The sequence below is a fragment of the Desulfomicrobium apsheronum genome (assembly GCF_900114115.1).
In the GTDB taxonomy this organism is placed as follows: domain Bacteria; phylum Desulfobacterota; class Desulfovibrionia; order Desulfovibrionales; family Desulfomicrobiaceae; genus Desulfomicrobium; species Desulfomicrobium apsheronum.
The window spans coordinates 1-57,671 of the sequence record NZ_FORX01000003.1 but is presented as its reverse complement, the minus strand read 5'-3'; the positions used below and the strand labels follow the sequence as shown (position 1 = coordinate 57,671).

Genomic DNA, 57,671 nt, shown 5'->3' with positions numbered 1-57,671 from the left:
CTGCGCATGATGGATTCGATCATGGATTCGGGCTTGCGGGCCGCGCGGATCGTGGAGAACATGCTTTCTTTCAGTCGCAAGAACAATTTGCGCATGGCCGAGGTCGACATCCCGGCCCTTCTGGACCGCACGCTCGAACTTGCGGCCAATGACTATGATCTCAAAAAGCAGTATGACTTTCGAAAGATCAGGATCGAGCGCGAGTATGAGGAAAATCTGCCGCTGGTGCATTGCGAGGAAAGCAAGATCCAGCAGGTCTTTTTCAACCTGATCCGCAACGGGGCCCAGGCCATGGGTTCCCAGGACCGTCCTCCCTGTTTCATTCTGCGCGTCATGAGCGCCGGCACGGAGGTTCGGATCGAGATCGAGGACAATGGGCCGGGCATGTCCGAAGAGTTGCGCAAGAGGGTTTTCGAACCGTTTTTCACCACCAAGCGGGTGGGGGAAGGCACGGGCCTTGGCCTCTCGGTTTCCTATTTTCTGATAGTTGAAAACCATGGCGGCAGGATCGACGTGGAATCCAGCCCCGGCAAGGGTTCCGTCTTCATCATCCATCTGCCTCTCACTCCGGTGGATAAAACCACCGGCGGAGCTTTATGATGTCGGAGAACACGATCACTCAAAGCACGGTAACGGTGCTCGTTCTGGACGACGAACCGAACATTCGGGAAAGTCTGGCCGAATACCTGATGGACTGCGGTTTTGGCACGCTGACGGCCGAGAGCGCGGAGGACGCCCTTGAACTTCCCGAACTTGGCAATGTTGCGGTGGCGGTGGTGGACATCCGCCTTGGAGGTATCGACGGCCTGGAGTTCATCAAGAGACTGCACGTCATGCATCCTTCCGTGCGCTGTCTGATCCACACAGGCTCCACGGATTTTCAATTGGACAATGAATTGCGGGCCATCGGCCTGACGGAGCGCGAGGTGCTTTTCAAGCCGGTTCTGGACATGGGCATTTTCGAGACCCTCATTCTGGAAAAGGTCGCGGAGGGCAGGTCATGAATCAAGACGGGAAGCCCGTGGTCCTGACCATCGACGACGATCAGGCGGTGCGCGAAAGTCTGGCCAATTTTCTTGAGGATTTCGGATACGGCGTGCTGCAGGCCGGAGACGGTCAGCAGGGCCTCGAAGTCTTTGCGGCCAACCAGCCCGATCTGATTCTGGTGGATCTGCGCATGCCGCGCATGGACGGATTGCAGGTTCTGGCCAAGGTGCAGGAGCTCTCCCCGCAGACGCCCATCATGGTGGTGTCCGGGGCCGGGGACATCCGCGACGTGGTCGAGGCGCTGCGGCGCGGCGCCTGGGATTATCTGGTCAAGCCCATCCAGGATATGAACATCCTGTTGCATTCCGTGGAAACCTGCCTGGAGCGGGCCAGGCTGCAGCGCCAGAACCGGGAGTACCAGCAGAGTCTTGAGGAATCCCTTGAAAAACTTCACCGCACCCAGAAGGAGATGATCCAGTCAGCCAAAATGGCGGCTCTGGGCGATCTGGTTGCCGGGGTCGCACATGAGGTGAACACGCCCATCGGAGTGAGCGTCACGGCGGCGTCCTTCCTGTCCGAACGGACCAGGCAGCTACGGGAATTGTATGGGAAGGGGGAGATGAAGCGTTCGGATCTGGAGAAGTACCTGGCCCTGGCCGAGGAATCTTCCGGATCGGTGCTTTCCAATCTGGAGCGGGCCGCAGAGCTGGTGCAGAGTTTCAAGAAGGTCGCAGCGGATCAGAGTTCCGAAGAAAAACGCGCCTTCGAGATGAAGAATTATCTGGAGCAGATTCTCCTGAGCCTGCGGCCGCAGTTCAAACGCACCCCGCATCAGGTGCGTATGCATTGCCCGGAGGGCCTGATCCTTGATTCCTACCCCGGGGCGATCATGCAGATCATGACCAACCTGATCATGAACTCGCTTATTCACGGTTTCGTGGACGGACGGCCCGGGGAGATATCCATCAATGTGGAGCCTGCCGGCGAAAACGTGTTGCTGACCTATCGCGACACGGGCCAGGGCATGGACCGCGAGCAAAAGGAACGGATCTACGATCCGTTTTACACCACCACGCGCGGGTCCGGAGGAACGGGTCTGGGCATGAATATTGTCTACAATTTGGTCACACAGACCTTAAGGGGTTCCATCCTGCTGGAGACCAGTCCCGGGCAGGGCGTCGTATTCATGCTGACGTTGCCCAAGGATCCGGACAGAGCCGCAGCCTTGCCCGACACCCCGTCATAGACCGTCTGTTCCGGCTTGATCCGCGTCCAGGGTTTGCGGCAATGCGGCCACGAAATCCCGGATTTCATCGCGTACCCGCCGGTAGACCGCCAGGATTTCATCTTCATTCGTCATTTCCGCGCACAGGCTCGGAGGATCGTCAAAGCCCCGGTGCACGCGCCTGACCTGCCCTGGAAAGAAGGGACAGGTTTCATTTGCATGTCCGCACAACGTTACCACCACTTCGAAATTTTGGTCCGGCAGTTCGTCCAGGGTTTTGGACGTGTGCCCAGTCATGTCCACTCCGGCCTCTTCCATGACGCGCACGGCATGGGGGTTCATGCCATGGCGCTTGATGCCCGCGGAACATGCTTCAACTTCTCCCTTCTTTAAATGTCTGGCCCAGCCTTCGGCCATCTGGCTGCGGCATGAATTGCCTGTACATAAAAAGAGAATTTTCATGGATTGCTCGCTGGATGCCGGATTAATCAAGATTCGGAACAGTTATGGTGTTTCAGTCACAGGATCGTGACGATTTGGTTGCAAGAAAGTCGAAATATCGTCGGTCGTCCTCAAGGCAGACGGGGTGTGTCGCGATATGCCCCGTGAGTGCCTCGGCGACCGAGGATTGCAGGGATGGCTCGGAGCCTAGGAGTTGATAGTAAACCCATTTTCCGCTGCGGCGAGCCTTGACCCAACCGGCGTTCTTCAGAAACGCCAGATGCCTTGAGACCTTGGACTGCGGCGTTTGCAGGGCTTCCGTCAGATCGCACACGCAGAGTTCGCCATGCCGGAGCAGGCTGACGATGCGCAAACGGGTGGGATCGGACAGGGCTTTGAGTGTTTCGGCGATTTTTTCCATGTGCGAAACATATCCGCATGGGCAAATATGTCAAGCCCTCAAAATCGCTTGTGCCGCTTCGACATCCCGGGGTAATCGCAAGGGCTTACGGATCAGGTTGGATTCAAAAATATCGCATGGACGAAGGAGGAGGATTTGCTCACATATTCTTGCAGGTTGCATTATGACGTGTTCTGGGGGCATTTTTCGCGGTCGTCGCGGTCGATCGCCGCGAAACGCAACGTGCCGGAGGAATCCAGCTCATGAGCGCGGATCTTCTACTGCTTTTCATCGTTGTTTTTCTGGCGCTGGGCTTTTCTTTTCTCTGTTCCGTGGCCGAGGCCGTGCTCTTGAGCATCACCCCTTCCTACATCGCGAGTCTTCGGGAAAAGAATCCGGCGCGTGCGGACGTTCTGACGCGGCTTCGCCTCGACAAGGTGGACCAGTCCCTGTCCGCGATCCTGACGCTGAACACCATAGCCCACACCGTGGGCGCCATAGTGGCCGGCGCGCAGGCGCTTGTGGTTTTCGGCAATGCGTGGATCGGCCTTTTTTCGGCGGTGATGACGCTGCTCATCCTGTTCTTGTCCGAGATCGTGCCCAAGACCATCGGCGCGATTTACTGGCAGTCGTTGACCGGGATGACGGCATATTTCGTCGGTGCCCTGATCAGGATTCTCTTTCCCCTGGTCTGGCTTTCCAACGGGCTGACCAGACTGATCTCCCGGGGAAAAAGGGAGCATGTCTTCAGCCGCGACGAATTCATCGCCATGGCCGGCATCGGAGAGCAGTCGGGACATCTGGAAGAGCATGAGTCACGGATCATCCGCAACATTTTCCGTTTCGGTTCCGTGGCGATCACCGCCGTGATGACTCCCCGCACGGTCATGACGGCCCTTCAGCAGGACATGAGCATCGCAGACTCCCTGCCCTTTGTTACCAAGACTCCGTTTTCCAGGTTGCCTGTCTACGGCGCGGATCTGGATGACATCACCGGCCTTGTGCTCAAGGACGAGGTGCTGATCTGTATGTCCAAGGGTCGCTGCGACGGTGCTCTGGAATCATTGAAGCGTCCGATACTGTCGGTGCCCGACAGCCTCTCTCTTTCCGATCTGCTGGAATTTTTTCTCGATAAGCGTCAGCATTTGGCCATTGTTTTGGACGAATATGGCGGAACCCGGGGGGTGGTGACGCTGGAGGATGTGGTTGAGACCCTCTTTGGGATGGAAATCGTGGATGAAATGGACAGCGTGGCCGACATGCAGGCCCTGGCCCGGCAGCAGTGGGAAAAAAGAGCCCGCTCGCTAGGCATTTTCGAGCAGGAACAGAACCGGGAAATCGAGTCAGAGAAAAATATCCGCCCGTGACGTTTTCGTGACGCAGCAAGGAGTTCACGCCTATGAGTGACGTATGGTTTGCCCTGGCCCTGACCACGTTTGCAGGCCTGGCAACGGGAATAGGCAGCATCATCGCCTTTACGGCCAAACTTTCGAGCTACCGTTTTCTGTCCGTGGCCACGGGGTTTTCGGCGGGAGTCATGCTCTATGTCTCCTTTGTGGAAATATTCTTCAAGGGGCAGGAATCCCTGGTGAACCATTATGGGGATCCTCTTGGGTATTGGGTCAACGTGGGATCGTTTTTCGGGGGCATGCTCCTCATAGGGCTCATCGACAACCTCATCCCCGAAGAGACCAATCCGCATGAAATCCATTCCGAAGCCGAGGCTGACCGGCTGCATGGCAAGGTCGCACCCCTTTTGGGTGTGGGGGACAACAGTTGCGGGCCGGCAAAAACTCCGTTCAAGCCTCAGCCCGGCCATGAAAAAAAGCTCATGCGCATGGGCCTTTTCACCGCGCTGGCCATCGGAATCCACAATTTTCCCGAAGGCCTGGCCACTTTTCTGGCCGCCCTTGATGATCCAAGCCTTGGTGTCGCCATTGCCATCGCCATCGCCCTGCACAATATCCCGGAGGGAGTGAGCGTGTCCGTGCCCATCTACTACGCCACAGGGAAGCGCAGGACGGCATTCTTCTATTCCTTCCTGAGCGGCCTGGCCGAACCCATCGGGGCGGGCATCGCCTATCTCGGCATCCTCTATTTTGCGGGGGGGCCGGACGGAGTTCTACCGCCGCAGCTCATGGGCATTCTTTTTGGAGGGGTGGCCGGGATCATGGTCTATATCAGCCTCGACGAACTCCTGCCGACCAGCCAGGCTTACGGGGAAGGCCATGACAGCCTTTTTGGCCTGGTGGGCGGCATGGCGGTCATGGCGCTCAGCCTTTTACTGATGCGCTGACAGCTAGGTCGCGGGATATTCGGGAAGCATTTGAAGCGCTGGAAGATGACGATAGCCTGACGTGGCGTGACGACGGGTAAAAGCGAGGAATAGCCTGGAATGAAGCGTGGCAAGCCGGTCCCGGGCATCCGATGATGGCCGGGACCGGCTTGCCACGCGTGCGTTTACTTCCTGGCTTCAAGAACTGTCATGAAGGCGGGGAGACCGGGTTTGCCGTCCTTGGTGGTGACCCCTTCAAGCCAGGTGGTCGCCATTTCGGGATGGGCCGCCACCCAGTCGAGAGCGGCGTCGCGGGCTTTCATCTCCGGGTGTTCGTGCATGGTGACCATGATCGAGTTCATCATGCCGACCGGGACGACGTAATTCTTGAGAAAGCGGGTCACATTCGGCATGTCGCCGGGGAAGCCCTTGCGCAAGTTGGTGTAGACCGTGGCCGTGCCGTCGTCGGGGCCGAAGGTTTCATCCGTGCTGCCGGTCAGGTAGCGCATGTCGATTTTCTCGTTCATGCTGTGCGGGGACCAGCCCAGAAAGATGATCCACTTCTTTTCACGCATGAAGGACTGCACCTGCGCCAGCATGCCGGATTCACTGGATGCGACCAGTTCGAACTTGCCAAGGCCGAACATGTTCGTGTCGATCATGGACTGAATGATGTCGTTGCCGTCGTTTCCTTCCTCGATGCCGTAGATCTTCCATTCCAGTTTGTCGCCGTATTTGGCGATGTCCTTGAAATCCTTGATTCCGCCATCCACGACATAGGCCGGAGCGGCCAGGGTGTATTTCGCCCCGGTCATGTTCGGCACGAGCTGGATCACGTTGCCGGAGTCGAAATGCGGCCGGGCCACGCTCTCCATGGACGGCATCCAGTTGCCAAGGAACACGTCGGCCTCGCCGGTGGCCAGGGCCTGATAGCAGATGGGCAGGGATGTCATCATGTTGGATGACGAGTAGCCGAGGCTCTGCAAGATGGCCACGGCCAGTTCGCTGGTTACGGTGACGTCGGTCCAGCCGACGCTGGTGATGCGCACATCGTCGCGGCTCGCGTGAGCCGGGGCGGTGAAGAGGGCCAGAAGCAGGACAAGGACTGGGATGGTTTTTTTGAGTGTGGCGATGTTCATGGATACTCCCGTGTTGAGATGAAAGGCTCGGTGATGCGGGGCCGGGACATCCCGGCCCTGCGAGCTACACGCCGAACCAGCGGATCGGGCGTGCGTTGTGGTTCTGGAAAATGTGTTTGACTTCCGTGTATTCCTCAAGGCCCATGCGGCCAAGTTCCCGGCCCAGGCCGGACTGCTTGTATCCGCCCCAGGGGGCCTGGGTGAAATAGACGTTGAAGTCGTTGACCCAGACCGTGCCGAAACGCAGGCCCGCCGACATGCGTCGCATGCGGTCGGGGTCGCGGGTCCAGAATCCGGCGGACAGGCCGTAGATGGTGCTGTTGGCCCGGGCGAGTGCTTCGTCTTCGGTGCTGAAGCGCTCAATGGTGATGACCGGCCCGAAGACCTCCTCCTGCACGATGCGCATGTCGTTTGTGCACTCCGTGAACAGGGTCGGTTCCACGAAAAAGCCGTTGTCCAGGGCCGGATCTGCCGGACGCTTTCCGCCAAGCCTCAGCCGGGCCCCTTCCTCGCGTGCGATGCCGATATAGCTTTCCACCTTGTCGCGGTGCGCGGCCGAGATAAGCGGCCCCATCTGAGTGCCGTCCGTCATCCCGTCTCCCATGCGGATCTTGGCCATGCGCTCTGCAAGGGCTTCGACCATGCGGTCGTGGATGCCGTCCTGCAGCAGTACCCGGGCTCCGGCGGAACAGATCTGCCCGGCGTGGAAGAACACGCCGTTCAGAATGTAGTCCAGGGCCGTGTCGAAGTCGGCGTCGTCGAAGATGATGTTCGGGTTCTTGCCGCCAAGCTCAAGGGCGACTTTTTTCACGTTTGCCGCCGCCGCGCACATGATGGTCTTGCCCGTCTCGATGCCGCCGGTAAAAGAGATGAGGTCCACATCGGGGTTCTCGGCCAGTTCCGCGCCCACCGTGGCGCCGGGCCCCAGAACCAGATTGACCACGCCCTCCGGAAATCCGGCCTCCACGCACAGTTCGGTGACTTTTATGCTGGTCAGGGGCGTGATTTCACTTGGCTTCATGACCACGGTGCACCCGGCGGCCAGGGCCGGAGCCAGCTTCCAGGCGGCCTGCAGCAGCGGATAGTTCCAGGGCGAGATCTGTCCGCAGACCCCCACGGGCTCACGCACCACGATGCTTGTTGAATTCGGGACCGGGGATGCGATGACCTCGCCCCCGTCCTTGTCCGCGAGCCCCGCGTAGTAGCGGAAGATGCCCGCGATGTCGGCCATGTCCCAGCGGCTCTCTTCCAGGGTTTTGCCTGTGTTCAAGGTCTCAAGCCGGGCCAGTTCCTCGGTGTCGCGTTCGATCAGGTCCGCCAGAAGCAGGAGCTTGCGCCCGCGCTCAGGCCCAGTGGTCTTGGACCATGGGCCTTGATCGAAGGCACGCCGCGCCGCGTCGATGGCGTCACGGGCATCCTCGCGGTTCCCTTCAGAAACGGTCGCGATGACGGTCTGGTCGAAAGGATTGATGATGTCCCGTGTGGCCGTCGATTGGGAGCGGGTCCAGAGACCGTCTATGTGCATCATTTTTTCGGTCATTTCTTCTCCTTGGCCGCAGCCTTGCCTCCGTGGCGGTAGAAGGGGGCGGTGTCGGGCGCCAGCGGCGTGTTGCCGAGGATCATGTCCGCCGCCTTCTCGGCGATCATCATCACCGGGGCGTAAATGTTGCCGTTGGTCACGTAGGGCATGATCGAGGCGTCGACCACGCGCAGTCCCTGCACGCCGTGCACGCGCAGTTCGTTGTCGACCACGGCCATGTCATCGTAGCCCATCTTGCAGGTGCAGCTCGGATGATAGGCGCTCTCGCCTTCGCGGGCCACGAAATCGAGGATTTCCTCGTCGGTCTGCACGTCCTCGCCCGGGGCCAGTTCCCGTCCGCGCAAGCTGTCGAAGGCAGGCTGGGTCATGATCTTGCGGGTCAGACGGATGGCATCGACCCAGTCTTTGCGTTCCTGCTCCGTGGACAGATAGTTGAACAGGATGGACGGATATTCCTTGGGATCGGAGCTCTTGATCTTCACATGGCCGCGCACGTCGGTGTTCATGGGGCCGACGTGAACCTGGTAGCCATGCCCCTCGTTGGGAGAGGACCCGTCGTAGCGGATGGCGATGGGCAGGAAGTGATACTGGATGTTCGGGTATTCGACCTGATCATTGCCGCGGATGAAGCCGCCGGCTTCGAAATGGTTGGTGGCCGCCTCGCCGGTCTGGCCGAAGAGCCATTTCAGGCCGATCCAGGGCTGGTTCCACCACTGGAGGGCCGGGAACATGCTGACGGGCTTGGTGCAAGCGTACTGCACATAGAGCTCCAGATGGTCCTGCAGGTTCTCGCCAACGCCAGGCAGGTCGTGGACCACGGGGATGCCCAGTTCGCGCAGTTCCGCCCCGTTGCCGATGCCGGAGAGCTGCAGCAATTGCGGGGAGTTGATGGCACCGCCGCAGCTGATGATCTCGCCGCCGTTGACGCGGTGCATGCGGCCCAGGCGCTCGTATTCGACGCCCACGGCTCGGGTTCCTTCAAAGAGGATGCGATGGGCCGTGGCCTTGCACTTGACGGTCAGGTTGCGCCTGTTCTTGACGGGATGGACGTAGGCACGGGCGGCGTTCCAGCGCCGGCCGCGGTACGTGGTGCGGTCGAACTTGCCGAACCCTTCCTGCTGGTAGCCGTTGACGTCTGTCAGAGGGTACCCGGCCTCCTGTACGGCCTGGAAAAAGGCGTCAAAAAGCGGGTTGTCGCAATCCGGGCTGGTCAGATACAGGGGGCCCGCGCCGCCCTGATATTCGTCCGTGCCCTTGAGCCGATATTCGAAGCGCTTGAAGTAGGGCAGGCAGCGGGCGTAATCCCAGTTTTCAAGGCCTTTTTCGCGGGCCCATTTTTCGAAGTCCATGGCGTTGCCGCGAATGTGGATCATGCCGTTGATGCAGCTCGACCCACCGAGCACCTTGCCGCGCGGCTGGTAGATGCGGCGGTTGTGCATGTGCGGTTCCGGCTCGGATTCGTACCACCAGTTGTAGGTCTTTCCGGCCAGGGGATAGGTCAGGGCGGCGGGCATGTGGATGCGGAAATCAAGGCGGAAGTCGGGCAGGCCCGCTTCGAGGACCAGGACGCTGGTTTTGGGATTGGCGCTCAAACGGTTGGCCAGGACGCTGCCGGCGGAACCGCCGCCGACAATGATGTAATCATAGAACTTCATGTAATATCCTTGTGAGATGAGGGTTGCCCCGCTTTAGGAATCGTCTGGCGAAACACGGGGGGAGGAGGACGCCGCTGCGCGCTCGTTCAGGCAGGACCTGAGCATTGCGTAATGGTAGCCGATGAGGCTTCTGGCACGCAGGGGGTCGTTTTCGGCAATGGCGCGGGCGGTCTCGGCCCAGTTGGCGGCAGTGCGCTCGCGGTACATTGGCGTATCGTACAATGTGTAGTCATGGGAGCTGAAGCCCCGCTGCAGCGCCTGCATGATCCACTCGAAAATCGGGTTGCCGGCCATGGCGGCCAGGGCCAGGTTCAGGTCGCGGTCCAGATGTCCGATCCTGTCGGCGTCGTGGTCGTTCTGCCGCAGGCAGGTCTCGAACTCTTCGGCCATGGACACCAGTGCCCCCTTGGCTTCGGCCGAGCCCCGGGCAATGGCCAGCATGATCAAGGTATGATCCACGCTCTCGCGAAATTCGATGAGGGCCGAAGGCGCGACATCGTGCTGCTTGAGAAAGAGGGCCAAAGACTCCCCGATGCTGACCATGCCGACCTTGCACACATAGGCCCCGCCCTTGACGCCCTTGCGGATGTCCAGAAGCCCTTTTTGCTTGAGCGCCCGCAGGGCCTCGCGGATTGCGCCGCGTCCGGTGCCGAACTGCTGCTGCATCTCGCGTTCGCTGGGCAGGCGCTCTTCGGGCGCCAGCCGCCCGGCCAGGATGGCCGCTTCGATCTGCAGAGCGACGTCTTCGCTGGCGCGTCCGGGCTTGGCCGGAAAGAAGAGAGGTTCGGAAGTGGTCATTGGTAGTACCTTTTGATGTTTTTTTTAGCAAAAACGGGTAAAAAAAGGCATTTTAGTGCTTTTTACTCGCAAATGGTAGGACCTTTCTGCCTAAGTAAGGCGTAGGTGTCAACCCGGTTGGCGAAAGAAGTGGGAAAAGGTCGGACCATTTAGTCCGCAGGATGGGTTAAAAGCCGTTTTCGGATTGGCCGGTGCGGTTTTTGAGACGGGCGCGGGTCATGCGTTCGGACAAGCCGCCTTCTTCGACGAAGGCTTTTTCAAGCTGGCGGAGCTGTCGGTCGAGCAGGTAGTTGGTCTGGTGGATGAGGCAGATGAGGATATTGGCGACGGTTTCGGGCGGGCGGGTTTGAATATAGGACCTATAGGTCTCATAGGACGTATTTTTTTGGCTGCCGAGTTTGCGGACGAAGAGGGCCTGTGCGCTGGTTTTGTGCCACAATGCGTGGCCGCGTACGCGCAGGTGGTCGCGGTAGTCTTCGAGCAGCTCTTCCAGGCTGGCCCGGGCAACATTGATCAGCTTGATTTCGCTTTTCTTCGATGTCGCCGAGGCCATGCAGCCTTCGATGATGTTCTGCTTGCCCGACCGTGCCGCCTGGACCATCTGGTCCACGGTGCGGTCCCGCTTGTGCATGAAGCGTTCGCAGAAACACACCGTGCCATCATAGACAATGACGCTCTTGCGGTAGGAAAGAAGTTCTTCGTAGGCGCCGTGTTTGGAAATAAAGTGCTGCGTCATGGCGCAGCGTTCTTACTATAGGTCCTATGGGTCGTATATGACCTATAGGACCTATTTTTTTACAACCGAGGTAAGTATCTTTCCAACTCGTAATTCGTCACTTGCGAGCGGTACTGGTCCCATTCGATGTGTTTGTTTTCCACGAATTTGGTGAAGATGTGCTCGCCTAGGGCTTCGCGGATCAGGGTGCTGCCTTCCAGGGCCTCCAGGGCCGTTTCCAGGCTGCCGGGGAGGCTGCCGATGCCGCGGTCCCTGCGCTGGCCCGCCGTCATGACGTAGATGTCTTCTTCCACGGGTGCTGGCAGCTCGTAGTTTTCCTCGATGCCCTTGAGGCCCGCTGCGAGCATGCAGGCAAAGGTCAGGTACGGGTTGCAGGCCGGGTCTGGAGAGCGCAGTTCCACGCGGGTGGCGGCCTCCTTGCCTGGCTTGTACATGGGCACGCGGACCAGGGTGGAGCGGTTGCGCCGCGCCCAAGCGATGTTGGTCGGGGCCTCGAAGCCGGGCACGAGGCGTTTGTAGGAATTGACCCACTGGTTGGTGATGGCCGTGAATTCCCTGCAGTGCGTGAGCAGTCCCGCGATATAGGCCTTGGCCTCACGGCTCAGGTGATGATCTCCGTCGGTATCGTAGAAAAGATTGCGTCCGTTCTTGAACAGGGACTGATGCACGTGCATGCCGCTGCCGTTTTCACCGTACAGAGGCTTGGGCATGAAGGAGGCGTAGCAACCGTTCTGGCGTGCGATCTCCTTGACCACCACGCGGTAGGTGATGGCCGTGTCCGCCATCTTGAGTGCGTCGGTGTAGCGCAGGGCCAGTTCGTGCTGGCTGGGCGCGACCTCGTGATGTCCGTATTCCACCGGAATGCCCATGGAACGCAGACAGGAGATGATCTCGCGGCGGATGTCTCCAGCCAGGTCCAGGGGTGGAGCGTCGAAATAGCCACCCGCGTCGAGGGGTTTGGGAGACGCCGAGCTTTCGAACAGAAAGAATTCCAGTTCCGGACCGACATAAAAGGAATAGCCCTTGCTCGCCGCAGCCTGCAGGTTCCGTTTCAGGCAATGGCGGCTGTCCCCGGCAAAGGGGGTGCCGTTTGGCTCCAGGATGTCGCAGAACATGCGCGCGATGGGCGCTGCGGTCTGTCGCCAGGTAACCAGCTGAAAGGTGGCCGGGTCCGGGATGGCGATCATGTCGCTTTCTTCAATTCTGCAAAACCCCTCCAGAGAGGAACCGTCAAAGCCCATGCCCTCTTCGAAGGCCGCCTCAAGTTCGCCGGGCAGAACCTGAAAACTTTTCAAGGTTCCAAGCACATCGACGAACCAGAACTGAACCAACTCGATCCTGTGTTCGCGCACGGCTTTGACGACATCGTCGGAATTCTTGCAGTTGAAGATGGGAAATTCAGGCATGGGTGTTCCTCCGCGACATGGTGTTTGACTGCGCGGAACCTAGCAAAGAGAGGGGCGCTTGTCTTGTTTTTGGCGGGGATTTGCAAAATTGGAAAAATCGTTGTGTGGGTGCGCGAGGTGTTTGGCAATGCGATACGTTGTGTGGGCGAAAAATTTTTCGCCCCTACGAGGGTGGCGCGGCATGGGTGCGGCGTGTTTGCCAATGCGATACGTTGTAGGGGCAGGCCTGCGTGCCTGCCCTCTTCGTTCCGCCCCTGCTGGGTTTCAGGACGTGGGGTGCAGGGTGTCCATGCAGGCCGAAGAAGGGCGGCCACGCAGGGCCGCCCCTACGGTGTGTGGATTGTCGGGAATGGGTAAATCGTGACGTTTGATCGTTGTAGGGGCAGGCCTGCGTGCCTGCCCTCTTCGTTCCGCCCCTACGGTGTGATTATCTGTGATATGTGCATTCCCGGTTTTTTATTCCTGGCACGCCGCCAAAAAATCATCCACGGCACCAAGACCGTCGGCGTCCATCAGATTGATGATGTGGCTGCCGATCACGGCCACGTCGGCCAGGCCGTCCAGCATGCGTACGTGCTCGGGCCGCGAGATGCCGAATCCGGCGGCGATGGGCAGACCGGCCTTGGCTTTCAGGGCCTTGACGTAGTCGACTCCGGCCTGGTCCATGCTTGTCCCCGCGCCTGTGATGCCGACCTTGAGCGTCGTGTAGAGAAGACCTGAGGCGCGTTCGAGAATGCCCGTCAGGCGCGGGGCCGGGGTGTCGGGGGAGATGACCATGATTGGATGCAGGCCTCTTTGTCGCGCGGCTTGCGCATAATCCCCGTCCGCTTCATCCCAGGGCAGGTCGGGCAGGATGGTCCCGCTGGCGCCGCTGGCCGCAGCCTTGTCGAGAAAGGCTTCCATGCCCAGCGCGTAGGGGATGTTGGCATAGGTCATGAGCATGAAGGCCACGTCGAGTTCCCTGGACAGGGCCGCGCACAGTTCGAAGCAGTGCGCGGGGGTGATCCCGGCGTCAAGGGCGGCCTGGTTGGCGCGCATGATGGTGGGCCCATCGGCCAGGGGGTCGGTGAAGGGGATCTGGATTTCGACCAGCCGCACCCCTCTGCGGGCCATGAGGCGGATCAGGTCGGCGTTGACATCGAGACTCGGGTATCCGGCCACCACGTGGGTCATGAGCTGGATGCGCTTCGCCTCTTTCAGGGCCAGGTCGATTCTATTTTCCATGACGTACCTCGTTTTCCAGAAAGGCAATCCAATTTTCGCGGTCCAGTTCCATGGCCGTGATGAAGATATCCTTGTCGCCCCGGCCGGAGATGTTGACGACCATGATCTCGTCTGCGGGCAGGGTCGGCGCAAGTTCGATGGCCCGGGCCACGGCGTGGGAGGACTCAAGGGCCGGGATGATGCCTTCAAGGCGCGTCAGGCGCTTGAAGGCGTCCAGGGCTTTCACGTCGGTGATGGGCGAGAACTCCACGATGTTCTGGTCATACAGCCAGGCCAGTTCCGGTCCGACTCCCGCATAATCGAGGCCCGCCGAGACCGAATGGGTGTCCTGCAACTGTCCGCTCTCGTCCTGCAGGAAATAGCTTTTGTAGCCTTGCACGATGCCGACTTTTGGGCTGCCGCCGAAGCGGGCCGCGTTATCGCCGATTTCGGGTCCGCGCCCTCCGGCCTCGGCGCCGTGAAAGCGGATGCCCTCATCCCCGAGGAACGGGTGAAAAAGACCGATGGAATTGGAGCCGCCGCCCACGCAGGCCACGAGGTGATCGGGCAGCCGGGCCTCACGTTCCATGATCTGGGCGCGCACCTCGCGGCCGATGACGGACTGGAAGTCGCGCACCATGACCGGGTAGGGGAAAGGGCCCAGGGCCGAGCCCAGGATGTAGTGCGTGTCCTTTAAATTCTGAATCCAGTATTTGAGAGTAGCGTTGACGGCATCCTTCAGGGTCCGCGTGCCGTCGGTGACCGGGATGACCTCGGACCCCAGAAGTTTCATGGCGTAGACGTTGGGGTACTGACGGCGCACGTCCACCTCGCCCATGAAGACCTTGCACTCAAGGCCGAAACGCGCGGCAACCGTGGCCGACGCCAGACCATGCTGGCCCGCGCCCGTCTCGGCGATGACCTTGGTCTTGCCCAGGCGCTTGGCCAGAAGGGCCTGGCCCAGGGCGTTGTTGATCTTGTGCGCGCCAGTGTGCGCCAGGCCTTCAAGCTTCAGGTAGATTTTGCAGCCGCCGAGCTCGCGGGTCAGATTTTTCGCAAAGTAGAGAGGCGTGGGACGGCCGCAGTAGTTTTGATACAGATCGGTCAGTTCAGCCGTGAATTCGGGGTCGTCCTTGTATTTCAGGTAGCCCTGCTCCAGTTCTTCAAGGGCCGGAACAAGCATTTCCGGCACGTATCGCCCTCCATAAGGGCCGAAATGGCGCGGGAGCATGTCTGATATTCTGCTCATGGTTTTCCTCGCAGTAGTTGTAAGGCGTGACGTATCTTTTCGTGATCCTTGATTCCGGGGGCGCTTTCCACTCCGGAGTTGAGGTCGAATCCAGCCGCGCCGGTGGTTTTCATGACCGTCAGGTTGTGAGGCCCAAGCCCCCCGGCCAGATACCAGGGATGGGGGCATTGCAGGCGTTGCAGGTCTTTGGGGAGGAGGCTCCTGCCATGGCCTCCTCCGCTTTTGCCGCTGTCCAGCAGAATGGCTCGGCAGGCCGGAGCGAAGAGCAGCATGTCCGAGGCCAGACGCTCCACCGTTGGATAACGCTCGGGCCACATGGTCTTGATGACTCGCTCCGGTCCCAGGGCGAGACACTGTTCCACGGTGTGCCCGCCGTGAAGCTGGAGCAGATCGAGGCCCGCCCCAGTGGCGATGGCGCGGATTTCCTCCACGCCCTGACGCACGAAGACTCCGGTCTTGAGGGCGCGGCCGGGCTTTTGGGCGGCGACCCAGTCCTGCGCGACGTTTCTGGGACTTTCGGGATAAAAGATGAAGCCCAGCAGGTCGATGCCGAGCGCGTCGCAAAATTCGACATCCTCCGCCCTGGTCATGCCGCAGACCTTGATGATCATGATTGGCCTCCGCTCAGCCGGACCAGACCCTGCCCGGGATTTTCGTACTGCATGAGCGCCGTGCCGATGAGCAGCGCGTCCAGGCCGGCGGCCTTGAGCGTGCTCACCTGCTCAGGGGTGCTTATGCCGCTGGCGCCGATCCAGATCTCTCCATCCTCTTTGCGCCGGACCATGTCCAGGCAGCGGCCGAGGTCCGTGGTCAGCGTGTCCAGGTCGCGGTTGTTGACCTGGATGATGGTGCTCCCGATTTCCTTGGCGCGGTCCAGATCCCGCTCATCGAAGACCTCGACCACCGGTTCCAGGCCGTTTGTCAGGCACAGGGCGTGCAACTGGGCCAGTTCGTCGAGATCATCGAACATGCGCACGATGAGCAGGATGGCCGAGGCCGGAGTGGCCATCGTCGCTTCCACCTGCAGGGGATGGATGATGAAATCCTTGCGCAGCAGGGGCAGCCCCAGAGGCGCGACCTCGGACAGGAAGCCGAGGCTTCCCTTGAAATAGGTCGATTCCGTCAGGATCGAGAGGGCGCAGGCGCCAGCCTCTGCGTATCCCCGGCAGGCTTGCAGGGGCGGGACACTAAGATTGATATCGCCCCTGGACGGGGAGGCGCGCTTGTACTCGGCGATGATCCCTGATGTCCCGGGACGGGTCAGGGCCGCGCCGAATTTTGGGCGGGGGCCGTCAAAGGGCAGGTGTCTGTGTCCCGCGTCGCGCAGACGGATCAGCTCATCGACTTCAGCTTGCTTGGCGCGGCGGAATTTCTCAAGCATGGAGCGCTCCGCTTTGGAGCCCCTGCTCCACTTTGGTCTGGGCCATTTCCATGGCCAGTTCCAGGGGGAGATCGTCTTCCAGCAGGAAAAGGGCCACGCCCAGGTTCAGGGTGACCATGCCCTTGAGGGATTTTGGGCCCTGTCCGGCCAGGACCTGGCGCTGGAGCTTCAGCGCATCCTCCTTGCTGTCGCAGGCCAGGGCCCTCGGGACGCAGGTGGAGAGGCCGAAATCCGCAGGGTCGATGATCGCCTCGCGGATCTTGCCGTGCTCGACGAAGATGACCTGGCCGGGTCCGCAGGGCGTCAGTTCGTCGAATCCGCCCGCGCCATGGACGATGGCTGCGCGTTCAAGGCCTTTTCTGGATGCCAGCACCTGGGCGATCATGGGTGCGAAACGAAAATCCGGCACGCCGAGGATCTGGTGGGTGGGCAGGGCAGGGTTCAGAAGCGGGCCCATGAGGTTGAAGATGGTGCGCACGCCCAGCTGCTGCCGCACCGGACCGACATGTCTGAAGGCTGGATGGAAATGCGGGGCGAAGAGGAAGACGAAATTGCGCCGTGCGAGTTCGTCCCTGACCGCCTCGGGGTCCGTGACCAGAGGATATCCCAGATCCTCGACCACGTCGGCACTGCCGCATTTGCTCGACACGGCGCGGTTGCCGTGCTTGACGACCTGATAGCCCATGTCGGCCAGGAAAAAGGACACTGCCGTGGAGCAGTTGAAGCTCTGTTGTCCGTCTCCGCCCGTGCCGCAGGTGTCGATACGTTTGCCCGAGAGTCCGGGGATGAGCCGGGCCTGTCCCAGGGCTGCATCCACGGCGGCCGAGAGTTCGGCGGCGGTTTCGCCCTTGGCCCGCAGACCCATCAGAAAGGCCCCGGCCTGCACCGGGGAAACCGCGCCGGTCAGCAGGAGGTCGAAAGCCTCCTTGGCCTGAATGCCGGAAAGATCGCCGCCCGTGGTCAGATATTCAAGAATATGGCTGATGGTGTTCATGGCTTACTCCGCTTGGATGTTGCACATTTTCAGGAAGTTGCTCAGCAGCTTCGGCCCTTCCGGCGTGAGCACGGATTCGGGGTGGAACTGCACGCCGACCCAGGGGCGGTCCTTGAAGGCCAGGGCCATGATCTCATTGTCTTCGGTGCGGGCGGTGACGGTGAAGGGCAGGGCCCCCTCCCCATGTACGGCCAGGGAATGGTAGCGGCCGATCTGCATCGGGTTTTGCACCCCTTCGAAAAGCCCGGTCCCGTCGTGCCGGATGTTTGAAGTCTTGCCGTGCATGATCCGCTGGGCCGAACCCACGGTCACGCCGCTGTGATGCGACAGGGTCTGATGTCCGAGACATACGCCAAGGATCGGGACGTTGCGTGGCACCAGATCGAGAAACTTAAGGCACAGCCCCGTGTTGCGCGGATGGCTCGGGCCGGGGGAGATGATCGCGCCTTGAAGGCGCGGGTCCGTGGCCAGGGTCAGGATTTCCGGCTCGTTGTTACGAAGCACCAAGGGGCTTGCGCCCAAAGACTGGAAAACCTGAACCAGGTTGAAAGTAAACGAGTCAAAGTTGTCTATCAGTAAAATCATCTCCGCCTCCGGTGCTGGTAATGGCTTTCAAAATCGCTCTGGCTTTGTTGTGGCACTCCTGCCATTCCTTTTCGGGGTCCGAATCGAAGACCAGCCCCGCGCCCGCCTGCCAGTTGATCTGGCCGTTTTCCACCCACAGGGAGCGGATGGTGATGCCGGTATCCAGGTTGACCTGCCCCTGGTCCAGGCCGATCCAGCCGATGCCGCCGGCATAGGGGCCGCGATCGAGCTTTTCTTCGTCCGCGATGATCTGCATGGCCCGGATCTTGGGCGCTCCGGAGACCGTTCCGGCCGGGAACCCGGCTTTGAGGACGTCGATGGCGTCCAGGCCCTCGGCCAGTTGCGCCGAAAGGTAGGAGGTCAGGTGCATGACATGGGAGAAGCGCTCGACCTGCATGTACTTGTCGACGTGCACCGTGCCGGGGGCGGCGATGCGCCCGAGGTCGTTGCGCCCCAGATCCACGAGCATGACGTGTTCGGCCCGCTCCTTCTCGTCGCCCAGCAGCTCCTCGGCCAGGGCCTGATCCTCGGCCTCGGTGGCGCCGCGCACGCGGGTCCCGGCGATGGGTCGCAATTGCAGGAGACCGTCTTCGCAGCGGATGAGAAGTTCCGGAGACGAGCCCATGATGGTCAGGTCCCCGAAGGACATGAAGAAGGTGTACGGGGATGGGTTGATCTGGCGCAGCCGTCTGTAAAGCTCGAAGGCGGAGCCGGAAAACGGGGCGCTGAAGCGGGTCGAGAGCACGATCTGGATGGCCTCGCCCTGGGTGATAAGTTCCTTGGCCCGTCCCACGCGGCGCAGGAATTCGTCCTGGTTCGGCGTGGTGGTGATGGCTCCGACGACCGGCGGGGCAGGCGTGCTCGGACGCTGGCAGCCGTTCAGGTTGGTGGATGAATCCAGCGTCAGATAGCAGCAACGGTGGTGCAGATGGTCGAAGAGGATGACCTTGCCCGGCAGGACCATGATGGAGCGCGCTTCCTCGGGCGGCAGCTTGTCGGCCAGCGCCGGCTCGAAGATGCCGCCCATGTTGTAGGCCATGTAGCCGCAAACGCTCCTGGTCACCGCCGGAAGCGGGCCCAGATTTTCGGGGCCGGTGACGGTCAGTTCGGCCAGGCAGGCGCGTAGTCCGGACACGTAATCCTGGCCGCTGAATTCCTTCAGGCCGTGCAGACGCGGGTCGTAGCTCTGGACGTCGAGCTTGCCGGAGGCGCAGGACAGGATCAGCCGAAAATCCCAGCCGATGAGGCTGTAACGGCCCAGCCGTCCGTCCACTTCGGTGCTCTCAAGGAGAAAACCCTGCTTTTCGCGCACCAGCGTCAGATACAGGGAGATGGGCGTCTGTGTGTCCGCCGGGAGCCAGGTCCCCTGTTGGGGTAGGGTGATCATGGTGCCTCCATAATCGATTGTTGAATTTCGGATAAAAAAAAGCCGGATCCTCTGGAGGATCCGGCTTTTTATGCCTTTTATGCCTGAACTAACGGCACTACGATGCCGTCAGGAAGCGGGTCCCCCTGCGTCATGCTGCTTGCGCCACCACCAAAGAGCCTTCTGGCTCAAGAGTTCCAGATCGCCGCCGGCGGCGACGTTCAGGTATGAACGGAATATGCGCACGGCCTCAAGGCTGTGCGGATTTGCTTCGAACATGGTGGAGAAGAGGGGAGCGTCCTGGGTGATCATTTTCGTGGCCGCCTCCATGCGTCGCCCAAACGAGGGCGTGAAGAAACGCTCGATTCCGTTTTCCAGAGGGGAAGCACAGAGATAAGCGACGGTGGTCACGAAGTTGAGTCCTTGGATGTAGGCCATGGCTTGGTCATGCTCATCGGCCGTGGTGTTGAATGGGGAGAATCCCAGCGAGCGGAAGCAGTCTGATAGATTATCGCTTGCCGCTTGGTCACGTCCCACGGTTACGGCAATACGCAGTTCCGCGTCAAGTGTCCCGGGCCCGAAAAGTGGATGGGTGCCGACCACGGGCGTCGTGGTCAGCGCCAGCATTTCGCGCAGGGGCTGGACCTTGACCGAGCAGATGTCGGCCAGGATGCAATCCTGCGTCAGATGCGGCGCTATGGCCTGGGTGACCTCCTTCACTGCCGTGATGGGCACGCACAAGAGGACCAGCGCGGCTTTGCGCACGGCTTCCGGCAGGGCGGCAAGGTCCAGCGGATGGTCGAATTCCGTGACGGGATTTCCCGCCTTGCGAAAGCGTTGCGCAAACCGTGCGCCCATCTGCCCCTTGGCGCCGATGATCACGATGGGCGATGCCGGGCTAAGCCTCATGAGCTGCTCCAAAACCGTTGCCAAGGCGAACCTTGGCCCAGACGTCCCAGAATCCGGGAAAGGATTTGGCCACGCAGGACGGGTTGTCGAGGTGAACGCCGATGCCGCCCAGTTCGAGAATGGCGAAGCTCATGGCCATGCGGTGATCGCCGTGGGTGAGCATGTCCACCTCGCGCGGCAGGAGGCCGCCGTTGCCCCGAATGACCATGCCGTCGGGCCGGGCCTCAATGTTCACGCCTGCCTTGGACAGTTCCGTGACCGGGCCCTGGATGCGGTCGCATTCCTTCAGGGTCAGATGCGCGGCGCCGGAGATGACCGTTTCCCCGGTGGCGAAGGCGGCCATGGCCGCAACCGTGGGTACGATATCGGGGCAGGCGTTCATATCCACATGCACGCCGTGCAGCGCGGATGGAAAAACCGTGACCGCGTCATCGGTCCATTCGATGCGTGCTCCCATGCGGGCCAGGATTTCAAGCATGAAGCGGTCGCCCTGGGCCGAGGATGGGTTCAGCCCGGAAATGCGCACCGGAGCGACGCCAACGGCCCCGGCCGCCAGAAAGTAGGATGCATTGGACCAGTCGCCTTCCACGCGCATGGCTCCGGCGCGGTAGGGCGCCGGATGGACGATGAGACGGATGTCCGTGGGGGGCAGGTTTGCGGCCTCGGCGTGGACGCACGGCTGCCAGTCGTCGAGGATCCGGCGCTCCAGGATCACGGGCACGCCGAAGCGGGCCATGGTGTCGAGGGTCAGGGCGACATAGGGCCAGGAGGCCACGGACTTGCCGATCAGCCGGATGGTCGTCGCTGCGGTCGCCAGGGGCGCGGCCAGGAGCAGGCCCGAGAGGTACTGGCTGCTCTGTTCCAGATTGATGGTCACCTCGCCGCCGGAAAGGCCGGGGCTGGACATGACCAGGGGCGGGTAGCCGTCCTTTTCCTCGAAGGTGACGCGCACTCCCTGGCGGGTCAGGGCGTCGGTCAGGTGCGAGACGGGACGGTCGTGCATGCGGCCCTCGCCGAAAATGCGGTAAATGCCGGGGATGGCCGTGACCACGGCGGCCATGAGCCGGCAGGTGGTACCGGACTCGCCGACGTTCATGGAGACCGGTTCGGATGCTTCTGGCCGCGTCGCCGCGCCGATGCCGTGCACGAAAAGCTTGTCTTCCCGGGGTTCGATCGTCGCGCCGAGCAGGCGCAGACACTCGGCGGTGCGGGTCAGGTCCTGGCTGTCGAGCACGCCTTCAAGCAGCGATTCGCCTGTCGCCAGGGCCGCGCAGATGAGCGCCCGATGCGAAAGGGACTTGGATGAAGGCGCGGTGATGTGGATGGCCGGGTTCATGATGACTCCTGGGTTATGCCCGCGCCGTAGAGATGCGGGCCCGTAGGATAGCTGCCGAGCACGCGCATGGTGTGACAGAGGCTGGTCAGATGCTTTATGGTGTTTTCGTACTGCTCCTGGGACAGGTCGCACTCCACGTCCATGAAGAATACGTATTTCCATTTTTCGCCCTTGAGCGGCCGTGATTCCAGTTTGGTCAGGTTGAGCCCCTGATCGGCCAGGAGATTCAGGATGGCGGCCAGGGCTCCGGGGCGGTCCGGGGTGGTGAACAGGAGCGAGGTCTTGTCGCGGCTGCTGCCCACCGTCGGTGTGGGGCCGATGACCAGAAATCGGGTCCAGTTGTCGGGCAGGTCCTGGATGTCCAGGGCCACGGCCTTGAGTCCATAGCGCTCCACCAGACGCGGATGGCCGATGGCGGCGGAGCCTTTGCCCTCGCGCTCGGCCTGGGCTGCCGCCGCTGCGGTGCTCTCGGTGGGGACAACGACGGCCTGGGGTACGTTGGTGCGCAGCCAGCCAGAGCATTGGGCCAGGGCCTGGGGGTGGGAATAGACCGTGCGCACCGAGGCCAGATCGGCGTTCGTGGCCAGCAGCGCGTGGCTTATGCGGCTGAAAAGTTCGGCGTGGATATAGACATTGTATTGCAGGAAGAGGTCCAGGCTCTGGCCGACGCTGCCCTGCAGGGAATTCTCAAGCGGGATCACGCCAAGGTCGGCCTTGCGCGAGGCCACGGTCAAAAAGACGTCATGCAGGGTAGGGCAGGGCGAGAAGTCCATGGAGCGGCCAAGGTATTCAAGACCCGCCAGATGCGTGAAGGTTCCCTCGGGGCCGAGGTAGGCCACGGTCTGGGGCTGCTGCAGGCGGCGCGAGGAGGACAGGATTTCGCGGTAGATGGCGCGCAGGTGATCTTCGGGCAGGATGCCGGGGCTTAACGCGTTCAGCCGGTTCAGGACTTCCTTTTCGCGAAAGGGCTTGAAGACGATGTCCAGGGAATCGGACTTGAGCTGGCCGACCTCGCGGCTCAGGGAGGCGCGTCTGTTGAGCAGGCCCAGGAGCTGTTCGTCCAGGTCGTCGATCTGGGTCCGGATCTCGGTCAGACGCTGCGTGGACGCACTCATTCCTTGATCTCCTCGGTGATGCGCATGCCGAAATGCCTTCCCGCCTGATCCGTGCGGCACAGCACCTTGTCTCCGTCCTTGAGGTCGACCACGCTGACCGGGCGGCCGTCGCTTCGAACCATGCGGATGGTCTCGGCGTTTTGCAGGAAGAGGGTCCCCTTTTTCCCGTTGCACTCGGCCTCGATGAGCAGCATGGGCCGGATTTCGACCTTGCAGCGTCCGACCGTGGCCAGGGTGGTGGAGCCGTCGGCGCCGACTATGAGCACTTCGGTTCCGGTCTTGAGTTCATCGAGATACGTGGTCCTGTCCCCGGGCATGGCCGCATAGGCGTGCACGGCCCCGGCATTGATGCGGAACGGGCGGGGAGCCACGTAGGGATTGGATTCGGTTTCGGCGTTGATGAGGAAGGTGAAGGCGCTCGAATTGCCGACCAGCATGCCCTGACCGGATTTCAAAAGGCTCATGGTGTCCACGCAGACACGGTGGCCGAGCCCGGCGGAGGTGACGGCTGTGATGGTCGCAGTTTCCAGTTCCATGGTTCCCTGGCTCAGTTTGAGTTCACGCACGATGATTTTGAGATCCTCGGCCGCCGTGGGCAGAACGACCACGGTTTCGACCCCTCGCTCCAGGATACCGGCGGCCAGTCTGGCGCGGTCAAGGTCGGCGGCTTCAACGGCCAGACGGTCGGACTGAGCCAGTATGTTTTCAACTGGAATGATCTCCCAGCCTTCGCGAAGGATGACGTCCTTGCCCTGGCCCAGGAGACGCACAGCCTCTTCCTCGTCGGCCTTGGAGGCCAAGAGCACATAGGGCTGGTCTTCGGCGGCAAGGACCGGAATCTTGCTCAGGGCCTGCACGGATGCGACATGCTCGCGTTCGACGATGACCGCGTCCACGCCGGATTCCAGGGCCAGGGTGATCTCGGTCTTGTCAAAGGGAACGCCGGAAAAGAGTACTTTTTTCATGACACGGACCTAGAGTTTGGGTTCTTCGAGCAGCGCCAGAGCCTGTTCGACGGAGTAATCCATGTGCACCACGGCGTGCAAGGCCTGAACGAGCCGGGTCGGATCTTCGGCCTGGAAGATGTTGCGTCCCATGGATAGCCCTGCGCCGCCCGCGCTGATGGAGTCGTGAGCCATCTGGATGATGTCGCGCGGAGAGTCCATGCGCGGTCCGCCGGCAATGACGATGGGGATGCAGCAGCCTTCGGTCACTCTGGAAAAGGATTCGGGATCACCGGTGTAGACGACCTTGATCACGTCGGCGCCCAGTTCTTCGGCCAGACGTGCGCAGTGTGCCACGGTGGCCGGATCCCATTCGGATTTGACCTTGGGGCCTCGTGCGTAAACCATGGCCAGGAGCGGCATGCCCCATTCGGCGCATTTGGAGGCGACCTGGCCCATGTCGCGCAGCATGTCGCGTTCGGACTCGTCACCGAGGTTGAGGTGCACGGACACCGCGTCGGCGCCGAGCTTGATTCCGTCTTCGACCGTCCCGACCAGGATCTTGGCGTTGGGGAAGGGAGAGAGGGTGGTGCTGGCCGACAGATGGATGATGAGGCCCACGTCGCGGCCATGACCCCGGTGCGAACAGCGCGGCAGACCCTTGTGCATGAGCACCGCGTTGGCGCCGCCCTCGGCTACCTTGTTCACCGTGGAGCGCAGATCCACCAGACCCTGGATGGGGCCGACGGTGGTTCCGTGGTCCAGGGGCACGATGATGCTGCGGCCTGTGTTGCGGTTGAAGATCCTTTCCAGCCTGACGCTTTTTCCCATGTTCATGATTTCCTCCGGTTTCGGCCGGGCACCCGGGGCCTTAAAATGTAAAAAAGGGCCGCCGGCGTATTGCCTGCGGCCCTAAGGTTGGTTTGCTTCTTCAAAAAGGCTAAAGCAGTCCCCTCAGACCACAGGCTCTGCTAAAATAAAAGTACCAAAAAAAGTACAGGCTGTGATTGAGGGAGAAGTTTGTCATAACGATTGCCTGACTACTCAGTTTGGCGGGAGACTGTCAAGAATTTTTATGACCGCCGGTCATTTTTATTTTGGATGGTGATTTTGTCCTTGATGCGCGGCGTCTGGAGTTCTCTATTTTGGGCATTGATGCACGCTGGGTTCGCGCGTATGGTGGGGCAATTCCATTCCGCCAGGACCAAGGAGAGGGGTGCATGGCCGCCAGGAACGCAATGCCCGGTGTGATCCGGAGAATCTGTCTGTGCTGTCAGGGTGGAAGCCCGAAATTTGTCAGGGAGTGCGAGCATGTCCTGTGCCCGCTGCATTCGTGCCGGATGATCGAGGACGGGGAGGATGCCGCTCTGCAGAGTTGCATCGCGGCCTTTTGCCTGGCCTGCGCGGGCAGTCCCGAGGCTGTGATCGACTGCAGCGCAGACGTTCCCATCGGCGCCCAGCCGCCATGCCCGGCCCATCCTTTTCGCATGTCCGAAGAGGTTCCCGTGACGCAACAGGTCCGCCCTCTGCCCGGCCTTGGCGCAGTCTCGGAACGGCTTGCAAAGTCAAGCTCCCGTGCTAATGAGCGAATTTTGGAATCCGAAGTGAATGATTTGCCACGGGTTTCGGTGACATTGGACCAGCCCCGTCATGAAGGGCTGGCGAGCATTTCACCCGGGCGTGCGCCCGAAGCGTTGGATATTTGAAATGACGGAAAAAATCGAAAAGGTGGATGGAATTCTGGGAAATTTCGAGCGTCGGCGGCAGATTGAAAAAGAGGTTGCCGAGTCCCGGTCCGTCGGGCGGACCCGTCCCAGGCAAAGGGAAACGACCCCGGGTTCGCCGGTCTGGAATGAACTCCATGCCGAGGACAGGCTGGTGGACGAGAAGGGGTGATCCCTAGCCGCGAATCAGGTCTATTCCGGCCAGAATCCAGCTTTGAATCACATGGTAGCCGCCTGCGATGACATCCCACCAATGATTGGCCAGGGCGAGCACGGACAGTACGGACAGGAAAAAGAGGACGGTCCAGACCCTGTGAATGATGGCCCGGAGAATGCGCATGAAAAGGGATGAATTGGAAGCCATGGAACTCCTCTTGATGTCTTGATCGGTCTACTTTCTTCCCCGGCCCTTGCGTCCGCCCCGGCCTTTCGAGGGGAAACCGATGTTCTTGATTACCCAATAGGCGGCGTAGCCAAAGGCCGCGAGAAGGAAAAAGCGCGGAAAAAACAGGCAAAACAGAAGTCCCGCGATGAGAATCAGGGGATGAATGCCTAGTCGACGGATGAACGTCTGCGCTTGCCGCAGTAAATTTTCAGCTTGTTTCATTGCCGGAATCCTTTATTATTAGGCTCAGGTTGTTAAGCCGAATCATCTTGAAAGTAAACGGAAAATACTTTTTTTTGCGAGTCATCGTCCCCCTTCTTTTCGCTCATCACCCTTATCTTCCACAGGAAATCACATGCCTTTCGTTTCGTCTTGCCCCGAGTCGGGTTTCAATATCCGTGCCCTTGAGTCCCTTTTTGCCGATCGCATGCCGCGTCTTGCGCACATGCGCGACGCCGCGTCCTTTGCCAAGGATCTGTCGGGCAGCTTTTCCCTGCCGGCGGATCATGCGCGACTGCTGATCCGTTCAGCGCTGCTGCACGACATCGGGTACGCCTCAGCGCTGCGCCGCTTCGAATACCATGCCCTCAACGGGGCACTGTTCCTGGAAGAGAAGGGCGAACATCCATGGGTGGTGGAGGGAGTGCTGCGTCATTCCCAAGCGGACAGGAAGGGCGGGCGGCTTCCTCTCGTGAGCGAACATTACGCCAGTCGGCCGCCGCTGGCCGAGGCGGATTGGCTGGTGCGGGCCGTGACCGTGGCCGATTGGCGCGCAGCCGGTGTGGGTAAGCGGGTTTCCTTTGCGCGGCGCTTCGAGGATATCGCCACGCGCAACCCGGACAATCCCGGGAAGGTGCGGCAGGCGGCAGCCATGGTGAACGAGGTGCGGGACTCGTTTTTGGAGTGGGCGCGGGACATGGCCACGGAACGCCGCCCTCTGCCCTGGGTTTTTTGCGATGTGGACAACACGCTCATCCGTCCCGGGGACGGGCTCTCGGATGCAAACAAGGCGGCGGTCAAAGCCTATGTGGCGGCGGGCGGAGCCTTTTCCGTGGCCACGGGCAAGCATCCTTTGAGCATCGCCCCTCTGGTATTGCAGTTGGGGCTGAACACCACCCAGGTGGCGGGCAACGGGTCCTGTCTGCTGGACGGGAACGGGATAACCGTCCTTGACGAGCTAAGGGAGGCGGAGGGGGCCCTGCGCGCCGCCCTTGAGAGCAGGGGGCTGCCCATCGCCGTGTATCGCCCGCAGGGCATCGAGACGGGAGGGCAGTGGCCGGCATCCCTGGATGAGATTTTCGACCGTTACGGCGAGATTCGCCCCTCGCGGACGCGTTTGCCGGGCGCGGCGCTGAAGATTCTGTGCATTGTGGATGGTGATGATCTTCGGCGTGAGGAAGAGCTGCGCCTTCTGGCCGCAGAGCTGGGCGTGGATTGTTGCCGCAGCGACCGGCATTTTCTGGAATTTCTACCCAAGCAGGGGAACAAGGGACAGGCTGCCCGCACCGTCATGGAACGGGCTCAGTGGCCGGTTTTACATTCCCTGGCCGTGGGCGACACGGAAAATGACGAGCTGCTCTTTGCCCTGTGCGGAGCTTGCGCCGCCGTGGCCAACGCCGGGGAATGGACACGGCGTGGCGCGGACTGGACCATCGGACAGTGCGCGGACAACGGTGTTGGAGTGTTTTTGGACCGGCTGCGTCTCGGTTCGGGCTGGGCCGGACTGCGCTCGGGCATGACCTTCTGAAAAAAAGTGGGGAAGGAGCTGTCGGGGACCATGCGGTGTCGGCCGCGAGAACCCCGTAGCGCTGAGTGGATTATTGCTGGGGCGGGACGGGATCGTCGATTCCATCCCGCCCTTCGATATCGGCGTTGCGGATGGTTGTGATGATCTGTTGCAACTGGCCTGCGCTGATCAGGTGCTGGGAATGGAGCCAGTGGAATTTGCGGATCTCTTCCTCGGGATCATTGGCGAAGTTGATGTTGCCGTACCATTCGAGCAACTGTTTTTTTCTGCGTTCGCGTATGGCCTCCATGATGCGGTCGTAGTGTCTGTCGTGGAGCAGGACGACCTCTCCGGCGTCGGAGCTGAGCGAGGTCAACTCGATCTTGGTCAGGATATGGAGAAGGAAGCACGCGATTCCCGGGAAGAGGAAGATGATCCCGAGAAGATCGCCGTGAGCCATGGCGTATCCAGCCTGCGCCAGCCCCCAGGCCGAAAGGAGAATCCCACCGTTGAACAGAGTTGCGTTCCGCTCCGTGGTGCGTTGCGGATCCATGCCGATGGAGCCGTAGGGCAACTGGAAGGAGTGCGAACCGTAGGCATCGACCCTGGTGTAGGTCAGGGTGTCGGGTTCGAACTTGAACGTGAAGGTGTTTGAAAATCGTCGTTGGGTGATGAGCATGGGCGGAACTCTCCTGATTCAAGGCCGGTGCATCCGAGGGGGTTAGGTGCTTCGGGCCGGTTTCGTCAAGAATTGTGGCGGAAGCGCGAACCGGCATCTCCGGTTCCAATACCGGCAGGCGGAGATTCGATGCGCCGGCGAGCGGGCTGTCGCCTGCTGAAAAGAAAAAAGGCCGCGTGATGCGACCTTTGATTTCATGGTGCCGGGGGACAGAGTTGAACTGCCGACACGGGGATTTTCAGTCCCCTGCTCTACCGACTGAGCTACCCCGGCTCGACGGAAGACCGTTACTATGGAAATCGACCTGCTTTGGCAAGCTTAAAAAATGAAGTTTGCAAAAAAAATTGTTTTATCGGGTGAACCAGTGGCGAGCGTTCGCATTGAAGGCAATTTCGGACGGGACGACGAAGCGGTGGACCAGGTTCAGTGCAAAAAAAAAGGTCGCATAGTGCGACCTTTGATTTCATGGTGCCGGGGGACAGAGTTGAACTGCCGACACGGGGATTTTCAGTCCCCTGCTCTACCGACTGAGCTACCCCGGCAACGTGTGGTGAGAGGTGCTTTTATGCAAAGCTTGAGTCGATGGCAAGAGGGAATTTGGGTGTCGCTGGATTTTAGGTCGTCTTCGGGCATATTGCCCTCGCGAACGCACAGGCGTCACTGACTTACGGCCTGTGATCAGCTTGCCGCCTGTTATGCCTGGCGCGTGGCGCGCGTGTGTCCACGTGTTGGCCGCCCTCAGTTGTTGACGAAACTCTGGAAGGTTTTCTGGGGTTCAACTCGCAGAAATTCCTTGTAAAGCTTGGTAGATAATGAGTAAGGAGCGAATGTTTTCGCGGCCTCGGCTGTCAGATTCCAAATAACGTTCAAGATGGAACGCCTGAAAAGAAATTTAATTCGCATCTTCGTATCAAGAAATGCCCGGAGGTTCATTGATGTCCCTGACTCCCGCTTTCCCTCCGCCGTCCAGGGGCCGGCGCCCGTTCCTTCTGTTTCTCTTCTTGATCATGCTTTTCCCGGGCGGTGGATTTGCCTGGGCGGAAATGCCAGCCTTGCCCAATGCCTTCGACCTGCGCGATGTAGGTGGTCGGGCCTATATCGGGCCTGTCAAAAACCAAGGTCTCATGGGCACATGCTACGCCTTCGGCGCCGTGGCGGCTGCGGAGAGCACCTATAACCGGAGCATGGGGCTGTATGATGAACGGGGGGTCCGTTTTTCCGAATCGTTCATCATCTGGAGCCTCTCCCCGTATTATGAAGGGTTTGGCCCTTATTCCGGGGCGGACTTCGATTACGACGAACTGCAGGCCCTTGTGGACTATGGCCTGCCCACTGAAGAGGAGTTTCCGTACGCGACGTCGCCGCCCAAGGATCTGCACTGGGATGCGGAACGCGTGCGCTTTGGCAGCTGGCACAGGATTCCTGCCAACGACATCGAGACCATGAAGCACGTCATACAGACTTTCGGGGCCATCGACGCCGCAGTGTACGTCGAAGATGCCTTTATCAACCACGAGGGCGGGGTGTTCTCCGATGCATACTCGTCCCCGCTGACCTCCGTCGAATACCACACGCCCACCAATCACGCCATTTCCCTCATAGGCTGGGACGATAACGCCGGCGGCGAGGGACAGGGCGCCTGGATTCTGCGCAATTCCTGGGGGCCGTCGTGGGGCACGGACGGGTACATGCTCATCGACTACACGTCAGCGGCCGTGGCCACGTCCGGCATATACTTGGTTTACGGTGACTGGACCGGCGAGGATTTCAGGCTCGAAAACACTGCGGACATTGACGCCGTCCTTGAATACTCGGGCCATCAGCCCGTGGCGCGCGGGATATACGAATGGGGCGGGAACGGCGCCTTTATCGGCAACACCGCCCAGATCCGGTCCGAGGCCGCCGTGGATTCCGGCTCGCCCCATGTGCATGGCATTTTTCTGTGGGCCGGCGATGAAAGCGTCGTAGCCAACGGCGGCGTGGTCACGGCCAGGGCATTCACCGACGAGGGTCAGGCCACAGCATATGGAATCTGCATGCAGGGGCGGGATGTGGTGAACGCCGGCGAGGTCAGCGCATTTGCCGGGAGTTTAAACGACGGGCGGGTCACCGCCTACGGCGTGCGCCAGTTCGGTTTCGACGGTGACGCGACCTTTGACAACACCGGCTCCATCCTGGCGGAAGCTCGAACGGGAAGCGGCTGGGCCTATGGTTATTTCGGTAACAGGATTGGACGCGCCGTCAACTCGGGGCAGATTCTGGCCAACGCCACGGATTTGGCCGTCGGGCTGCTGGTCGAGGACACCGCCCGCGTCGTCAACTCCGGCGGGATTTCAGCCGAGGCCGGGGCCGGGACGGCCGACGGCGCCCTGATCCAGGGCGCGATACTGACTAACGACGGCCACATCGGAGCCGTTGGCGCGGAAAAGGCCCGTGGGATGTACGGCACGGAAGGCTCGGTTTTTAGCAACTCCGGGACCGTCAGCGCGTTCTCAGAGTCCGGCCGGGCCGTAGGGGTCGAACTTTGGGGCTCTACGCTCCAGAATACAGGGACAGGGGTCATTTCCGCCGAAACCGACTCCGGTACCGCCTATGGAATTGTCGCAAGCCAGGGATCCGTAGTGGTCAACAACGGGCATGTCATCGGCGACAGCGTGTTCTCCTCGGGCAGCACCCTGGGTGGCGGCGGGGTGTTCACCGGCGACGTGCGGAACCTTTCCGGCGTCGTGGCCCCGGGCAATTCCATAGGCGTCATCACCGTCGACGGCGACTATCGCCAAGACGCAGGCGGGCTGCTGATCCTGGAGTTCGGGCGCGGGCAGCATGACGTCCTGGACGTCTCCGGGCAGGCGTACCTGGACGGAGGCCTGCAGCTGCGCCTCGTGGATTACCTGGCCGGGGGGACGTATCCCGTCCTGACCTCGAGCGGGCTCGAAGGGGTGTTTTCCAGCATTGCGTCCCCGGCAGTCCTGACCACGGAATTGAGCGGGTCATCCTCTGGTTTGGACCTGATCCTTACCCGCAACGCCTACGCGTCCCTGGCCGCCGGTTCCGGCCAGCGCAGCGTGGGGGCCGCGTTGGACCGGTTCCGTCTCGACGCGACGGGCGACATGGGGGCTGCCCTTCTCGGTATCGACAACATGGACCTGGGCGACCTGCGCGCCGCGCTGGCCGACATGGCTCCGGGCATCCATGCGGCGACCCGGCGCGCCCTCGTGGATCTTTCCCTTCTGGAAACGGAAACAATTCTTGGACGACTGGAGGAACAGGCCTTCCGTATGTCGGAGCCCTGTTCAAACGCGACCGCAGAGCAAGGCGCCGGGCAGTGGGCGTTCTGGGGAAGCGTGTCGGGGGCGGTCGGGGCCCGGGATTCCGACGGCGTGGTCCCGGGTCTGGAAACGCAAACCACGAATTCCTTTCTCGGCGCGGAAAAAAGCGGCGGCCACTGGACTACGGGCGCTACTTTTGCGCTGCTCAACCATGTCATGGACGGCGACGGCGATGCCAACCGCGCCGAAGTCACCTCCGTGCGGGGCTATGTGCATTCGCTCTGGCGGCGGCACCCTGGAGAGGGCGGGCCTTACGTCGCGGCCAGCCTCGGCGGCGGTCGGTCGCGTATCGTCACGACCAGGGACGTGGCGTTCATGGATTCGACCGCCGACGCCAGGCATTGGGCGCACGATGCCAGTCTCGGCCTGGGAGTGGGGCATGTTGTTACTGGCCAAGGGTGGCGTATTCTGCCCTATGCCAGGCTCGCCGGACTTTATCTGCATGAGGATGCGGTCGACGAGAAGGACGCTGCGCCCATGGACCTCGATATCGCTTCCGAGGACATCTTCTCTATCCATTCGTCCGCTGGTCTGCGTGCAGGCAGGCTCATCCCCCTCGACGGGGCGTCGCTCTTTCCCGAAGCGCGCATCCAGTGGACCCACGCGCTTATTTCGGACGGGGAGGAGATCCAGGCTCGTTTCGACGGCTACGATTCCGACTTCGCCATTGACAGCGATTTTACGAGGGACCGTCTGCTCTTGGGCGCGGGTCTGACCCTCGCGGCCAAGGGGTTGCGAGGGGAGATGCGATACGAATACAGCACGAGCGACGGCGGTGAAATCGCGGAGCACCACGTCGGTGTGAAAGTGGAATTCCGCTTTTGAGAGGGGGAGCGTTTCCGGTCCCTTAAGCGACGAGGGATGCGCGTAGGCTGCGGTTCGGCCGTTCGTGCGGGGAGTCCCGGTCTGGTCCTGGTAGTAATGAAGCGGGACAGTCCGGCAATGGCCGCATCTGGACGACCGCCCCGGCGCTGTCTCCCGGAAAGGATGTATAACCGAAAGTGCTAAACTGCTCAGCAGACAACAAAAGGCTTACGGCGAAAAAGCACGTAAGCCTCTGTTATTCCTGGCCCGCCCTGCATGATTCGAACATGCGACCAACGGATTCGAAGACAGGCACTCTAAGTTTTACAACCTCCTCACTTTATGGCAACAAGCTAAAATTGTTGCCATTTTTTTATTCAATGAGTCTGATTTTTTCAGACAAAAGCATATTTTGGAACAAAAGTCCCACCCGATTCCCACCCAGGCGGTGTCTAAAATTGGCCTTCAACATTTTTTAGGGCGAGGATATGTCCGCATAGATAGACCTGTGATTTAGATAGTCTGCACTGCCTGATTGATACTTTACAGCCAGGGCTCGCCTGCGAGTCCTGAGGCAAAACACGTTTGAAATTGGTTCCTTACATGGAATCCGGGGACGATGGGTGATTCACAGAGAATCGAGGCAGCAAAGCTCGAGTCGACGCAAAATAGCTCATCACCCTTCAACCTCCTTGAGAAACGATCCGGTTTCCAAAGGTCAACAGGTACCGATCACGATTTGCGCAACCGGTATCTGAAAGATTTGACTTTCAAACCACGGGCCATTCAATACCCAGCCTTGTTCATACCGCTTTACCACCACTGCGCCACATGGGCGGTGTCACCGGGCTGCACGTTGATGACTGTGAAATTTTATACGGAATTCCTTGGACTGCAGGCCTCCTGTCTAATGCCTTGAAATTAATGAAATATTCGATTCTTTAAGCGCTTAAGGATGTCCAGCCACATCAGGGGCTTTTCATAATTTACGAGACACAAAATGGTCTTCACTGATGCCCTATTAATAAAAACTAGTATTACTGAATGTGTAACACTTTTTTTCTTGCAACTCACAAGACCATTAGTGCAGAATATCTTAAAATGTCTATCAATTTATAGACACAGCGCGAGCAACTCAAATTCGACGTCTCCCCCCTGCTAATTCGAAAATAGGAGATTCCATGCGCGTTTGGTTACCTCACCATCTATACAAGACTTTCCCCTTACTCGTTGGTGCCACCGGCTTCTTGGGCTGCTTCAGCGACGATACTGCTGCCTTAGCCTTAGGCGGTTTGCTTATGCTGTATAGCGCTGGTGTAGGCTACATGAGACTGCAGCATTCATTCTGAATCCAACATCAAAACTCATCCGGTTAAAGCGTACTTGGCCTTATGAATCCCCAGTATCTTGAGTTTACAGAACGCTTGGTCCCGATAGGTCAATTCCTAAGATTTCCAGCCAGCAGCAATCATAGCCAGGCAGCCCAACCACAAGGACTTGCAAGCTTATGGACATGGTGGTTCATCCTCTTGGTTTTTCATTTGTATGAAAACTCAATAAACTCCATGTCCTTTTATTTTATCAAAAGCATGTTCACCCGGATGAACCTGTTTTTTTCCTTAACTGCCAGGAGGGCAGTATGACCCGGACATCCATCCTGATCGTGGAAGACGACGGCATCCTAGCCCTGCACATAACTGACATGCTCACTCGCATGGGCTACACACCTCTGCCACCAGTGGCAACCGGCCGGCAGGCCTTGGCGTCTGTCGAGAACTCCGACGTCGACTTGATCATCATGGACATCGAACTGGCCGGCCCCATGAACGGCATTGAGGCGGCTGTTCATGACATCACCAAGGAGTACGACACTCCCGTAATTTTTGTCACGGAATTCCCCAAGGCCCTTCTTTTGCAAAAAACTAAAATTGTGTCCCCCTGTGACTATATCTTCAAGCCGATCCAGGAACGGGAGTTGGCCGTGACCATCGAAATGGCACTGCAGCGCCACCAGTTGAAAAAACAGCTTCGGGAAACTCAGGCTGCTTTGGCCGCCAGCGAAGCCCGGTATCGCCAACGTTTTGATCACGCGCCCCTTGGCGCATATATGAGCAGCCCGGAAGGCACATTCGTGTCTCTAAATCTGGCCATGGCTCGGATGCTCGGATTCGATTCCGCCCAAGAGGCCTTAGAGCATATCTCTGACATCGGAGCCCAACTTTATTTCAATCCATCCGAGCGAGAGCTGTTCCTTGAGAACCTGACCGGACGCGGGTTTGTCCAAGACTTCGAATTCCGTGCCAGAAAAATTAACGGCGAGATCATCTGGCTGTCGGATACAGCCCGACTGGAAATCCTTCCAGGATCGGACTCCCAGATCATCAGTGGGTTCATACAGGATATTACTCTGCGAAAGGTGGCTGAGGAGAGCGTGCAGCGCACCACCATGCGACTGGCCAGCATGGTTCGACTGCTGCAACGCCCGTCGGAAAACCTGCAATCTTTCTTGGACGCGTCCTTGGACGAAGCAATCAGCCTCACGGAAAGCAGGATCGGGTACATCTATCATTATAACGAAAAGACTCAAGAATTCTCGCTCAACAGCTGGTCTCGGAACGTCATGCCTCAATGCCGGGTGGCCAAGCCACAGACCTGCTACTCCCTGGCCGAAACAGGCCTATGGGGAGAGGCCGTGCGTCAGCGCAAACCCATCTTGGTCAACGATTACTCTTCAGGGCATCCGCTGTCCAAGGGCTGCCCCGAGGGACACATCCGGCTGACCCGCTTTCTGACCATTCCGCTGATCATGAACAACGCCATTGTGGCCGTGGTCGGGGTCGGCAACAAGGAAATGGATTACACCGAGGCCGACATCCTGCAGTTGCAACTCCTGATGGACGCAGTCTGGAAGGCTGTCGGGCAGCAGCAGGCCGAAAATAACTACCAGCAATTGTTCCAATCCATGACCGCAGGTTTCGCCCTGCACGAAATAATTACCAACGAAAACGGTACCCCATGTGACTACCGATACCTGAGTGTCAACCCGGCTTTTGAAAGACTGACCGGCCTGCGCTCCGAAGACATTGTTGGCCGTACCGTGCTGGAGATCATGCCAGACACAGAACCGATCTGGATCGAACGATTCGGCAAAGTGGCCCTGAACGGAGATCCGGCCAAATTTACCAGCTATTCCAAGTCACTGGGTTACTACTACGAGGTTTCTGCCTATTGCCCTGAACCACGCAAGTTTGCGGTTATTTTCCAAGACGTCACCGAACTGAAAAACACATTGGACAGACTCCACGCTACGACCCTACGTGCCCAAGAGTTGGCCGAGCAAAGTCAGGCCGCCAGTAAAGCCAAATCCGAATTTCTGGCAAACATGAGCCATGAGATCCGCACTCCGCTTAACGGTATCATGGGCATGCTCCAGCTTCTCGAAACCACAGCCCATAACCAAGAACAGCAGGAATGCTGTACCTTGGCGCTACAATCCGCGAACCGACTGACACGCCTTCTTTCGGACATCCTTGATCTGTCACGCATCGAGGCCGGAAAGATGGAAATTCGCAAAGATCCATTCTGTTTCAAAGAAACACTGCAAGAGATCATTGACCTTTTCATGCCCCTTACATTGCAATCCAAAATCAAATTTGAGCTTTACATAGATTCGAATATTCCAACAAATGTAGAGGGAGACTCACTCCGGCTTCAACAGGTACTTACCAACCTAATCGGAAACGCCTTCAAGTTTACACAGCAAGGACGAATCACTGTGGAAGCGTACCCATTGCCAGCCCTCAAGGATAATCAGGCGAGAGTTTTTTTTACGGTATCGGACACTGGCTGCGGAATTCCTGAGGACTGCCTTGCCATCTTGTTTCAACCCTTCGCCCAGGCTATTGAAGGGTACACTCGGAGCCACCAAGGCGCGGGGCTGGGCCTGACAATTTGCAAACAGCTCGTCAAGTTAATGGATGGCAACATTTCTATTGAGAGCGAGGCCGGAGTGGGCACAAGCTTTCATTTTTGCGCCACTTTTGGCATTCTATCCGACAGTCTTCAGCAAGATTTTTCTGGCGACGTAACGACCCAGAAAGAAACACCTTGCCGGGTTCTCTTGGCTGAAGACGATGTCGTAACGCAGTTTGCTGTTCGTAAGCTTTTAGAAAAAGCAGGGCATACAGTAGTTTCCGCCTGGAATGGAAAAGAGGCAATAGACCTTCTAAACGTGGAAGATTTTGACATAATTCTCATGGACATCCAGATGCCTATCATGGACGGTATCGAAGCAACGAAAAAAATTCGAACCTCGCAAACAGAGCCAAAAGCGACTATACCTATTATTGCACTTACATCTTATGCCATGGCTGGTGACCGGGAAAATTTTCTCGCCGCTGGTATGACCGACTACCTCAGCAAACCGACTAATTTGGCAGACTTAATGCGTGTTATAGCAAACACCTTTAACAGATAAGTTTTATTCATAATGTCAAAATTTGCACAATAGCAAAAGTCTCACTCCTTGCAGTCCCTGCATGATGTGACGGAGAACCGTTTTTGAAGAACCATTCCCGTATCCGTACGGAAAAAAATTTTCCGCCCACCAGTCCCTCCCACAGATGAAGCTGCAACAGTAGCCCCCGCCTCGGCGAGGACCTCCATAGCAACTTGGACATTGCGATTTCCTGCCGAGGAATTGCAATGATGATTCAAAGGGGAGGCGCCTCCAAAAACTTTGCACTCAAGGCTGCTTGCTGAAATTCCTGATTTTGAAAAATCACGCAATAGAGTCCATATAGCTGAGTCTACAAAGCGGTAAGGATCGCTATGGGATTTGTTATTTGGAAAATTACCAGCACTCGGAAGCAAGGCATGAAAAATTCCACCCCACCGACGTTTCGAACAATACATTGTTACAGAAACGCACGATCCAAGAACCGTTTGAACTAATGTCGGGGCTGTATATATTCCTCCCTGTGCAATCATAAGATATTTATGAAACAAATCTTGACAATCTTTGAGTCCTTCATAAACTTGTATTGGAAATTTTCTCTTGTTTCTTGTATTTTTTTCCATTGTTAACCAAAATTTTGCTTTTTATGTAGAAGTTTATCATTAAATAACTGCGCATTCCGGACAAACTGACCAGTGATTCCACTGCAAACTGCCCACCTGTTCCGGCTGAAACTGACCAGGAAATCGGAGCGAAGCGACGCTGGTTTTGGGACGCTATGGGAACTGGTCAGTTGGGGTCAATGATGGATTTCATCTTCCGCATGGATTCTCCTTTGAGGTTGAGCTGGTAGGCGTTGTGTACAAGGCGGTCGAGGATAGCGTCAGCCACGGTCGCATCAGCGAGGTACTCGTGCCAGGCTGCCACTGGCAGTTGGCTGGTGACGATGGTCGAGTGCCTGCCGTGGCGGTCTTCGAACAGTTCAAGCAGCTCCCTGCATGTGGCCGGGGTCATCGGGGTCAAGCCCCAGTCGTCGAGCACGAGCAAAGGGATTTTGGCAAAGGACCGCATGAGCTTTCCGTACCGACCGTCGGCTTTGGCGATCAGTAGATCCTCCATGAGTCGAGGCAAGCGCATGTACAAGGCGTCGAAGCCTTCCAGACAGGCCTTGTGAGCCAGGGCGCAGGCCAGGAAGCTCTTCCCTACGCCCGTCGCCCCGGTGATGAGCACGTTGTGTCCTTTGCCGACCCAGGAGCAGGAGCCCAGACTCATGACCAAGGTCTTGTCGAGCCCCCTTGGCGAGTGAAGGTCGATATCCTCGAAGCAGGCTGCGTGCCTGAGTTTTGCTTTCTTTAACCGTGTCGTAAGACGGCGGTTCATGCGGTGCAGTTTTTCGCGGTCGATGAGAAGCGCCAGGCGCTCTTCAAAGCACAGTTCTTCGATGCCGTGCATGGCCCGCTGTTCCTCCAGAGCCTTGGCCATGCCGCCAAGGCCCAAGGCATTGAGAGTCTGCGAGGTTGGATGGCTCAGCATGAGGCCTCCTTGCGGTAGTATTCCGGACCACGCACGTTGTCGTGGGGTATGGGAGTCTGGTCGGCGTTGTGGATCGGCAACGGCAGACGGTCCAGGCCGGTCTTGAGGATGGACTTGAGACTTTTCTGGGAAAGGGCTCCCAGATGCAGCGCCCGCTCACAGGCCGCGTCCAGGCGTGCGGATCCGTGCTCCTTGGCCAGGCCGATGACGCCCAGGCAGGATCTGTAGCCCTGTACGGGGTGTTTGCGTGAACCCATGATGGCTTCCGTCAACGCAGAGACATTGGGGCCGAGCGTTAGCGCCCATTGCGCGAGGCGCTCCGGGGTCCAGCCCGCGTACTCTTGGTGACTTTTGGGCATGTGCTCCATGACGGTCGTATGCCGTCCTTTCTGCATGGACCGGGGATGGGCAGCCACACGTTGGCCCTTGTGGAAGCATTCAACGGTGGTGGCCGTGATCCGGACGTCGATACGTTTTTTGATGAGGCTGCACGGCACGGAGTAATAATGCCCGTCTACTTCGACATGGTAGTCGATGTTGACGGTGGCCTGCTTCCACTCGGCAAAGACGTAAGGGGCGCACGGCAGCGGCAGGAGTGCCGGCTTGTCCAGCGTTTCGAAAGCCTCTCTCCTGTTGCCGGGCAACTTTTTGAACGGTCGGGTGTTGAGGTCAGTCACCAAGGCGGCGATGGCACGGTTGGCCTCGTTCAAGGATAGGAAGACTCGATTGCGCAACCTCGCCAGAATCCAGCGCTCCACGATTTGCACGGCGACCTCGACCTTGGCCTTGTCTTTAGGTTTGCGCACTCTGGCCGGGATGACGGCTGCACCGTAATGGGCCGCCATGTCGTCGTAGGTTGGATTGATGTCGGGCTCATAGCGGCAGGCCTTATTGACGCCCGACCGCAGATTGTCGGGGACAAGCAGATGCGGAACACCGCCGAGAAAGGTGAAGGTACGGACATGGGAGCCGATCCAGTCCGGCAGGCTCTGTGTCCACGTGGCCTCGGCAAAGGTGAAGTTGCTGGCGCCGAGCACGGCCACAAAAATTTGGGCCTCACGAACCTCGCCGCTGAATGGGTCTTGAATGGGGATGGTCTGGCCCGCGTAGTCGATGAAGGCCTTCTCTCCGGCCACGTGGACCTGGCGCATGGATGGCTTGAGTTTGCCCACGAAGGCTCGGTAGCGAGCGCAGAAGCAACTGTATTGCAGGCCGTCAGGATGCTGCGCCTTGTACTCATCCCAGAGCAGAAGCAGGGTCACGGAACGGCGCTTGCGCTCTATGTGGACGTCGGCCCAGTTCGGTTCCGGTCGCTTCACGGAACTTGGCGGCAGGGATGGAAAGAGCAGGTTTTCAAGCTCTGAGTCGGACAGGCTTGGCGGCAACGGCCAACTGAGGTTGGCAACCTGAGCCCTGCGTAGGTACTCGGAGACGGTGTTGTGTGAGATCTTGAGACTGAGGCCGATCTGGCGTGCGGACAGGTCCCGGTCGAAATGCAGTCGTAAAACGTCTTTGATCTTGCGCATGGATAACCTCGAATTGGGCATGGGCACCTCCTGAAAAGGAGTATGCCCGAGTTATCCAGCGCCGCATCCGCTGCGAATTTTTCCACCGAGTCTGACGCCGTTGGGGCTGGTCAGTTTGTTCCGGAATCGGTGGTCAGTTTGCCGTGGAATCCGTGGTCAGTTTCCCGTGGAATCGGTGGTCAGTTTCCGCCGGAATCCGTGGTCAGTTTGGACCGGAATACGCATAAATAACTATACTCAATAATGGTTTTTTATAAAAATGTCATTAAATTTGCTACAAAATTCCGATCAATTTAGTCAACTAAAGATTCAATGGAATGCCTCCCGTCACGCTACGATCATCTTCCGTCTCCTTTGTTGTCTACTATTTTATCGCCAAGTTATTTTTTTTTGTAATTCAAACAAAATTATAGTAACTGACAGATAAATCTTTTGAAATTTACCATTGAGATGCATAAAAACTAATCCCAAAACACTGGGCTTTTTAAAAAATTTTATTTCAAGATTTTGAAATTTAAAAGTCAGGAAAAATTGTACGTATGGACAAAAAATTATCTGATCAAAATTCAAGCAAGCGCGAAATATTATTTTACAGAGTTCTTTTAGAACAACATAGGGATGGAATTGTCATACTGGATGAATATGGCAATGTTTACGAAGCAAATTCAAAATTTGCAAATATGCTAGGCTATACCCAAGAAGAAGTAAAAAATCTCCATGTCTGCGATTGGGAGGCGGGATTAGACAAAATTTCGACTCTTAATATGATTGAAAAGGTCACTTCTGAAGGTGATTTTTTCACGACCAAACATATAAGAAAAGACAAATCTATTTTTTATGTAGAAATATCATCTAGTGCCTCTTTTATTGAAAATAAAAAATTTATTCTGTGTATATGCAGAGATATAACAAAAAAAATAAATATTCAAAAAAAACTTGATCATGCTCATGAATTGATGAAATATATTATTGAACACAGCAAAAGCGCGATAGCTGTTCATGACAAGAATATGAACTATATATATGTTAGCGATAAATATATTCGAGATTATAAAGTTGAAAAAAAAGATATAATTGGAAAAAATCATTACGAAGTTTTTCCAGAATTACCTCAAAAGTGGAAAGATGTTCACCAAAGAGTTTTGAGTGGTGAGGTCATCTCCGAAGAAGATGATCCATTTACTCGCCAGGACGGAAGAGTTGATTGGACCCGCTGGGAATGTCGTCCATGGTTTGAAGAAGATGGAACCATAGGCGGTTTGATTGTCTATACTGAACTTATTAATGCTCAAAAAAATACTGAACAGGCTCTAATCAAAGAAAAGGAAAGGGCGGAAGCCGCTACCAAGACCAAATCCGAATTTTTGGCAAACATGAGCCATGAGATCCGCACTCCGCTTAACGGCATCCACGGCATGATGCAGCTCCTACAGACTACCGATCTGAATCAGGAGCAGAAAGAATATATTTACATGGCCGTCCGCTCGACGAACCGGCTGACAAGGCTACTCACAGACATCCTAGACATCTCCAAAATTGAGACGGGAAGACTTGAGTTCGAACAAAAAGGGTTTCTCGTCAGCGATCTTTTAGAGTCTGTCACGGAACTATTTAATGTCATTTACAAAGATAAAAAAGTCCCCCTGATATGCCGCATTGACCCAAGCACACCGGAGATCCTCACTGGGGATGAGGCAAGGATTCGCCAGATCCTTTTCAACCTAGTAGGCAACGCCTTCAAATTCACCGGCCAAGGCACAATCGCCCTTGAAATTTTTCAGATCAACTCACCGAGATCCGACGAAATCCGAATCGCTTTCTGTGTCCATGACACTGGTATCGGCATCCCGGAGGACAGGCTCAAGGATCTTTTCACGCCATTTGTGCAGGTCGATTCAACTTACACCAGAGCTAACCAAGGAGCTGGACTTGGCCTAGCTATTGTCAAACGCCTAGTCGCCCTCATGGGCGGACATATTAATATTGACACATTGCCCGAGGAAGGAACATCTGCTTATGTAATCCTCCCCTTTGCTCGCTCTGAATTGGCTACCCAATTCAAAAACGTACAGCCGAACGAGGCACTAAAAAACCTGACACCAGCCAACGTCCTGCTGGTCGAAGACGATCTTTCCAGCCAGTTTTTCATGGAGAAGCTGTTTGAAAAATCAGGAGTGCGCTTATCCACGGCAGAGAACGGACTCGAAGCAATTGAACTATGGAAATCAGAGGATTTCGATTGTATCCTCATGGACATCCAAATGCCGGTCATGGACGGAATTGAGGCTACGAAAATAATCCGGAACTCGGGAGTCGGAGCAAAAGCTGACATTCCCATTATTGCCATGACCTCATTTGCTATGGCTGGTGACCGGGAAAAATTTCTCGCAGTCGGCATGGATCACTATATCAGCAAGCCGGTCCATCTGGACGACTTGAAGCATGCGCTTGCGACAGTATGTAAAAAAAGTGAAACCGATGCTCAATTTTGAAATCCAAATTCTCATAGAGAAAAACTTACCAATATACTTCGTTTTTAAAAAGAAATAATGGCGAATATTACTTGTATATATACACATTCAATATATTCTTATAAAGGAAAAAATATGAAAATTATGCATAAAATTTTGTTAATAGGATTTGTCCCGCTACTCGCATTCTTCATTATTATTGGCGTGAATCTATCTCAAGTGATTAAAGACCATTCTATATTCAACGCAATGGGCAAGAATATTCATCTCTTCCAAGCAACTTCAAATTTAATCGGGCATCTTCAACGTGAACGCGGCGGCACTGCATTATTTATGACAGGCGGATCAGAGTTTATTCAGGTCCAAGAATTCCGGCAGAAAACTGATTCTGCTCTGCCTGCGTTTGTACAGAATCTGTCACAGGCCGTTTTGCCAGACAGCGAAAAACTAAAACATGTCAAAATTGCTACACGCCTGAAACAGTTGCGTGCGAATTACTCTGAAAAACAGCCTGCACTGCGCCCTCGCCAAATTGCCGAATACACGGAGTTGATTCAAGAACTTATTGAAATGCAAGGACTGATTCCCAATGGCCCGACCGCGCGTGCTCTAGGCAAGCTTCTCGGATCACTTATGATTCTTGAAGTTGCCAAAGAGAGCGCTGGACAGCTGCGCGCCAATGGCTCAAGTTTGTTGACTCTGAATGCACCGTTGACAAACGATCAGTTTGAACTGCTCATCCGTCTGAAAAGCGAGATTGATGTGGGCTTAAGCTCTCCAGCACTAGTCCTGAGTCAAGATTCCACAGAGAAACTTGGCAATCTGCCAAAATCCGACCCATGGCAGGAAGTGGAAAGCATGTTACGCGTCTTGCTGCTGAAGGCGCAAAATGGGGGGTTCGAGATTCCTGGCTCAAAATTTTTTCGACAGATGAGTTTAAAAATTGACGACATAGAACAAGTCATCACAGATGAAAGCACCAAGCTGAGTAAACGTCTGGAAGCAGAACAGGCCAATATGACTCGCACCCTAACCATCAGTCTCAGCCTTATGGCAGTCCTGACGGTGTGCGCCATTGTAGTCACGAGTTTCTTTTCCTACAATATCGTCAAACGCATCAATATGGTTGTCGCATCTCTAAAAGATATTGCTGAAGGAGATGGTGACCTGACTGTCCGTCTGCCTGAAGCAAAAGATGAACTGGGCATGCTAGCAAAATATTTCAATAATTTTGTCCAGCACCTGAAGGAGATGATGGTCGAAATTCAAGTTAACGCCGCATCTCTTGCCAATACCAGCACGCAAATGGCATCTCTTTCCGCGCAGGTTTCCGACGGGGCCGAGGACACGACCAATCGATCCTCCACTGTATCTGCAGCTGCAGAGGAGATGAGCGCCAATACTTCTTCAGTGGCAGCTAGTATGGAACAGACATCTGCTAATCTTACCACGGTGGCTTCAGCGGCAGAGGAAATGAGCTCCACCATCAGCGATATAGCTGGCTTTTCAGTTAAAGCCCATTCCACCAGCACTAACGCCACGGACCAAGCCAAAGGCATGAGTGAAATAATGCAGCAACTGGTTGTGACAGCTCAAGACATAGGCAAGGTCACGGAAACTATCACCGCAATTTCTTCGCAAACCAACTTACTCGCCCTCAATGCAACGATTGAAGCTGCTCGGGCCGGAGAGGCTGGCAAGGGATTCGCCGTTGTGGCCAATGAGATCAAGGAACTGGCAAGACAGACCACTGATTCCGCCGACCATATTCGCCAAAGAATCACGGCGATTCAAGCTTCTACAAATTCTGCGCAACACGTAGTTGAGGACATCACCAAGGTCATAGGAGATGTAGGAGAGATCATTGAAACAATATCAACATCTATAAATGAACAGGCAGTTACGACGCGTGAAATTGTTCAAAACATAGCCGAAGCAACTCTTGGCGTTCAAAATGCCAATAGCCTCGTGACTGAAAGCGCTACTGTTTCACAATCTATTGCGCAAGATATCGCCGAAGTCCACTCGACCACTATGAATATGACTACAGCTAGTAAAGAAGTAAATGTCGGCGCTCAAAATTTATCTGCCTTATCCATTCAATTAGAAAGCTTAGTGCATCGTTTTCGATTGAACTAAATGAATATCAATACTTGACTTTCGGGGTTAGCTGCTAATGGCTAACCCCGAAAGTCGAATTTTTTTAATAATAAAATATTAATTTTAAAAATACACACGTATATTTATACTTAAAATTAATTATCAATATTTACATTATTGGAGATAAGCGTGGCCAAAATACTTATTGCGGATGATTCATTATTTCAACGTTTGGTTTTATCAAAAATTGTGAAGGCTCAGCAGTATGACTTCATTGAAGCAAAGAATGGACTGGAAGCGCTCGACATACTGCGCAGTCATAAACCGGATTTGGCTTTACTGGATTTGAATATGCCTGAACTTTCCGGACTGGAAGTACTGGAGGCTGCGAGCCAGGAAGGTCTGGAAACGGATATTGTGGTTATAACAGCAGACATTCAAGAAACTACCAGGGAGCGTTGTTTTGCGCTTGGTGCCCGCAAAATCCTCTCCAAGCCCCCAAAAGAGCAGGAAGTTCTTGATGCCCTGAATCAATTGATTTCCAAGAACTGACGTTATGAGAAATTCATCCTCCATCGACATCAGCGAGTACCAATACGACGTGCTCCGTGAATTAATCAACATCGGGGTTGGCAACGCTGCGGGCGTGCTCAATCAGATGGTCAATTCCCACGTCACGCTGCAGGTTCCGGAAATTTTGGTTCTCTCCCACGCCGAACTCGCTTCCCAACCCAGCACCTGTGATTGGGGCAAAGGCGTGGCCATCAATATTGCTTTCGGGGGTGCCTTTGAAGGCGTGACGGCGCTTGTCTTTTCATCTCAAAGCGCCTCCAATCTGGTATCTTTGCTCGTCGGCCAGGAAGACTTCTGCCTGGACATGGACTCGCTCCGCATAGGGACACTGCAGGAAGTGGGCAATATCGTTCTGAACGGAGTCATGGGTTCCATCGCCAACATGCTCTCCGAACACATCGACTACATGCCGCCCGATTATTTTGAGGATGACATCATTAAGGTTCTGCCCACTGGCGATAGAGAGGACAGAATCATCATTTTCATCCGCGCCAATTTCCTTATCACCGAGCATCTCGTGGAAGGCGAGGTCTTTATTTTCTTCAATTCCACAACGCTGCAAGCACTCCTCGAAAAAATCGACGCCAAACTCGGTATGATCTGAACGTGGACACGGACGGAACGGAATGACCATGAGTCTGGACGTTGAACTGCTGAACGCATTCACCATCAGCTGTGTAGAACAGCTCACAAACATCGAACAGCACGTACTGTCTTTGGAACAGGACAAATCCGCGTCATCGATAGATGCTATTTTCCGAGCTGCGCACTCTATCAAAGCCGATGCGGCGACAATGGGTTTTGTCAAGATTGCGGATCTCGCTCATCAGGCGGAAGATGTGTTGCATCTGGTTCGTTCCGGTCGCATCGACTTGTCGCGGATTTTGATCGACGCCCTCCTGCAAGTCTTCGATTGCTTGCGTCGGATGATTTCGCGGCCCCTTGAGGCTGAAGACAAGGATGCTTCCGAGAGCCTTATGCTATTGGAGCGATTCTTGGCCACAGAGCAGGACGCTGAAAGTAGGGAGAGCACGAACGTTGCCTGCATGGAAAACAGCGCAAAGTCCGTGCGACCAGCAGGTGGTCCCGAGCCGGGTTTGCAACTGGTGCAACTGACAATTCCAGCGTCCAAACTCGACATATTGGTGGACCAGTTGGGAGAGCTGGCCGCTTTCCAGGCTCGCTTGACCGCTCTGTCTCGCCGGCATCGCGACTTGGATGCTCTGGCCGAAGAACTGGAACGCAATTTAAGCTGTTTACGAGACCAGATCATGGCCCTGCGTTTGGTCGCTTTAAAGCCCATGTTCGCCAAAATTCGCCGTCTCGTTCGTGATATGGCTGCGCAGACCGGCAAGCAAGTGTCACTAACGTTGACTGGAGAGGACACTGAACTGGACAAGACGGCCATGGAGCGACTGCATGCTCCGCTCACCCATGTGCTGCGCAATGCCGTCGACCATGGAATCGAGACTCCGGATGAGCGCAACGCTCTCGGCAAGCCTCAAACCGGTCAGATTCGCGTTGAGGCACGACAGGTGGGTGCCGATGTGGAGATTGTGATTCGGGACGACGGTCGGGGCGTGAACCGGGAAAAGTTACACCAGCAGGCATTAGCCAGAGGCATCCCTCTTGACCACATTCAGGGGCAGGATGATTCCCTGCTTGATTTGGCCTTCATGCCCGGACTGTCAACCGCGACATGCGTAAGCGCCTATTCCGGACGAGGCGTAGGAATGGACGCAGCCCGAGAGGAAGTCCGGGCCTTGCGAGGAGATATTTCCCTTTCCTCCACTCCTGGAGAGGGCACCACTGTGTTCATCCGCCTGCCTTTGGCCCTCGCCATTCTTGATTCCCTGCAAATCATGATTGGCGATGACTCATTTTTCCTGCAGATCGCCAACATAGAAGAATGCTTGGAGGTACGCCGGGAATCCGTGACTTTGCGGCTTGGACGCGGCACATTGTGCGTGCGAGAGGGAATGTTGCCATTGGTCTGCTTAAGAACCTTTTTCAACATGGATGCCCCTGCATCCGGGCTGGCTCCAGTACTGGTTGTCCGCGCCGGAGATATGCGCCTTGGGCTCATTGTGGACCGGATCGTCGGGAACCGGCAGATCGTGCTGAAACAGATCAGCCGGATTCTGGGCCGGTTGGATGGCATCCTCGGCAGCGCCGTGACGGAGGATGGCAGTTTGGCACTGGTGCTTGACGTTCCGGATATAATTCGTCTTTGTCTGCGCCAGGCATCGGCGGCTGGCGCTCAGCTCAAAAAGAACATCAAGCCCTGTGGCTCAGCATCGGAAATGAACCATGAATGACGCGAACTTCGACTACGACAGTTACTGCACACTGCTACATGCCATGCCGCTGGGGGTATGCATCTTTGACGAAACCTATGTGATTCGTTTCTGGAATCGATGCATTGAGTCATGGACCAAGATCGCAGCAACAAATATCGTAGGTCGCAACTTGGCTGAATTTTTTCCCCACCTTCTGGAACCCAAATTCACCAGTAGATTTGAACTGATTTTTCAGGGTGGTCCGCCTGTCATTTTTTCCGCGCGACTGCATGGCAGCATAATCCCCAGCAGTCTACCCGGTGGCATGGAGCGCTTGCAGCACACGGTGGCGCGTGCCTTCAAGGAAAAAACGTCCAGACAAAACGCAGTGCTGATGACTATGCAGGATGTGACCGAGGCGCATATGCGCCTGCGTGATTACGCCCGCATGCACGCCACGGCCCAACATGAAGTAGAAATGCGCCGCAAGACCGAAGCAGTGTTGCGCGAAAGCGAGGAACGTTTCGCTAGCGCTTTTGAATACGCGGCCAACGGCATGGCGTTGGTTGGCCTGGACGAGGCCTGGCTAAAGGCCAATCACGCCCTGTGCGCTATGCTAGAATTTGGCGAGCACGAGTTGATCGGCAAGAACATGTGCGAGTTCGTCCTGCCCGAGGATACGGAGCTTGGTGCACGGCAGAAAGAGCGCCTCCTCCTCGGACATGTTAAATCCTACCAGGTTGAAAAACGATTTGTGACCAGATCCGGAAAAAGCATCTGGGTCCTTCTCAGCGTTTCCCTAGTCCGCGATGAAAAGAGCCAACCATCATATTTCATAACCCAACTTGAAAACGTCACCAAACGCAAGCAACTCGAACTGGAACTGTACATACTGGCGACGACGGACCATCTGACGTCCATCAGCAACCGCCGGGAGTTCCTGTCCCGTGCGGAGCACGAATTGCATCGCTGTCGCAGGCAAGGAACCATGCTGGCCTTCCTGATGCTTGACGTCGACGCTTTCAAGCTCATCAACGATACTTGGGGTCATAGCTCCGGTGACGAAGTTTTGAAAGCGATGGTTGAAACCTGCCGCGCCATTCTTCGTTCGACAGATATCTTTGGTCGTCTTGGCGGAGAGGAATTCGGAATCGTGCTCACGGAGGTGGAACGGGGGGAGGCTGAAATCATCGCTGAGCGGGTGAGACGAGCTATTTCTGAACTGATGGTCAAAACGGAGAATGCCGTCATCCAGTTCACGGTCAGTCTTGGCGTAGCTTTTTTGAGCGACGGATTGAACACTGTGGAAGATTTGATGCGACGCGCTGACGCAGCACTTTATGAAGCCAAAACCAAAGGACGGAATCAAGTATTCGTCGCTGGCGACAAGCAAGACCTCTGTCCACCGCCAAGGGTGCAGAGGGTGTCCTGATTTTTGGATAAGTGAGTATGCAAGAACAGAATCGGGGTAATCTGACTAAGTTCATCCCTTAGTGATCGCTTGTGATACAGGAGTGGTCGGTTTTGATGAAAAGAATTTTTGTATTTTTCGTTTCAGTATTTTTTTTAATGTTAAGCATACTATTTCAAGACATCAGTTTTGCTGAGATGTCTGTAAATTTTAAAGATGTCAAAGTAGTAGCTTTTATAATAGATCCAAATACGGGGAACATCGTCAAGGCTAATAATGCTGCGAGCTTGTTTTATGGTTATAGCGTTGATGAATTGCAGCGCATGCGCATCCAGGAGATTAATATGCTGTCTCCGAAAGATGTTGAAAGGGAATATCAACTGGCAAGGGACGAAAGTCGTAGTTATTTTATTTTCCCCCATCGTCTGGCCAGTGGCGAGGTTCGGACTGTCGAGGTCTACAGTTCGCCTTTCCTCACTTCTTCAGGCTCGTCATTGCTCCTGTCCATTATCCACGATGTCCAAGACAAAGCCGTCATTGAAGATGAACTTCTGATTTATCAAAGTCGACTTAAGGAACTGGTAGGCATACAAACGGAGAAGATAATCCAGGGACACAAGCGGGAAAGATGGATTGTTATTTCCGGGATGCTCGTGTTTTTCGGTTTGCTGTTCGTGGTGTCTAGGAAACACCAGCAGGCGATTTTTTTTCAGAAAAAATTCGAAATCGAACAACAGTGCAAAGACATCTTGGAGCGCTTTGAATTCTTGGTGCAACATGCACACGACATCATCTTGCTTATCGATGAAGAAGGACGGATCGCCGAGGCCAACATCGAGGCGGCCAGAGCGTATGGATATTCTCGGGATGAACTGCTGACAATGACCATCAGAGAACTCCGTGATAATGATGATTCTAAAATTTCTGATTCTATTCAGTCTGATTCAAGTCTTAAAAGTGGATATATGTATTTCGGGGTACATATTCGCAAAGATGGGGACAAATTTCCGATCGAGTCGAGTGTGAGCGTCATTCATATTAACGAGAAGCCCCACTTCCAACACATTATACGTGATATTTCCGAACGCAAGAGAATGGAGGAAGAGCGTCAGAAAATTATTGAGCTGTTGCACAAGGCTAATGACGACAAGGACAAGCTTTTCTCGATTATAGCTCATGATTCACGCTCGCCATTGTGCGCCATACAAAGCTTGACTCAAATTGTCGGAACAGAGCAGGATTCTTTTACTGAAGAAGAGCTTGCTCGCGTGATGAAGGAATTGCACAGGAGTATCAAAAATTTGTTGGCGCTGTTGGACGACTTGCTGCAATGGGCTCGACTCAGTCAAGGTGGCTTGGACTGTTCTCTAAAACCATGCGTTCTTTCCATTATGGTGCAGGAATGTATAGAGGTGGCTAAACATGCTTGTGAGAAGAAAAACATTCATCTTGTGTCCGATATCCCATCGAAACTGATGGTTTTGGCGGACGAATCCATGATCAACACGGTCATTCGCAACCTTCTTTTCAACGCCATCAAATTTTCCCATCGAGGAGGCACCGTATCCGTATCGGCTTCGGCGGAAGGTGACGCAGCCACGGTCGTGGTCAGGGACAATGGGATAGGCATAGAACAACAGGCGTTGCCGAGAATATTTGTCATCGACAACTCGAAGCGGCAATGCGGCACTGAAGGCGAGAAGGGAACCGGACTGGGGCTACTGCTGTGCAAGGAGTTCGTCGAGAATCATGGCGGTCGGATTTTTGTCGAAAGCGTGCCGGGCCAAGGAACATCCGTGTCATTCACATTGCAGCTCCCGCACGGAGGCAATTCCTCAACAGAATTTTGATGCTATTTTTCGAACAAGTAATAAATCAAGCTGACGCGATTTGAAAGGGCTCCTGTTTGAGTAGCCAAGTTTTTTCAACCCCCATTTTCGGACGTCACCGTCACTGCGATACGTCGTGAATGATCCCATGTGTCATTCCCGCGTACACTGGTCATGTCATGCTCTGCGTGAAATCATTTTTCTGAGAGAGTTAAAAGAGTATGGCGCCCCTTTCTCAAGAGAATGATAACTATTTGCAGTGATGTCCTTTCCGCCATCTGAACGATTTAAAGTTCATGCCCACAATGCATTTCTGATTTAAAAACACACTCACCAAGATAACGCATATGTAAAATTACATGAATATATCAATTTTCATGTAAAATACCTCTGATTGACCCGTGACCTTTACCCCATACGGCCTGATACTCCTCTTAGTCCAGGTAAAAATTACCTGAAAACGCTAAGAGAAATCATGTAATGAGGTACGTATGAATTTGGTGCACACAAAATCAGCACTCGCAATCTCGAGAAACAGCCTGAAGATAAAATATCTCATGCCTCACGAGATCGATGCTCTGACAATGGCCTTTCAGCGATGGTTCGACTCGGCAAATAGCAAGGGCAAGCAACGCTGTACGAGAGGAAGGTACTGGCTCACCTACCTGATGCTCAGGTTCACTGGCGCCAGGCTTGGTGAGGTTGTCCAAATAGACGATACCGCCGACATCGACTTTCGCGCTGCCGAGGTTCGGATCGTCACCCTCAAACGAAGAGAAGGCAAGCCAAAGCGTCTTGTCCCTATCCCAGACAAGGTCGTTTCCGAGATAGCGACTTTTTTGGCGACTGAACCCAATATGCGAGGCCGGGTATTCTCAGTTGACGCCAACAATTTCCGAAAAATCTTCTACGCAAGAGCCTTGGACGCAGGAATTTTCCAAGAGTCCATCGACAGTTCCACTGGACAAAAGTCCATACACCCCCACCCACATACACTTCGGCACACGAGGGCTATTGAACTTGTGCGCGCCGGAGTCTCTGTGCCAGCCGTGCAGTCAGTCCTCGGTCACGCGTCAATGCTGACCACCGCAGAATACGTCCGCCTGACGAATTCAGAGGTCAAGTCCATCCTGAAGGAACGGAACCTCATCTAGCTCGCTGAAAGGTCACGTTCATCACATCATCGTGGCTGGCTGCTGAAAAGTACCAGCCCCCCCCCCATTCTCAGCTTTCGCCTCCATTTTCACCCATATTTCCGGCCGATTAGGTTCACGTTGCGAAAGCTACGCACACCCTATGAGTGAACTCTATCGTACCCAGGCTAGGTTTTGCATCCAAAGCATGTCCAACCAACACCCTGTAACCACCTAAAATTTTTACACGAGAATTTCTCGTAGGCTAACGAGCTCTTTTTTTCACCAAGGCTGTCAGAGAGGATTTGCAAACGGCGCGATCGGTTAGCGACACTGTAGGAAGTAAGCCTTCTTTTTATACCATGAAAAAACGGCCACAGGCAAGGAGAATTCCGGAGTGGCGATAACATTTCACTGGTGGTTGGGGCGAGTAAATTATGGCTATACACCAGGACCACACAAGAAACACCGGAGGTGCGTATGAGTACTTGATACGAATCTTGCGTTACAATAACCATACCGTGATTTTGAAATACAAAAGGAGTCAAGAAATGAACAATGCACGTTTTTTGATTATTGCTATAAGCAAGTCTGGAATTTTTGAATATAGATTAGATGATTTTGATGCGCAGGAATTGAGTATAAGCAATCATTGTATAAATAAATTTTCATCACTGTTTGAAAACATTTTGTTTCATATATCTCTTTATGAATTGATTAATGATGAATATAAGCTGGTACGTGAAATTCATTTTGCAATGCTTGAACAGGAAAATTTAAATAATATTGAAGAACTTGTTAGATGTATTGTCTGGCATTACAACAATGATAGAATCATTGTTCTTGATGATGATTCAACATATGAATATCTTGAAGAGTATCGTTCGGCAATACAGAGTTAATTATACACTGACAATATGGTTGCGGGCGCTGGTTTGGGCTCGCCACAATAACCTTCCACCAAGGATATACTTATGGCTACACACATTGAATGGTGCGACGAAGTCGCCAACCCTATTACCGGGTGCACGCCGTACTCCCCTGGATGCGATCGTTGCTACGCCAGGACTTACGCGGCACGCCTGCACGGCCAGGGCCTCAAAAAGTACCGCTACAAGTTTGACGTAACCCTCCACCCCGAGCTTCTGGATCTTCCCGGCAAATGGACGCAGCCCAAGAAAATATTCCTGGTCAGCATGGGCGACATCTTCCATCACAACGTGCCCTTGGAGTTCAAGCAAAAAGTGTTTGAAACCGCGCTGAAGTATCCACAGCATATATATCAGGTGCTGACCAAGCGTGCTGAACTGTTGTTAGAGGCCGCACCTCATCTGCCGTGGCCGAAGAACCTTTGGATGGGCGTGACCATCGAGGCGGACAATTACGCCTACCGTGCCGAACTTCTGAAGCAGACCCCTGCAGCTCTCAAGTTTGTGTCCTTGGAGCCATTGCTTGGCCCGCTGCCCTCGCTCAACTTGGCAGGCCTGGATTGGGTCATTGTCGGCGGTGAACGTTGCGCCGGTGCACGCAAGATGGAACGCGACTGGGTGATCCCGATCCGTGACACATGCGTGACTAAGAACATCCCCTTTTTCTTCAAAAAATGGAGTACGCCAAAGAAGCGGGCCAACAGGGTTGGTGAGGACCTCCTCGACGGTAAGCCGTGGCGTGAATTCCCTCGGACCGTTTACCCTGATTCGAAGCAATTCTCATCGATATCATAACTCAAGAGGGGGTGTGTTCCTGTCCCCCCTCCCCTTCTGGAGATAACCAGCGGGCAGTCGTTAGGGCGAAGAGCATACATTAACCATCGGATGATGGCGAAAGGGATGGAGAATCGAAAAATGAGTGCGAGCATTTTCACCGCAGGTTGGGGCGAGGAAATCATTGCGTCCCAGAACAACACAACGTCGACTAACATTATTGAATCGTTGATTTTTCCGGGCATTACGATGCTGGCTGGGCCTCCGAAGTCGGGCAAGACGATCTTCGCTACACAGATGGCATTCGCCGTCACCAGCGACAAGTTTCTCATGAACAAATTCCCGGCAAAGAAAGGTTCGGTCCTCTACCTGGCCTATGAAGAAGGGCGTGACCTTACACGTCAGCGCCTAGTGTCAATGCAGGCAGAATTTACACCTAAAACATTCCGGGTCGAATACAACTGGCCGACCCTTGAAAACAATGGTGCGGACCGACTAGGTCTTTATTTACAGTCAAATAAAGATGTAAAATTGGTTATTATTGACGTATACCAGCGCTTTGTTGGGGGCAATAAAAGCTCTTACAAGGGAGAGTACTTAGCGCTGCAAAAGATACACAAAATTGCGACGATGTTTGGTGTTGCGATCATCCTGCTCCACCACACTGCGAAAAAGATCCCTCCAGACTGGCAATCAGCGATTTACGGGTCGCAGGGAGTAACTGGGGTGGCCGATACGACCATGGTTCTGGATCGTCCCAACGGAGATAATAGGGGGCGACTCCGTGTCACAGGCAGAAAGTGCCCGACTCGGGAGTTTGCCCTTCGCTTTCATGAGACGCCTCTGGGCTGGCAGTACGCCCAGACGATCGACGGAAATGAACTGTCACCAGAGCGCCTGGAGATCCTTGAGGTGCTGAATGATTGTCGCGGCCCTGTGAAAATGAGCGAAATCGCGAATGTGACATGCTTGGGCAAGCGCTCGGTGCATAACATGCTGAAAAAAATGGTCGGGGGCGGTTTAGTCCAGAAGACCGGGCATGGCTACTACCTGTTGACGGCGGAAGGGGGTGCCTGGTTAGCGAAGGCCAAAATGTAAAGGCGCTGATGGACAATTCGTCCTAATACTCTAATTTTATGAACAAATCATCGGAAAAAGTCCATCGGGCGGTGACTTCACCGGTGGACATCACCAAAGGAGGAGAAGCATGCAGAAAATTGGGTCAATCTCGCCGCAAGGGGTAAAGGAATTTGGCTTCTTGCTGGGGTTGTTGCCGTTCCTTAGCCACCTCGAAATTCAAAATGGGATCGTATCTCAGGATATTGGGTCATCATCGAAGTTGGATGTTGACCTTACGATGATTCTGGGACGCATCAATGGTCAATTCTTGGTCGACAAGGCGTTGGCCAACAAGCTCAAGAATATACCCGACCAAAATTCGGACTTCGATCTGTGTGAAAACGATGCCTTCTTCAGACTTCGCGGACAATTTTGCGATATTGAAGTGCCCAAAGTTGAGCAGTTTAAATTTTCCCTCGATCAATTTGCATGGGACGATTCATCTTCATCTACACATGTATTGACTATAAATATAGATAGCGGATCCCCAGAGAGCAAGGCTTTCAAATCTGCAGTAGTCGGAAAAGGACCTGCCACGATTGAACTTCTTGAAGGTGGAGACTGGCGGATTCGTGGGGGCAAAGGGAGTATTTATCGAGGGACGCCCCAGGACCTTGTCACTGATAAGCCCGTACTGCGGTCTCTGTGCGCAGATGTGTTGCCGCAGATCAAAGGTGAAGGCTGGAAATGCTCGATCTGTGACGCTGCAGCCTCGGCCTCTCAACGGTCATACCTCATTGCAGAAATCACGGTCGGATCCGGATTGACGATCAGGCTTCACGAGGAACTTTTTGAGCTCTTCCTCTGGGACAGAGTTTTCCTGGACGCTTGATGCGGGATTCATGAAGTCACCACAACCTGAATCGGTGCTGCAATCAGGTTGACCATGGCGATGAAGTTCTCCACGTTCCGGTATCCTCGGGCCCTGGCCCTTGCCGCCTGGAAAAGGTCATTGAACCATTCGAGCCTCGCATTGGGGTGCAAGAAATACCAACGATGAAGAAATTCGCGGCAAATGCCTCTCAACGCTGGTCAGAGCGCCCCGCACGGGCTCCAGTAGGGGGCAGTCGGCCGTGTACTCAGCAGCATGCTGGGAAAAATGGGTAATGCGCCACTTGGCGGCCTGCTGCGATTCATCCCGCCGAACTCAGCGCAGAAGTTCTTTGACATGAGAGGCCTTGGCGGTGGCAAAGCCGCGCTCGGAGATTGCCAGATTGTTCATCAAGCATGGCAGTGCTTCTGAAGGAAGGCGGCCAAACTGACTGAGGTTGGTCAATGTGAAATCGAACGACGAAGAACCCAATTACGTAAAGCTTGATGATACAAACCTTCAAATAACTGAAAATGAGACACTACTTTTAACTCAGCAAGAAACAGGAGGATGAATGTATGTGCATGTAGACAGTATTAATAGTAACAAGTTCAGAAAATTGATCTCGAAATGTTGCAATAGATTAACTAAAAAAACATTGGTCTCATTAATCTCAGCCATTAATAGTAACTCGATGGGATCAAAAACTGTCCTTGAATTTAGCAATAACATAAAAAAACTAAAAATAGAATTTGAAAAAAACAACAAAAATAATACAATTTACATTGATTCTGGTGGATACAGCATAATTACTGGAGATGTAAGATTTAGTAGCACAAAAAGAGCAATTGAATGTTATAACAAGTTTATCGCAAATGAAGAAAGCTCTTTTGACAGGGTATTCAGCCTCGACATTCCTTACTGGGGAAATCATCAGGACTCAAAGCACCTGTCAATGTTAAATCTGGAGAAATATAACACAATATCAACTGAATATCTCATTGATTCTATATCTAATAATAAGCAACTTGCAGAAAAGTTACACTTTGTGTGGCACTTTAAATTGAAGAGTCAGTTTCATGTATGGAGGAATATATTCAAATCTCATGGGATTTCGAGTGTAACCGCAAAGTACGCCATTGGCGGGCTTGTGGGTTTGCGAGAAAGGTTTCAGACTGCTAACGGCAGGATCCTGGACTTTTCGCCCTTCACGTCAATGGCGGTCAAGTGCCTGGCAGAACACCTCAGTGGCCCGTTATGCTCTCAACAGTTCTGCCTCCACTTCCTTGGGATCAATCACCCTGTCGATCGGATTCAGATTGCCCTCATCGACCTGGTCTTTGGTGAATTTTGCGGCAGATATGGATACCCGAAACCCGAGTTGACCTATGACACGATCAACTACACGATCAGCGCCATGAACAACTCAAGATCGCTCAAGATCTGTTCCTATGAAAATGGCGCATTAACCAACCACAATAGCTTCGTTAAAGTTCCAAGCAACATTATCAGAAAAGTTTATGTTACTGACGAAGAATATGAAGTATATAAAAACGAATCACAAAGGTTCATTAACAACGAAAAATATAATATAATTGATTTCCTTTCACCTCTCAATGTTTACTCTGAAAAGTCAAAGGATGCGTTTTTCGCAGATTCAATGAAACAACTTGAAATTCACTCAGAAATTTTAATGCGAATTGACAGCAATATCTTCTACGATCATGTTATCAGAAAAATTAATAATTTATTTTTGACACTTTGTAACACTATGTCTGACAGTTTCAAACCTTCATTAACTACAAATTGTGTTGAGTTATTCCTGGGTGTTCGCCACCTTCTGAATGGCGACATGAATAATATCGATGCTCGAGTAGAAAAAACAATTGGGACTTTACGTCTTCCAGATCCATTTATTTAACAATACTGAACGGCGGAATCTGTGATGACTCCGCCGTTCGTCAATTTTTCGGCTAAATCATACATCATAGAGCATTAGGTTGTCCTCGTTAATAGGGAATAGCTCCTAAAATCAGGGCATTCTCCTTGACCTTCCTAGCAGCGTGTTGAAAAATTCCTTCCGACGTCAGAGCCAAAAATTGACATCGCCGTCATCCTGGCCGTAATCAATTCAGAGAAAATCATGCATTCATCGGAAAATTTCTTTAAGGAGTTTGATTATGTCAGAACTCGTATGCTATTGTTTTGGCTATACATCCGACGATATTGAGCAGGATGTTATTCAAAAAGGAAAATCTACAATTTTTGAACGTATCATGAACGAAAAAAAGGCTGGTGGGTGCCAGTGTGCTGAAAAGAATCCGAAAGGTCGCTGATGTCTTTCAGACGTTCGTCAGTTGGCGGACCAAATTTTAAACAAGACAAGCATTTTACAA

Annotated in this window: 51 protein-coding genes and 2 tRNA genes (1 of these 53 running past the window's edge); 24 read left to right on the top strand and 29 right to left on the bottom strand. The window is 55.4% G+C overall.

Annotated elements, in window-relative coordinates; translation table 11 throughout:
- The 3 genes in view from BMZ40_RS04420 to BMZ40_RS04410 are tightly spaced (each overlapping or abutting the next) and all read left to right on the top strand, a layout consistent with a single transcriptional unit that may run on beyond the window.
- On the top strand, positions 1-600 hold the 3' portion of the coding sequence (locus BMZ40_RS04420; protein ID WP_092372919.1) for an ATP-binding protein. 1,299 nt of this gene lie to the left of the window's left edge; the window shows 600 of its 1,899 coding nt (coding positions 1,300-1,899); its start codon lies off the left edge, out of view; its stop codon occupies positions 598-600.
- A complete protein-coding gene (locus BMZ40_RS04415; RefSeq protein ID WP_177193018.1) occupies positions 600-1,004 on the top strand; it encodes a response regulator in 405 nt (134 codons plus the stop codon). Before BMZ40_RS04420 ends, BMZ40_RS04415 begins: the two co-directional genes overlap by 1 nt.
- Positions 1,001-2,233 carry a response regulator gene (locus tag BMZ40_RS04410; RefSeq protein ID WP_092372917.1) on the top strand — a complete coding sequence of 411 codons (1,233 nt, stop codon included), beginning with the start codon at positions 1,001-1,003 and terminating at the stop codon, positions 2,231-2,233. The genes BMZ40_RS04415 and BMZ40_RS04410 overlap by 4 nt, the downstream gene beginning before the upstream one ends.
- Here BMZ40_RS04410 and BMZ40_RS04405 read toward each other — a convergent pair.
- On the bottom strand, positions 2,228-2,674 hold the full coding sequence (locus tag BMZ40_RS04405) for an arsenate reductase ArsC (RefSeq protein ID WP_092372916.1): 447 nt from the start codon (positions 2,672-2,674) through the stop codon (positions 2,228-2,230). The genes BMZ40_RS04410 and BMZ40_RS04405 overlap by 6 nt on opposite strands.
- Before the next feature lie 52 nt (positions 2,675-2,726).
- The gene (locus tag BMZ40_RS04400) at positions 2,727-3,074 is read right to left on the bottom strand and encodes an ArsR/SmtB family transcription factor (protein ID WP_092372915.1); all 348 of its coding nucleotides are present in this window, start codon (positions 3,072-3,074) and stop codon (positions 2,727-2,729) included.
- A 242-nt stretch (positions 3,075-3,316) separates the two neighbouring features.
- Here BMZ40_RS04400 and BMZ40_RS04395 point away from each other — a divergent pair, with 242 nt between their 5' ends.
- Both BMZ40_RS04395 and zupT read left to right on the top strand, forming a co-directional pair.
- Positions 3,317-4,420, top strand: a complete 1,104-nt coding sequence (locus tag BMZ40_RS04395; protein WP_092372914.1) for a hemolysin family protein — start codon at positions 3,317-3,319, stop codon at positions 4,418-4,420.
- A gap of 32 nt (positions 4,421-4,452) precedes the next feature.
- Positions 4,453-5,349 (top strand): zinc transporter ZupT, encoded by an 897-nt coding sequence (zupT, locus tag BMZ40_RS04390; protein ID WP_092372913.1) that lies wholly within the window; start codon positions 4,453-4,455, stop codon positions 5,347-5,349.
- A 164-nt stretch (positions 5,350-5,513) separates the two neighbouring features.
- On the opposite strand, the gene BMZ40_RS04385 is transcribed toward zupT, so the two are convergent.
- The 18 genes from BMZ40_RS04385 to BMZ40_RS04300 all read right to left on the bottom strand — a co-directional run bounded on the left by BMZ40_RS04385 (position 5,514) and on the right by BMZ40_RS04300 (position 24,521).
- A complete protein-coding gene (locus BMZ40_RS04385) occupies positions 5,514-6,467 on the bottom strand; it encodes an ABC transporter substrate-binding protein (protein ID WP_092372912.1) in 954 nt (317 codons plus the stop codon).
- Between the two features lie 64 nt (positions 6,468-6,531).
- On the bottom strand, positions 6,532-8,007 hold the full coding sequence (gene betB / locus BMZ40_RS04380; RefSeq protein ID WP_092372911.1) for a betaine-aldehyde dehydrogenase: 1,476 nt from the start codon (positions 8,005-8,007) through the stop codon (positions 6,532-6,534).
- Positions 8,004-9,662 (bottom strand): choline dehydrogenase, encoded by a 1,659-nt coding sequence (gene betA, locus BMZ40_RS04375; RefSeq protein ID WP_092372910.1) that lies wholly within the window; start codon positions 9,660-9,662, stop codon positions 8,004-8,006. Before betA ends, betB begins: the two co-directional genes overlap by 4 nt.
- A gap of 33 nt (positions 9,663-9,695) precedes the next feature.
- Positions 9,696-10,460: a FadR/GntR family transcriptional regulator gene (locus BMZ40_RS04370; RefSeq protein WP_092372909.1), complete on the bottom strand. Its 765-nt coding sequence runs from the start codon at positions 10,458-10,460 to the stop codon at positions 9,696-9,698.
- A gap of 166 nt (positions 10,461-10,626) precedes the next feature.
- A complete protein-coding gene (locus BMZ40_RS04365; protein WP_092372908.1) occupies positions 10,627-11,196 on the bottom strand; it encodes a four helix bundle suffix domain-containing protein in 570 nt (189 codons plus the stop codon).
- A gap of 59 nt (positions 11,197-11,255) precedes the next feature.
- Positions 11,256-12,602, bottom strand: a complete 1,347-nt coding sequence (locus BMZ40_RS04360) for a glutamine synthetase family protein (RefSeq protein ID WP_092372907.1) — start codon at positions 12,600-12,602, stop codon at positions 11,256-11,258.
- Between the two features lie 456 nt (positions 12,603-13,058).
- The gene (gene trpA / locus BMZ40_RS04355; RefSeq protein ID WP_092372906.1) at positions 13,059-13,826 is read right to left on the bottom strand and encodes a tryptophan synthase subunit alpha; all 768 of its coding nucleotides are present in this window, start codon (positions 13,824-13,826) and stop codon (positions 13,059-13,061) included.
- Positions 13,816-15,054, bottom strand: coding sequence for a tryptophan synthase subunit beta (trpB, locus tag BMZ40_RS04350; protein WP_092372905.1), 1,239 nt, complete (start codon positions 15,052-15,054; stop codon positions 13,816-13,818). The genes trpA and trpB overlap by 11 nt, the downstream gene beginning before the upstream one ends.
- Positions 15,051-15,665 (bottom strand): phosphoribosylanthranilate isomerase, encoded by a 615-nt coding sequence (locus BMZ40_RS04345; RefSeq protein WP_092372904.1) that lies wholly within the window; start codon positions 15,663-15,665, stop codon positions 15,051-15,053. Before BMZ40_RS04345 ends, trpB begins: the two co-directional genes overlap by 4 nt.
- The gene (locus tag BMZ40_RS04340; RefSeq protein WP_092372903.1) at positions 15,662-16,435 is read right to left on the bottom strand and encodes an indole-3-glycerol-phosphate synthase; all 774 of its coding nucleotides are present in this window, start codon (positions 16,433-16,435) and stop codon (positions 15,662-15,664) included. The genes BMZ40_RS04345 and BMZ40_RS04340 overlap by 4 nt, the downstream gene beginning before the upstream one ends.
- Positions 16,428-17,429 carry an anthranilate phosphoribosyltransferase gene (gene trpD, locus BMZ40_RS04335; RefSeq protein ID WP_092372902.1) on the bottom strand — a complete coding sequence of 334 codons (1,002 nt, stop codon included), beginning with the start codon at positions 17,427-17,429 and terminating at the stop codon, positions 16,428-16,430. The genes BMZ40_RS04340 and trpD overlap by 8 nt, the downstream gene beginning before the upstream one ends.
- 3 nt (positions 17,430-17,432) lie before the next feature.
- Positions 17,433-18,014 (bottom strand): anthranilate synthase component II, encoded by a 582-nt coding sequence (locus BMZ40_RS04330; protein WP_092372901.1) that lies wholly within the window; start codon positions 18,012-18,014, stop codon positions 17,433-17,435.
- Entirely contained in the window at positions 17,989-19,401 is a 1,413-nt protein-coding gene (locus tag BMZ40_RS04325) for an anthranilate synthase component I family protein (RefSeq protein ID WP_092372900.1), read from the bottom strand. The genes BMZ40_RS04330 and BMZ40_RS04325 overlap by 26 nt, the downstream gene beginning before the upstream one ends.
- A gap of 108 nt (positions 19,402-19,509) precedes the next feature.
- Complete coding sequence (locus tag BMZ40_RS04320) at positions 19,510-20,289, bottom strand: prephenate dehydrogenase/arogenate dehydrogenase family protein (RefSeq protein WP_092372899.1); 780 nt, start codon at positions 20,287-20,289, stop codon at positions 19,510-19,512.
- Positions 20,279-21,625, bottom strand: coding sequence for a 3-phosphoshikimate 1-carboxyvinyltransferase (gene aroA / locus BMZ40_RS04315; RefSeq protein ID WP_092372898.1), 1,347 nt, complete (start codon positions 21,623-21,625; stop codon positions 20,279-20,281). Before aroA ends, BMZ40_RS04320 begins: the two co-directional genes overlap by 11 nt.
- Positions 21,622-22,740, bottom strand: coding sequence for a prephenate dehydratase (gene pheA / locus BMZ40_RS04310; protein WP_092372897.1), 1,119 nt, complete (start codon positions 22,738-22,740; stop codon positions 21,622-21,624). Before pheA ends, aroA begins: the two co-directional genes overlap by 4 nt.
- Positions 22,737-23,705, bottom strand: coding sequence for a 3-dehydroquinate synthase II family protein (locus BMZ40_RS04305; protein ID WP_092372896.1), 969 nt, complete (start codon positions 23,703-23,705; stop codon positions 22,737-22,739). The genes pheA and BMZ40_RS04305 overlap by 4 nt, the downstream gene beginning before the upstream one ends.
- 9 nt (positions 23,706-23,714) lie before the next feature.
- Complete coding sequence (locus BMZ40_RS04300) at positions 23,715-24,521, bottom strand: 2-amino-3,7-dideoxy-D-threo-hept-6-ulosonate synthase (RefSeq protein ID WP_092372895.1); 807 nt, start codon at positions 24,519-24,521, stop codon at positions 23,715-23,717.
- A gap of 383 nt (positions 24,522-24,904) precedes the next feature.
- Between BMZ40_RS04300 and BMZ40_RS04295 the strand changes: the two genes are divergently transcribed.
- Both BMZ40_RS04295 and BMZ40_RS04290 read left to right on the top strand, forming a co-directional pair.
- Complete coding sequence (locus BMZ40_RS04295; RefSeq protein WP_092372894.1) at positions 24,905-25,390, top strand: hypothetical protein; 486 nt, start codon at positions 24,905-24,907, stop codon at positions 25,388-25,390.
- 1 nt (position 25,391) lies between these two features.
- Positions 25,392-25,580 carry a hypothetical protein gene (locus BMZ40_RS04290; RefSeq protein ID WP_092372893.1) on the top strand — a complete coding sequence of 63 codons (189 nt, stop codon included), beginning with the start codon at positions 25,392-25,394 and terminating at the stop codon, positions 25,578-25,580.
- 3 nt (positions 25,581-25,583) lie between these two features.
- On the opposite strand, the gene BMZ40_RS04285 is transcribed toward BMZ40_RS04290, so the two are convergent.
- Positions 25,584-25,772: a hypothetical protein gene (locus BMZ40_RS04285; RefSeq protein ID WP_092372892.1), complete on the bottom strand. Its 189-nt coding sequence runs from the start codon at positions 25,770-25,772 to the stop codon at positions 25,584-25,586.
- A gap of 27 nt (positions 25,773-25,799) precedes the next feature.
- Complete coding sequence (locus tag BMZ40_RS04280; protein WP_092372891.1) at positions 25,800-26,015, bottom strand: hypothetical protein; 216 nt, start codon at positions 26,013-26,015, stop codon at positions 25,800-25,802.
- A gap of 133 nt (positions 26,016-26,148) precedes the next feature.
- On the opposite strand from BMZ40_RS04280, the gene BMZ40_RS04275 reads away from it, so the two are divergent.
- Positions 26,149-27,540, top strand: a complete 1,392-nt coding sequence (locus BMZ40_RS04275; protein WP_092372890.1) for an HAD-IIB family hydrolase — start codon at positions 26,149-26,151, stop codon at positions 27,538-27,540.
- Between the two features lie 70 nt (positions 27,541-27,610).
- On the opposite strand, the gene BMZ40_RS04270 is transcribed toward BMZ40_RS04275, so the two are convergent.
- The 3 genes from BMZ40_RS04270 to BMZ40_RS04260 form a co-directional block, all read right to left on the bottom strand.
- Positions 27,611-28,198, bottom strand: coding sequence for a hypothetical protein (locus tag BMZ40_RS04270; RefSeq protein WP_092372889.1), 588 nt, complete (start codon positions 28,196-28,198; stop codon positions 27,611-27,613).
- Between the two features lie 197 nt (positions 28,199-28,395).
- Positions 28,396-28,471, bottom strand: a tRNA-Phe gene (locus BMZ40_RS04265).
- A gap of 193 nt (positions 28,472-28,664) precedes the next feature.
- Positions 28,665-28,740 (bottom strand) — tRNA-Phe (locus BMZ40_RS04260).
- Between the two features lie 501 nt (positions 28,741-29,241).
- Between BMZ40_RS04260 and BMZ40_RS04255 the strand changes: the two genes are divergently transcribed.
- Both BMZ40_RS04255 and BMZ40_RS04250 read left to right on the top strand, forming a co-directional pair.
- Positions 29,242-32,352, top strand: a complete 3,111-nt coding sequence (locus BMZ40_RS04255; RefSeq protein WP_177193017.1) for an autotransporter domain-containing protein — start codon at positions 29,242-29,244, stop codon at positions 32,350-32,352.
- A 1,618-nt stretch (positions 32,353-33,970) separates the two neighbouring features.
- A complete protein-coding gene (locus BMZ40_RS04250) occupies positions 33,971-36,808 on the top strand; it encodes a response regulator (protein WP_092372887.1) in 2,838 nt (945 codons plus the stop codon).
- 41 nt (positions 36,809-36,849) lie between these two features.
- Here BMZ40_RS04250 and BMZ40_RS04245 read toward each other — a convergent pair whose 3' ends face one another.
- The 3 genes from BMZ40_RS04245 to istA form a co-directional block, all read right to left on the bottom strand.
- Entirely contained in the window at positions 36,850-37,410 is a 561-nt protein-coding gene (locus tag BMZ40_RS04245; protein ID WP_092372886.1) for a chemotaxis protein CheD, read from the bottom strand.
- Positions 37,411-37,576: 166 nt separating this feature from the next.
- Positions 37,577-38,320, bottom strand: coding sequence for an IS21-like element helper ATPase IstB (gene istB / locus BMZ40_RS04240; RefSeq protein ID WP_092372885.1), 744 nt, complete (start codon positions 38,318-38,320; stop codon positions 37,577-37,579).
- On the bottom strand, positions 38,314-39,846 hold the full coding sequence (gene istA / locus BMZ40_RS04235; protein ID WP_092372884.1) for an IS21 family transposase: 1,533 nt from the start codon (positions 39,844-39,846) through the stop codon (positions 38,314-38,316). Before istA ends, istB begins: the two co-directional genes overlap by 7 nt.
- A gap of 539 nt (positions 39,847-40,385) precedes the next feature.
- On the opposite strand from istA, the gene BMZ40_RS04230 reads away from it, so the two are divergent.
- The 12 genes from BMZ40_RS04230 to BMZ40_RS04175 all read left to right on the top strand — a co-directional run bounded on the left by BMZ40_RS04230 (position 40,386) and on the right by BMZ40_RS04175 (position 55,296).
- The gene (locus tag BMZ40_RS04230) at positions 40,386-42,338 is read left to right on the top strand and encodes a PAS domain S-box protein (protein WP_092372883.1); all 1,953 of its coding nucleotides are present in this window, start codon (positions 40,386-40,388) and stop codon (positions 42,336-42,338) included.
- Positions 42,339-42,452: 114 nt separating this feature from the next.
- Entirely contained in the window at positions 42,453-44,456 is a 2,004-nt protein-coding gene (locus BMZ40_RS04225; protein ID WP_177193016.1) for a methyl-accepting chemotaxis protein, read from the top strand.
- A 150-nt stretch (positions 44,457-44,606) separates the two neighbouring features.
- Positions 44,607-44,969 carry a response regulator gene (locus tag BMZ40_RS04220; RefSeq protein ID WP_092372881.1) on the top strand — a complete coding sequence of 121 codons (363 nt, stop codon included), beginning with the start codon at positions 44,607-44,609 and terminating at the stop codon, positions 44,967-44,969.
- 4 nt (positions 44,970-44,973) lie between these two features.
- A complete protein-coding gene (locus BMZ40_RS04215) occupies positions 44,974-45,594 on the top strand; it encodes a chemotaxis protein CheC (RefSeq protein WP_245751027.1) in 621 nt (206 codons plus the stop codon).
- Positions 45,595-45,622: 28 nt separating this feature from the next.
- A complete protein-coding gene (locus BMZ40_RS04210; RefSeq protein ID WP_177193015.1) occupies positions 45,623-47,308 on the top strand; it encodes a chemotaxis protein CheA in 1,686 nt (561 codons plus the stop codon).
- Positions 47,301-48,701: a sensor domain-containing diguanylate cyclase gene (locus tag BMZ40_RS04205; protein WP_092372879.1), complete on the top strand. Its 1,401-nt coding sequence runs from the start codon at positions 47,301-47,303 to the stop codon at positions 48,699-48,701. The genes BMZ40_RS04210 and BMZ40_RS04205 overlap by 8 nt, the downstream gene beginning before the upstream one ends.
- Before the next feature lie 95 nt (positions 48,702-48,796).
- Positions 48,797-50,530 (top strand): sensor histidine kinase, encoded by a 1,734-nt coding sequence (locus BMZ40_RS04200; protein WP_092372878.1) that lies wholly within the window; start codon positions 48,797-48,799, stop codon positions 50,528-50,530.
- A gap of 470 nt (positions 50,531-51,000) precedes the next feature.
- Entirely contained in the window at positions 51,001-51,663 is a 663-nt protein-coding gene (locus BMZ40_RS04195) for a tyrosine-type recombinase/integrase (RefSeq protein ID WP_092372877.1), read from the top strand.
- Positions 51,664-52,193: 530 nt separating this feature from the next.
- A complete protein-coding gene (locus tag BMZ40_RS04190) occupies positions 52,194-52,544 on the top strand; it encodes a hypothetical protein (protein WP_092372876.1) in 351 nt (116 codons plus the stop codon).
- Positions 52,545-52,616: 72 nt separating this feature from the next.
- Positions 52,617-53,366, top strand: a complete 750-nt coding sequence (locus BMZ40_RS04185; RefSeq protein WP_092372875.1) for a DUF5131 family protein — start codon at positions 52,617-52,619, stop codon at positions 53,364-53,366.
- A gap of 120 nt (positions 53,367-53,486) precedes the next feature.
- Positions 53,487-54,443, top strand: coding sequence for an AAA family ATPase (locus tag BMZ40_RS04180; RefSeq protein ID WP_177193014.1), 957 nt, complete (start codon positions 53,487-53,489; stop codon positions 54,441-54,443).
- Between the two features lie 109 nt (positions 54,444-54,552).
- Positions 54,553-55,296: a hypothetical protein gene (locus tag BMZ40_RS04175; RefSeq protein ID WP_092372873.1), complete on the top strand. Its 744-nt coding sequence runs from the start codon at positions 54,553-54,555 to the stop codon at positions 55,294-55,296.
- An 8-nt stretch (positions 55,297-55,304) separates the two neighbouring features.
- Here BMZ40_RS04175 and BMZ40_RS19100 read toward each other — a convergent pair whose 3' ends face one another.
- Complete coding sequence (locus BMZ40_RS19100) at positions 55,305-55,448, bottom strand: transposase (protein ID WP_177193013.1); 144 nt, start codon at positions 55,446-55,448, stop codon at positions 55,305-55,307.
- Positions 55,449-55,849: 401 nt separating this feature from the next.
- Here BMZ40_RS19100 and BMZ40_RS04170 point away from each other — a divergent pair, with 401 nt between their 5' ends.
- A complete protein-coding gene (locus BMZ40_RS04170; RefSeq protein WP_092372872.1) occupies positions 55,850-57,196 on the top strand; it encodes a hypothetical protein in 1,347 nt (448 codons plus the stop codon).
- A gap of 259 nt (positions 57,197-57,455) precedes the next feature.
- The gene (locus BMZ40_RS04165) at positions 57,456-57,611 is read left to right on the top strand and encodes a (2Fe-2S)-binding protein (RefSeq protein WP_092372871.1); all 156 of its coding nucleotides are present in this window, start codon (positions 57,456-57,458) and stop codon (positions 57,609-57,611) included.
- Positions 57,612-57,671 lie beyond the last annotated feature (60 nt).

Bases quoted from the DNA above. Each gene is read 5' to 3' on its own strand.
- BMZ40_RS04415 (WP_177193018.1), top strand. From the start codon at position 600: ATGTCGGAGAACACGATCACTCAAAGCACGGTAACGGTGCTCGTTCTG.
- BMZ40_RS04410 (WP_092372917.1), top strand. From the start codon at position 1,001: ATGAATCAAGACGGGAAGCCCGTGGTCCTGACCATCGACGACGATCAG.
- BMZ40_RS04405 (WP_092372916.1), bottom strand. From the start codon at position 2,674: ATGAAAATTCTCTTTTTATGTACAGGCAATTCATGCCGCAGCCAGATG.
- BMZ40_RS04400 (WP_092372915.1), bottom strand. From the start codon at position 3,074: ATGGAAAAAATCGCCGAAACACTCAAAGCCCTGTCCGATCCCACCCGT.
- BMZ40_RS04395 (WP_092372914.1), top strand. From the start codon at position 3,317: ATGAGCGCGGATCTTCTACTGCTTTTCATCGTTGTTTTTCTGGCGCTG.
- zupT (WP_092372913.1), top strand. From the start codon at position 4,453: ATGAGTGACGTATGGTTTGCCCTGGCCCTGACCACGTTTGCAGGCCTG.
- BMZ40_RS04385 (WP_092372912.1), bottom strand. From the start codon at position 6,467: ATGAACATCGCCACACTCAAAAAAACCATCCCAGTCCTTGTCCTGCTT.
- betB (WP_092372911.1), bottom strand. From the start codon at position 8,007: ATGACCGAAAAAATGATGCACATAGACGGTCTCTGGACCCGCTCCCAA.
- betA (WP_092372910.1), bottom strand. From the start codon at position 9,662: ATGAAGTTCTATGATTACATCATTGTCGGCGGCGGTTCCGCCGGCAGC.
- BMZ40_RS04370 (WP_092372909.1), bottom strand. From the start codon at position 10,460: ATGACCACTTCCGAACCTCTCTTCTTTCCGGCCAAGCCCGGACGCGCC.
- BMZ40_RS04365 (WP_092372908.1), bottom strand. From the start codon at position 11,196: ATGACGCAGCACTTTATTTCCAAACACGGCGCCTACGAAGAACTTCTT.
- BMZ40_RS04360 (WP_092372907.1), bottom strand. From the start codon at position 12,602: ATGCCTGAATTTCCCATCTTCAACTGCAAGAATTCCGACGATGTCGTC.
- trpA (WP_092372906.1), bottom strand. From the start codon at position 13,826: ATGGAAAATAGAATCGACCTGGCCCTGAAAGAGGCGAAGCGCATCCAG.
- trpB (WP_092372905.1), bottom strand. From the start codon at position 15,054: ATGAGCAGAATATCAGACATGCTCCCGCGCCATTTCGGCCCTTATGGA.
- BMZ40_RS04345 (WP_092372904.1), bottom strand. From the start codon at position 15,665: ATGATCATCAAGGTCTGCGGCATGACCAGGGCGGAGGATGTCGAATTT.
- BMZ40_RS04340 (WP_092372903.1), bottom strand. From the start codon at position 16,435: ATGCTTGAGAAATTCCGCCGCGCCAAGCAAGCTGAAGTCGATGAGCTG.
- trpD (WP_092372902.1), bottom strand. From the start codon at position 17,429: ATGAACACCATCAGCCATATTCTTGAATATCTGACCACGGGCGGCGAT.
- BMZ40_RS04330 (WP_092372901.1), bottom strand. From the start codon at position 18,014: ATGATTTTACTGATAGACAACTTTGACTCGTTTACTTTCAACCTGGTT.
- BMZ40_RS04325 (WP_092372900.1), bottom strand. From the start codon at position 19,401: ATGATCACCCTACCCCAACAGGGGACCTGGCTCCCGGCGGACACACAG.
- BMZ40_RS04320 (WP_092372899.1), bottom strand. From the start codon at position 20,289: ATGAGGCTTAGCCCGGCATCGCCCATCGTGATCATCGGCGCCAAGGGG.
- aroA (WP_092372898.1), bottom strand. From the start codon at position 21,625: ATGAACCCGGCCATCCACATCACCGCGCCTTCATCCAAGTCCCTTTCG.
- pheA (WP_092372897.1), bottom strand. From the start codon at position 22,740: ATGAGTGCGTCCACGCAGCGTCTGACCGAGATCCGGACCCAGATCGAC.
- BMZ40_RS04305 (WP_092372896.1), bottom strand. From the start codon at position 23,705: ATGAAAAAAGTACTCTTTTCCGGCGTTCCCTTTGACAAGACCGAGATC.
- BMZ40_RS04300 (WP_092372895.1), bottom strand. From the start codon at position 24,521: ATGAACATGGGAAAAAGCGTCAGGCTGGAAAGGATCTTCAACCGCAAC.
- BMZ40_RS04295 (WP_092372894.1), top strand. From the start codon at position 24,905: ATGGCCGCCAGGAACGCAATGCCCGGTGTGATCCGGAGAATCTGTCTG.
- BMZ40_RS04290 (WP_092372893.1), top strand. From the start codon at position 25,392: ATGACGGAAAAAATCGAAAAGGTGGATGGAATTCTGGGAAATTTCGAG.
- BMZ40_RS04285 (WP_092372892.1), bottom strand. From the start codon at position 25,772: ATGGCTTCCAATTCATCCCTTTTCATGCGCATTCTCCGGGCCATCATT.
- BMZ40_RS04280 (WP_092372891.1), bottom strand. From the start codon at position 26,015: ATGAAACAAGCTGAAAATTTACTGCGGCAAGCGCAGACGTTCATCCGT.
- BMZ40_RS04275 (WP_092372890.1), top strand. From the start codon at position 26,149: ATGCCTTTCGTTTCGTCTTGCCCCGAGTCGGGTTTCAATATCCGTGCC.
- BMZ40_RS04270 (WP_092372889.1), bottom strand. From the start codon at position 28,198: ATGCTCATCACCCAACGACGATTTTCAAACACCTTCACGTTCAAGTTC.
- BMZ40_RS04255 (WP_177193017.1), top strand. From the start codon at position 29,242: ATGCCAGCCTTGCCCAATGCCTTCGACCTGCGCGATGTAGGTGGTCGG.
- BMZ40_RS04250 (WP_092372887.1), top strand. From the start codon at position 33,971: ATGACCCGGACATCCATCCTGATCGTGGAAGACGACGGCATCCTAGCC.
- BMZ40_RS04245 (WP_092372886.1), bottom strand. From the start codon at position 37,410: ATGGAAAAAAATACAAGAAACAAGAGAAAATTTCCAATACAAGTTTAT.
- istB (WP_092372885.1), bottom strand. From the start codon at position 38,320: ATGCTGAGCCATCCAACCTCGCAGACTCTCAATGCCTTGGGCCTTGGC.
- istA (WP_092372884.1), bottom strand. From the start codon at position 39,846: ATGCGCAAGATCAAAGACGTTTTACGACTGCATTTCGACCGGGACCTG.
- BMZ40_RS04230 (WP_092372883.1), top strand. From the start codon at position 40,386: ATGGACAAAAAATTATCTGATCAAAATTCAAGCAAGCGCGAAATATTA.
- BMZ40_RS04225 (WP_177193016.1), top strand. From the start codon at position 42,453: ATGAAAATTATGCATAAAATTTTGTTAATAGGATTTGTCCCGCTACTC.
- BMZ40_RS04215 (WP_245751027.1), top strand. From the start codon at position 44,974: ATGAGAAATTCATCCTCCATCGACATCAGCGAGTACCAATACGACGTG.
- BMZ40_RS04210 (WP_177193015.1), top strand. From the start codon at position 45,623: ATGAGTCTGGACGTTGAACTGCTGAACGCATTCACCATCAGCTGTGTA.
- BMZ40_RS04205 (WP_092372879.1), top strand. From the start codon at position 47,301: ATGAATGACGCGAACTTCGACTACGACAGTTACTGCACACTGCTACAT.
- BMZ40_RS04200 (WP_092372878.1), top strand. From the start codon at position 48,797: ATGAAAAGAATTTTTGTATTTTTCGTTTCAGTATTTTTTTTAATGTTA.
- BMZ40_RS04195 (WP_092372877.1), top strand. From the start codon at position 51,001: ATGAATTTGGTGCACACAAAATCAGCACTCGCAATCTCGAGAAACAGC.
- BMZ40_RS04190 (WP_092372876.1), top strand. From the start codon at position 52,194: ATGAACAATGCACGTTTTTTGATTATTGCTATAAGCAAGTCTGGAATT.
- BMZ40_RS04185 (WP_092372875.1), top strand. From the start codon at position 52,617: ATGGCTACACACATTGAATGGTGCGACGAAGTCGCCAACCCTATTACC.
- BMZ40_RS04180 (WP_177193014.1), top strand. From the start codon at position 53,487: ATGAGTGCGAGCATTTTCACCGCAGGTTGGGGCGAGGAAATCATTGCG.
- BMZ40_RS04175 (WP_092372873.1), top strand. From the start codon at position 54,553: ATGCAGAAAATTGGGTCAATCTCGCCGCAAGGGGTAAAGGAATTTGGC.
- BMZ40_RS04170 (WP_092372872.1), top strand. From the start codon at position 55,850: ATGTATGTGCATGTAGACAGTATTAATAGTAACAAGTTCAGAAAATTG.
- BMZ40_RS04165 (WP_092372871.1), top strand. From the start codon at position 57,456: ATGTCAGAACTCGTATGCTATTGTTTTGGCTATACATCCGACGATATT.